A 46,611-nucleotide genomic window follows, 5' to 3' on the forward strand; every position below is an offset into this window, starting at 1 on the left:
AAAAATCAGCGTTGAATCTGATTTGCCCTTCCTTGGGAATCCCAACCCGTTAAATCGTCACTACGCCCTAGCTTGGCGTCAAAGCTCCATGAAGGGCTGGAAGCCGCCGAAGATCATGCGCTTGGCATCGAAGGGCATGGTTCCCCAATCGGGTTTCAGGCGCGGATCGGCCATCACCTTGGCCATCACAGCATCGCGATCCTGCCTGGATTTGTAGACGGCCCAGGAGAAAACGACGATCTCGTCGTCCTTGGCCTGAACGGCGCGCGGAAACGAGGTCAGCTCGCCATAGGGCACATCGTCGCCGATACATTCGACATAGGCGAGCGCGCCGTGTTCCATCCATATGGGGCCTGTGAGATTGGCCAGCTTCTTGTAGTCATCGAGATTTGCCTTCGGCACGGCAAGCACGAAGCCATCGACATAGGACATGGCGGTCTCCTCTTTGCTAGAAATGGGCGCCGGATCGGCGGGGGATACGACCCGGCGCGGTTGGGCGCATCCCTCTCGGCGAGGGCGCGCGCGCTAAAGCTTATTCCGTCGGTGCGTTCATTGCCCAGGCGACGCCGAAGGGGTCCTTCACCTGGCCCCATCGGTCGCCCCAGAACATCACCTGCAGCGGCGTGACGATCTCGCAACCGGCGTCGACGGCGCGCTTCCACCAGGCGTCGATATCATCCTTGCCGAGATGGAGTTGCAGCGTATAGCCCTGCGCCGCCTGATGCGGATGGCCGTGTTCCGGATAGGCGTCGCCCAGCATCAACGTCGAGCCGTTGATGTAGAGATGGATATGCATTGTGCGGCCTTTTTCATCCGCCGGATAGGCAAAGACTTCGTCGGCCCCGAAAGCCTTCTTGTAGAACTCGGCGGCCTTGTTGGCGCCGTCAACCTGCAGATAGGGGGTCAATCCACCAAGCACTTTTGGCCGGGGTGGGGTCTGGTCGGTCATTGCGTGTTCCTCTTCACGTTTGGATTGGCCTTGCGGACCATAGGACGGACGAGAGGACGCCAATCCTACAGGGTCGTGAAAATTTTTCGCCTGATATCGTCGGGCAACCGGCCGGCTGTGGAGACCGGCGTACAGGCCGTGGTCATATGACCTTGGCCGAGGACGTGGCCGCGCGACGGCTGTCGCGGGCATCGAAGATTTCCGGAAAACCGATATCCTTGCGCAGTTCGGCCGGCAGCGACAGCAGGATGCGTTCGCTGCGGTAGCGGGCGCGCGCCGCGGCATACCGGGTTGCGATGCGGCCGATGGATGACAGGACGGACATGACGACTTCTCCCTGGGTTGGCGCCGGCATCATCGTGTCGGCATCCCAAGGACGAGGCAGCAACGGGCGATCCGACAGATGGTCGAATTTTTTTAGCGTTACCGGCGCGGCGCGCTTAGGCAGCCGTCTCCAATCGTTCGATCGTTTCAAGGTCGGCTCTCTTGGCCTTCCCCTCGACGGCGAGATCATAGCTTGCCTGCATGTTCATCCAAAACTGCGGCGTGGTCCCAAAAAACTTCGCAAGGCGCAATGCGGTGTCGGGCGTTACCGGCGTCGCCTCACTGGCCAGGCGCTCGATGCGTGTGCGCGGCACATGGAGCTTTTTGGCCAGCGTGTAAGGCTTCAGACCAAGCGGTATGAGATACTCTTCGCGGAGAATTTCTCCGGGATGGATAGGCGGGTTGATATCAAGCATTTGGGACCTGCCTTTCAATGGTAGTCGGCTATTTCAACATCTTCTGCTTGCCCATCCACCCAGCGAAAGCAGACGCGAAACTGATCGTTGATGCGGATCGAATGCTGACCGGCACGGTTGCCTTTCAACGGCTCAAGCCTGTTGCCGGGAGGCGTCTTGAGGTCTGACAGTTCGGCGGCGTTGTCGATCATGTACAGCTTCCGTTGGGCCGGTCGGACAAGATCCGAAGGGAAGCCCTTTGGAGCCTTGCCGTTCGAAACGGCTTCGCTGATCTTGTCCTTGAATGAGCGTATCATCCGTGGGTTCCGACAGACGTACCATGGAACGATACGTTTCAGGAATCAAGAGTACGTCTCATGAAATGATACCAAAGGTCCGACCTGTCAATGACAGGCCGGACTTTATTGGCAATGCATCTGTCGCCGCCGCTCAGCTGGCTTCTTCAGCCACCTCGCGGAAGAAATTCTCCGGATCCTCGACCTCGGTCAGCTTTCGCTTCTCGATCAGCCAGAAGCGGTTGCCGACAGCACGGATGAAGGAACGGTCGTGCGAGGCGAGCAGGCAGCTTGCCTGGTGCTTCAGCAACTCCTCCTCCAGCGCTTCCTGGCCGTCTATGTCGAGATGGTTGGTCGGCTCGTCGAGCAGATAGAAGTTGGGATTGGCGAGTCTCAGCGCCAGCATCATCAGCCGTGCCTTCTGGCCGCCCGACAGCACACCGATCCTGCGCTCCTGCATCTCGATGACCACGCCGGCGCCGGCAAGCAGCGAGCGCGCGCGCTGTTCGCCGACATCGTAACGGCGCGAGACCATCGCCAGCGGCGTGTCGTCGCCGCTGATTCCGGACAGCGCCTGGTCGCTGTAGCCGAGCACGGTCGACGGCGTGACTTTCACATTCCGCACCGTGTCCGGCTCGAGAATGGCGTTGCGGATCAAGGTGACGAAGCGCGACTTGCCGACGCCGTTGCGGCCGAGCAGCACGATGCGGTCGCCCTGGCAGATGTGGCGCTTGCCGGTCCTGAACAGCAGCGTGCCGTCCGGTGTCTCGACTGCCGCGTCGTCGAGCGTGATCAGCACCTTGGCGTGCGTTCCGCGATTGGCGAGTTTGATCGCGCCCGCCGATTTCTCGCGATGCGCCGGATTGGCGGCCTCTTCAAGCTTTTCCGCGCGCTGGTTGAGCTGCTTGGTCTTGACGGTCAGCAGGTCGCTGCCGGAATTGATGCCGATGTTGTTGAGCTTGGCCGCCTGCCGGCGCAATTGCTGCGCCACCTTCATGTCGCGCTGGAACTTTCGCTCAGTCGAGGCGTCGACCTCGTCCAGCGCATCCCTCGCCCGCGAATAGGGGAGAGAAAACACCGGCGACTGTTCCGGGCGCAGGAACAGCGTCCGGTTGGTGGTGGCGTCGAGGAAGGCTCGGTCATGGCTGGCGATGATGACCGGCACCTCGCGCGGCAGCGCGTTGAGCCAGGTTTCCAACTGGCTGATGCGGGCGAGGTCGAGATGGTTGGTAGGCTCGTCGAGCAACAGCACATCGGGATCTGTGACCCAGACGCGGGCGATCAGCGCCAGCCGCTGCCAGCCGCCGCTCAGCACCTGCATTTCTCTTTCGCGCATTGGTTCGGGCACGTCGAGCGAATCGAGAACCACGTCGACACGCCACATCTCGCTGTCGGCCTGCTCCGGCGGCAAGGCATCCGCCACCACCTGATAAAAGGTGCGGCCAAGCAGGGCAGGGGCAACGGACTGTTCGACATGGCAGACACGCAGGCCGCGCGTGCGGGTGATGTCGCCCGTCGTCGGCTCCAGCTCGCCGGTCAGGCATTTGAGCAAGGTCGACTTGCCGCGGCCGTTGGCGGCAACGATGCCGAGCCGGTCGCCAGTGCCGATGCTGAGGTCGAGATTGGAAAAGAGCGGCGCACTCATGGTGACGCCGAGGGATTTGAGGCTGATCAGGACCATTATCGATTTCTCTGGTCTGTCCGGAACGTCCGGTTCAATGCACTTTGACGGTGCGCATGCCGGCCATCAGACCAGGCGTTGCGGCACCACGAAGGGCAGACCAAAAAATCGAAGCGGGAAAAAACCCGGACCGTCCCTGGTCAGCCCTGCAAGCTAGCTCGCAGGGCGGAAATCGGGCCACGCTGACGATGGTGATCGAAAGACACGTTAGCCCTCCTTTCAAGACGTTCGAGTATGGGGACCGGTTACACCAAAGGCGGGGCCGATGGCAAGGGCAAGGCTTCCAACCGGCGGGGAAACGGGTCCAGCACCAGCACGCAGCCGGCGATGATCGCCGCCGCGCCGAAAGCCTGGATGACGGTCAGCGACTCGCCAAGCAGCATCGTGCCGATCAGCACCGCGATCGTGGTCACGGCGAATTCGACGCTGATCGTCCTGGTTGCGCCGATGCTGGCCACCAGCCGGAAATAGACGACATAGGTCAGCGCGCTCATCACGCAGGCCAGTGTCGCCAGATAGAGGAAGTCGACAGGGCGCGGCACTGCCGGCACCGGCACGGCCAGCAGCAGCGGCAGCGTCATCAGGCCGCCAAACAGGAAGGCGGCGCTGGTGAGTTCCAGCGAGCCGGCCGACCGCAAATGGCGATTGGCGTAGTTGCTGCCGAACGCCGCCGAGAAGGAACTGAACAGCGACGCGACACAGCCGACCGCAAAGGAGGCGGTGACCGGAACCGCGGGGAAACCGACCAGGACGATGATGCCGGCAGCGCCGAGCAGCAGCCCGGCAAGGCCGCGAACAGTGATGCGTTCGAGCCCCCAGAGCTGGCCGATGATCATCGAGAACAGCGGGATCGCGGCAACCAGGATGGCCGCCATCGCCGTGCCGATGCGCGGCGTGGCATAGGACAGGCCGATCAACTGCGCCGCGACCGTCGTTGCGCCGACCATGGCGAAATGCCGCCAGCCGGCGCTGAAATCCAGCCGTCGCCGCGTGGCGGCTGCAAGCAGAAAGAGCGTGATGCCGGCGATCAGCGCGCGCAAGGTGACCGCGCCGACCCAGCCAAAGGCATGCACCACCTTGAGCAGCACCAGGAAGGACAGTCCCCAGGTGACAGCCAGGAAGACGTAGGCGGCGATGTCTCTGGGTTTCATGGGGAAGTTGCGTGCGCTCAGAGGCAGAATTGCAGCCGTGCGTATCGTTTCCGCCACTTGGCGGCAAGCGCGAGCGCATAGTCCAGAGGCTGTTCCGACTTTGACAAGCAGGATGTTAAGGTGCGGCGCCGGCGCGCTTTTCCTTCTCCCCTTGTGGGAGAAGGTGGCCTCGCGAAGCGAGGTCGGATGAGGGGTGTTCCAGGGAATACCAACGCCTCACTCCGCTGGAACACCCCTCAACCGTCTCGGCGCTGCGCGCCGATCCACCTTCTCCCACAAGGGGAGAAGGGAAGAGCGCTCTACCGTCCCGGTCTACCTGTCTTCCCCGGCCGGCGCTTTTCGCGGCGGGCGTCGCCTGGGTCCTCGTAGGAGCCGATGCCGGCGCGCTGACGGACGATTGGCTTATCGGTGTCGCCGCGATCCTTCGCGCCCCCCTCTGTCCTGCCGGACATCTCCCCCACGAGGGGGGAGATTGGCTGCGGCTTCGCCGGCACTTTTCCCTCTACCGGTTTCTCGGTACGGCGCACCGTCATCTCATCCAGAGAATTCTTCTTGAACAACGGTTTGGCGGCGTCGCCCGGGATGCCGAAGTCGGAGCCGTGCGCCTCTTCGGCCGACTGCTTCTTGAACAGCGAGCGCGACACCGCCCCTGACGGCGTCGGCATGTCGGTACCAGGCCCCATATCGTCGAGGGAGGGCTTGGCGAACAGCGGCTTCTTCACCGGCACGGCGCCGTCCGCGCCCATCTCGTCGAGATCGGGCTTGCGGAAGAGGTTGGGCCTGGCGGCCTTGGCCGCCTCTTCGGCGGCGCGTGCCTGGTCGAGCTTGCGGAACCGCTCCTGTTCCTCCAACGTCCGATGCTTGGCCACGCCCTTGTTGTGCTTGCCCTTTTCGCGGCCCGAGGCCGGACTTTGGCCTTCCACTTCGCGCGCCAGCGGATCGTCGGAGATCGACAGTTCCATCTCGCGCAGCCGCTTGATTTCGTCGCGGATGCGGGCCGCCTTCTCGAAGTCGAGATTGGCGGCGGCATCGCGCATCTGTTTGTCCAGCGCGTCGAGATGGGCCTTGAAATTGTTGCCCATCATGGCGCCGGCACCGTCGGTGAACTGTGAAATGTCGGCGCGGACGTGGTCCTTCTCGTAGACCGAATCCAGAATGTCGGAGATGCGCGACTTGACCGATTCCGGCGTGATGCCGTTGGCGGCGTTCCATTCCATCTGCTTTTCGCGGCGGCGATTGGTCTCGGCCATCGCCCGTTCCATCGAGCCGGTGACCTGGTCGGCGTAGAGGATGACCTTGCCGTCAACGTTGCGGGCGGCGCGGCCGATGGTCTGGATCAGCGAGGTTTCCGAACGCAAAAAACCTTCCTTGTCGGCATCGAGAATGGCGACGAATCCGCATTCGGGAATGTCGAGGCCTTCGCGCAGCAGGTTGATGCCGACCAGCACGTCGAAGGCGCCAAGCCGCAAATCGCGCAGGATCTCGATGCGTTCCAGCGTGTCGATGTCGGAGTGCATGTAGCGAACGCGCACGCCCTGCTCGTGCAGGTACTCGGTCAGATCCTCGGCCATGCGCTTGGTCAGCACGGTGACCAGCGTGCGGTAGCCGGCGGCGGTCGTCTCGCGGATTTCGCCGACGACGTCGTCGACCTGGCTCTTGGCCGGGCGCACCTCGACCGGCGGATCGATCAGCCCGGTCGGGCGGATGACCTGCTCGGCAAAGACGCCGCCGGCCTGTTCCATCTCCCAGCCACCGGGCGTCGCCGAAACGGCGACCGAGAGCGGCCGCATGGCGTCCCATTCCTCGAAGCGAAGCGGCCGGTTGTCCATGCAGGAGGGCAGGCGGAAGCCATACTCGGCCAGCGTCGCCTTTCGCCTGAAGTCGCCGCGATACATGCCGCCGATCTGCGGCACGGTGACGTGGCTTTCGTCGATGAAGACCAGCGCGTTGTCGGGAATGTATTCGAACAAGGTCGGCGGCGGATCGCCGGGCTGGCGGCCGGTGAGATAGCGCGAATAGTTCTCGATGCCGGCGCAGGAGCCGGTGGCTTCCAGCATTTCGAGGTCGAAGCGGCAGCGTTGTTCCAGCCGCTGTGCCTCCAGCAGCCGGCCGGCGCGCTCGAGCTCGACCAAGCGGTGCTTGAGCTCTTCCTTGATCGACTTGATCGCCTGGTTCAGCGTCGGGCGCGGCGTCACATAGTGTGAGTTGGCGTAGATCTTGACGCTCTTCAACTCGCCCGTCTTCTGGCCGGTCAGCGGGTCGAACTCGGTGATCGCCTCGATCTCGTCGCCGAACATCGAGATGCGCCAGGCGCGGTCTTCCAGGTGGGCCGGGAAGATCTCGATCGTGTCGCCACGCACGCGGAATGAGCCGCGCACGAAATTGATGTCCTGGCGCTTGTACTGCTGCGCGACGAGGTCGGCGAGCAGGGCGCGCTGATCGAGCCGGTCGCCGATCTGCATCTGGAAGGTCATCGCCGTGTAGGTCTCGACCGAGCCGATACCGTAGATGCAGGACACCGAGGCGACGATGATGACGTCGTCGCGCTCGAGCAGCGAGCGCGTCGCCGAATGGCGCATGCGGTCGATCTGCTCGTTGATCGAGGATTCCTTCTCGATGAAGGTGTCGGTGCGCGGAACGTAGGCTTCCGGCTGGTAGTAGTCGTAATAGGAGACGAAATACTCGACCGCGTTGTCGGGGAAGAATTTCTTGAACTCCGAATAGAGCTGCGCCGCCAGCGTCTTGTTGGGCGCCAGGATCAAAGCGGGCCGCTGCGTCTCCTCGATCACCTTGGCCATGGTGAAGGTTTTTCCGGAGCCGGTGACGCCGAGCAGCACCTGGGTGCGGTCGTTGTTGTCGACGCCCTCGACCAAATCCTTGATGGCGGTCGGCTGGTCGCCCGCCGGTTCGAAGTCCGACACCATCTTGATGGCGATGCCGCCTTCGGATTTCTCCGGCCGGGCAGGGCGGTGCGGTGTCCACAGCACGCCGTCCCTGTGCAGCGGATTGCCGGATTCGATCAGCGCCGAGAGCGCGGCCACCGTAGCGGTGACGCCACTGGACGACATCGTCTCGGCTTCTTCCAGCGAGATGTCGAGGCCGGCGACCGGATTAAGGCCGGCTGCCGTGCGTTCGCGGGCCGACGCGGCGCCGCCCATCGAGGTGCCGCGCGCGGTGCGGCCCGGCGCGGCGGAGCGCTCGGGTATCTTCTTCGGCGACTTGGCGCCGCCGCCTTTGCCCGTGGTGCGTCCTTCCCGTTCAGCCTCCTGCTCGATCTGCTCGGCCCAATCCGCGATCGAACCGGTCAGCGGCGTGCCCGACAGTTCTGCCTGCGGCATCTCGGCGAAGCCGCTCTTGTGCAGCGGCTCCGAGGCGTCGAGGAAATCGGTCAGCGGGCTGCGCCGCTTCGGCGCGGCGCGGTCCTCATTCACCGTCGGCGGCGTTTTTTTATCGGGGGATTTGGCCATGTCCCGAATATGGGAGGTCTTGGCGAAAATGGAAAGAGCACGATGAAGGCGGGCGTGCCGCCGGCTGCGGCTCCTGACAGCAGGCTGTCAGGAGTGGGCAGGTATCGCGCGCTTCCTGCTCGCAGGGGTCAGGCGCCGCTTCCGTTTGACGCCACGCGCGTCGCCGATCCATTCAGGCGCGGCACCACGACGAGCCGGGTGACCTTGCCCTTCTTGAAGGCGGCGAGAAAGCGCGCATAGTCCTTGAAGGCGACGCAACCGCTCGACTGGGCGTAGCGGCCCCGAAGCAGGTAGGTATGGGCCAGCAGGCCGTCGCGATTGTATTTGTTGCGGCCATCGACCGGTGTTAGGCGCAAGGCCTCCACACCGTGAAAGCGCGACTCGCGCAGCGACAGATTGTAGGTATTGGGCGGTGTCGGTCCGCGGTTCTTCTGGTCGGCATAGCGCGGCTGGTCCGCCATGGCGCCTTTGCCCGAATGCGCCTCGAGCCTCGAGCCGTCAGGCATGTAGACGGTGCCGGCGCTGATGTCGTAGACGGCGACGCCGTTGCCTGCGCCACTCCCGCCGCGCGGGCCGCCGAACAGGTTCTTGAACGCCTGGCCGAGGCCGCCCGAAGGCGTGTCCGGCTTGGCATAGGCCAGCACGTCGCCACCATCGCGGGTACGGCCTTGCCGGGCCGGCTGCCTGGCTTGCTGGACGGGCTTCGGCTGGGGCGGCGGCTTCTGCTCCAAAGTCTTGGGCTGTGCGGCCGGCTTGTCCTCTTCCACCACCCTGGGCTGCTGCGGCGCGTCATATTGCGGGCGGCGGGTCGGCAGCGGCACGTCATCGGTGAGCGCATCCGGCAGCGAGGCGGCGTCGCCGGGCTGTTGCTGCTGTGTCTCGACCGGCGCAACCGCGACGTCGGGCGAGGATTCGGTCATCGGCAGCGGCGAGGCGAAGGCTTCGTCCTCGACAGGCATCGACTCGACCAGGGCAAGCGCCAGCTGCGCGTTGTCGGGCGTTTCCGATTGGGCAACGCCCATCGGCGCCGGCGCGGTCTGCACGACCGAACCCATATCGGTGCGGGCGAAGCGTTCCGCCGCCGGAGCCGGCATGTCGTTGGACAGGCTGGCCATGACCTGTAGGGACGGCACGAGGGACGCCTCTATGATCTGCGGGGCGGCGCTGGAAATCAGGGGACGGGTGCTGGCCGTGGCCGCCGGCTTTCCCGCGCCGGCGAAGACAGCAGCGAGCTTCGTCGGCGACAGCGACGCTTCCATCAGTTCGAAGCGCTGCTGCGATTTCGATTTCGCCGGCGTTGGCTTGGCCTGCGCCACCAGGCGCCCGGATTTCTCCGCCTTGGAGGTTATCGCCGCCAGCTTGAAGCAGCTGGCGCCGCACTGTACGGCGTGGTCGTGCAGCGCTTGCGCGCCGCCATGGGCATTGGCTGTCACGAAGGGCGCCGAAGAGCTGAGGAAACGCTGTTTCAACGGATCGGCGAGAGCGAGCGTGCCCGGCATGGACAGCGTCTGTGGCAGGCCGATCGACGCCGTCGAGAGCGAGGCGCCGACGGAGCTGAGGCCGGCCATGGTGCCGATCATCCATAGGCCGACGGCAGCGCTGACGCCCGGCACCGCGACCCAGCGGACAACCCGTTCAGGGGTGAAGGATGAGGCACGTGGCACTTCGAAAGCGGTCTCGCCGCTCCAACGCCTGTCCCCGACAATTTTACGACTCAAGAACGCCATGCAACCAATCTTGCTCCAAGCGGGGCTCCCACGTCCGCGGCTGTGATAGCCGCGACGACCATTCTGTGAGTGATCCCAGGTGGTCCCCGACGCGTTTGCCGCGCCTGTCGTTAGTTGCCGATTGCTTCAAAATATGGACAAAGTTGGTTAACCAATCCCTCTCAAAACCAATGGAGAGACGTGGACTTTGTGCCGAAAAAAGGCTCGTCCACGACCATGCACGCGGTATTGCAGCCCTTCCAAGGCTGTTTTGCTGCCTGTTTTTGCCTGCTGAGTCAAGCAAAACAGCCTTCGCTAATCTTCGCAAAAGGTGGTTCGGGGCGATTCCCGCGGCAATGAGGCACGCCGACATGCGTCTGCCGCGCCGCTGCTACGCCACCGGCTGCCTGCAAACACTGTTGCCGTCCTGCCACAATTCTTCGGCCTGAAGGATCGCCTCCCGGCGGCCGATTGACTCGTTTTGGGAGGCAGTGCAATCCGTTCAAGTGCTTGGTTTTAGGTGGCAAAGGCCACTTTTGGAGGCTTTTCCATGAAGCGTCGAGACTTCTTGGCGCTGTCGGCGGGAGCTGCGGCGTTTTCCATTCTTCCGGCCGCCGTCAAGGCCGCCGTGCCGGTTGCCTATGACCGCAATGCGGAGGTGCCGTTCAAGGACAAGAAATCATTCATCGACTGGATGGTGGCCAATCGCGGCGAGGATCCGAAGTTGCTGGCGGAGCGGTTCGATCGCTTCCAGATCATGGTCTACAACAAGGACGTGCTGGACGACCGCAACAAGCGCGCCTTCCTGCTGACGCCGCGCGAGGAGTTCGTGCTGCCGCAGAATATAGGCCGCGCCTATGATCATGCCTTCCTCGACATCGGTTATGGCGTGACGATTTCAGGTCCGCACCTGGTCGGGCGCATGACGACGTCCATCGACGTGCAGTTCGGCGAAGCCGTGCTCGAGATCGGCACCGGCTCGGGCTACCAGTCGGCCTACCTCGCCAACCTCACCGACAAGGTGCACACGATCGAGATCATCAATCCTCTGGCGCAGCGCACCCGCCGCACCTATGACGGGCTGATCGAGCGCGGCTACAGCGAGTTCGGCTCGGTCACCAGCCGCAATGCCGATGGCTATTATGGCTGGGAGAGCGTCGGCCCGTTCGACAAGATCATCGTCACCTGTGGCATCGACCACATCCCGCCGTCTCTCCTGCAGCAGCTCAAGCCCAACGGCGCGATGGTCATTCCGGTCGGTCCGCCGGGCGCCCAGCATGTGCTCAAGGTGATCAAGCAGCAGCTTGCCGACGGCACGTTCAACATCGTCCGCTCGGACATCTACAACGGCAAGGTGGTGCCCTTCGTGCCCTTCACCAAGCTGGAAGGCGACCAGATCGTCGGTACGCATAACGGTTGAGTTGCCGCGCAGCGGCACCGGCCTTGCTGAATTTCGCACCAAGGGGCCTGCATGGCAGCCGTCGCATCGATTTCTCGACCAGGCATCGCCCCGCTGGAGGCGCCACGGCTTGCGCACTATCTCGCGGTCGGGCTGATCGCCGGCGCCATTATCGCCCTGCAGATCGCCGTCATGCGGGTGTTCGCCGTGGGCAGCTGGTCGCATTTCGGCTCGCTGGTGGTCAGCCTCGCCATGCTTGGTTTCTCCTTGTCCAGCGTCGTCATCTTCGCCGGCAAGGGCTGGTTCGACCGCCACTGGCAAGGCGCGGCAACAGTGGCCCTGTTGCTGATCGGCCCGCTCGCCGTCGGCTCCAACCTTGTCGCCCAGACGGTGCCGTTCAACGCCATCTTCCTGGTTTCCGATCCCCAGCAGAAATGGCGGCTGCTCGCCAATTTCCTGCTCTACCTCCTGCCGTTCCTGGCCGGCGCCTTCTTCCTCGGCATCGTCTTCCTGAAAAGCCGCACCGCCTTCGGCCGCGTCTATTTCGCCGACCTGACCGGCTCGGGGCTTGCCGGCCTCGTCGTGCTGGTGTCGCTGTATCTGTTCGCGCCTGAAACCATCATCGTCGTGCCGCTGCTTTTGTGGGCCGCCGGCTCGCTCTTGTGGTTCGTCGCGTTCGGCGCCTGGAAGAGTGTTGTCGCTGGTGCCGTAATCGCGGCGCTGTCGATCGCCGGCTACCTCATGCTGCCTGGGCTCACAGGCATACCCGACATCGCCGTCTCGCAATATAAGGGCGTCGCCTATGCCCGCAATTTCCCCGACGGCAAGCGCATCTACCGCAGCGTCTCGCCGTTCGGCGACCTGCAGGTCTATGCCAGCTCCTACATGCATTTCGCGCCGGGCCTGAGCGACAACGCCGCTTTCGGCATGCCCGAGGTTCCGGCCAACACCTATGTCGGCATGTATCGCGACGGCGACGGGCCGGAAGGCATCATGCGCAACCTGGCGCCGGCCGAGCAGGTCTATTTCCGCTATCTGCCGATGCACTATCCCTATGTCATCAAGCAGAAGCCCAAGACATTCGTCGTGCAGTTCGGCGGCGGCATCTCCACCCAAGCGGCGCTCAATGCCGGTTCGACATCGGTGACCGTCGCCGAAAGCAACCCGATGACGTTGCGGGCGTTTCGCGATTCCGTGCTCAGGGACGTGACCGGCAATATTCTGGCCGAGCCGCGGATCAAGGTGATCGACTATGACGGGCGCCTGTTCCTCGCCAACACGGCGGAGCGCTACGACGTCATCGACCTCAGCCTCGCCGACAGCGTCGGCCTGTCCAATCCCGGCGGCTTCGCCATTTCGGAGAAATATGCCTACACGCGTGAGGCGATGCTGAGCTACATGCACGCGCTTGCCGATGGCGGCGTGCTGTCGATCACCTTGTGGAACAAGGAAGAGCCGCCGAAATCGGTGCTCAAGCTTTATTCGACCGTCGCCGAAGCGGCGAAAATATTCGACCGCCAAGGTGCCGCCAACGATATCTTCGCCGTGTCGAGCTATCTCTCCACCACGACGGTGCTGTTCAAGCGCGGCGGCTTCACGGAAACCGAAATCAAGACGCTGCGCGACTACACCAAATCGATGTCCTGGGAGGAGGTCTACTATCCAGGAATAGTTTATGACGGCTCGGGGGCGCAAAAGGTACTCGATGATTACCGCGCCTCGATCTTCGGCAGCGGACAGGACGCGACGCTGACCCAGCCCGCCGATGCGTCAGCGCCTGCAAATCCTGACTGCGACCCGACGGCGCCTGCCGATCCGACACTCGATGCTTGTGCGGATGCCGGTGCCGATGCCGGTCCGCAGGTGCTGCCTGCGACCGCGTTGCAGCGCATGACCTGGCACGCGCTTTTGACCGGCGGTTGGGAAAAGCTCGCCAACGATTATGTCTTCGACGCGCGTGCGCTGAGCAACGACCAACCCTATTTCGCTGCCTATGTGAAGGTCGCCGACCTGCCGCGCACGCTCGACCGGCTCGACCTGTTCCAGGACGACTGGGCCTATCTCCTGATCTGGACGACGCTCGGCATCGCCTGCATCACGGCGGCATCGCTGGTGCTGCTGCCGGTCATCTTCGGCTGGCGCATCGTGTTCTCACGCTCGCGCGGCAAGCTCGGCACCATCCTGTATTTCGCTTGCCTCGGTCTCGGCTACATCATGGTCGAGGTCGGGCTGATCAGCCGCTTTACCGTGGCGCTGGCCAACCCGACCGTCTCGGCCTCGGTGCTGATCTCCTCGATGCTGGTGTTCTCCGGCCTCGGCAGCCTGTTCGCCGAGCGCATCTTCGACCGCGCCAGGACGCTGCTGCCGGTTGTGCTGCTGGCCATCTGTGCGCTGCTGCTGGTCTACGGATTCTATCTGTCGCCCGTGCTCGACCGGATTGGCGCCTATCCCTATGCCGTGCGGCTGCTGCTCTGCTTCCTGCTGGTGTCGCCGCCGGCCTTCCTGATGGGCATGCCGATGGCCACCGCGATGACCTGGCTGGCGCGGCTGGGCAAGGAGCATCTGTTCGTCTGGGCCTGGGGCGTCAATGGCTGTTTCTCGGTCATCGGCTCGGCCGCCGTGCCGATCGTCGCCACCAGCTTCGGGCTCAGTGCCGTGCTGCAATGGGCAGCGATGGCCTATGTCGTCGCCATCCCGGCGTTCTTTGCCGTGCTCCTGCCATCGAAAGCGCCGGCTCTCCGGGTGGTGCCCGCCTGATGCCGGACCGGCGCGCCATCGTCGCCGGACTGCTGGCCACGGCGGCGTTTCCGGCGGCAAGCCAGGGGGCGCGCTTGCAAAAGGCGATCTCGACCATCGTGCCGTTCAAGGCGTCACCGTTTCCGTACCGGGGCAAGCTGCCCGACGGCTCCGGGCCGTTTCTCGACGTGGATGCGAACGGCCGCCACGGTCACACCTCGCCGCGCGGGGGAATCTATTGGGAAGACGAGACCTATCGTGACCGCTCGACACTGCTCGCGATTCCCAAAGGGTTCGATCCCGCCAGGCCTGCTGTCATCGTGGTGTTCTTCCACGGCAATGGCGCGACCTTGCAGCGCGACGTGGTCGGGCGCCAGCGGGTCGTCGCGCAGGTCGAGGCTTCAGGCCTCAACGCCGTGCTGGTGGCGCCGCAATTTGCCCGCGACGCGCAGGATTCCAGCGCCGGCAATTTCTGGACACCAGGCTATTTTGCCAAGTTCATGGCCGAGGCGACGCCAGGCCTGGCCAAGCTGACCGGCGCCAAGGCGGCAAAATTCGAGGCCATGCCGGTGGTGATGGTCGCCTATAGCGGCGGCTACAATCCGGCCGCCTCAGTACTTGGGAATGGTGACATCGGCGGACGCCTGCTCGGGGTCATCCTGCTCGACGCCGTGTTCGACGAGTCCGGCATCTTCGCCGACTGGATCGCGCATCACAGGAAGAGTTTCTTCGTCAGCGCCTATGGCAAATCATCGGCCTCCGGCAATGCCGAGATCAGGCAGGCGCTGGCGGGCCACGGTATAGATGCCAGTTCCGATCCACCGCGCCGCCTCGAAGCCGGCACTGTCGCCCTGCTTGCATCGGACGCTGCGCACGACACCTTCGTCACGCGGGCCTTTGTCGGCAATCCACTGCAGTGGCTGCTGGCCCGGATGAGCGGGTTCGCCCGCTGAGGCACCTGCATCAGCCTAGGGCGCGCTCAGTTGAACCACAGCGCGAACGTCAAGAACCCGCCGCCGCCGAACTGGCGCTGGATCTGGTCGAAATCCTCGCTGGTCAGGATCTTGCCGGTTTCGAGGTAAGGGGCGATGCCGGGACCGGTGATCGACAGCACGAGGTCGAATGGTTTTGGCTCGTCGAAGAAGCGCTTCATGTTGATGCCCTTGCCGGTGATGCGGAAATGCGGCAGCAGCGCGCGGCCTTCGAGCAGGTCCTCGGCCATGGTCAAGGCGGCGAGCCAGGCCTGGACCTGCTCCGCGCCGACTTCGAGGCCGGTGAGCGGGTTTTCGCCCTTCTGCTGCGGGCCGGGCAGCCATTCGCGGTCATTGTCGGTCTCGGCGCGGATCGCCTTCCAGTCCTCGCGCGACAGCCGGATCATTTCGAGCAGCTCCTGGCGCGCCGCCTTGCGACGCTCCGGCTCGATCACCGGCCAGTTGATCATGTGCACCATCGAGATGAAATCGGCGATGCGCCATTCCGAGGAGAAGATGCTCGAGCCCATCTCGCTTGGCGGCGGCACGAGGATGTCCTGCAACGGCAGCTTGGCGCGCGGAAAAAGCATGTGGAACGAGCCGTCGAACGTGCTCCTGAAATCATGCGCCAGCCAGAAATCGGCCTGCGCCATCAGGAACTCGGCATAGCCCTGCAGCCAATAGCCGTCGGCGCGATCGAAGCGGAAAGTGAGCGCCGGTGCGGCGCCGTCCGGCGCCATGGCGCCATGCGACAGCGCGGCCATGATCGCCGCCATGCTTTCATCCGGCGCGATCGTGCCGTCCTCGTTGAGGTCGATACCGACATGGGTGAGGTCGATGACCATGCCGATATCGGCATCGGCTGGCACCGAACCCAGTGTCGTGGCGGATTTTCCCAGCCGGTCGCGGAACGCGACCAGTATGGCGCGGAACTCTTCATAGGTCAGCGGCTCGGGTTTGGGATTGGGCGGCACGGGCAGCTGCATCAGTGGCAGCATGAAGGATTGCGGGCTCTCGAAACCATGGCGGTGCAGACCGCTGGCCAGCAATTCCAGCGCGGTGAAGAATTCACCGGCGCCGGCGGCATAGGCGGACGCCGGATCTTTCGGTGCAGCAGCTTCCAGGGTAGACAGCGCGGCCTCGCGCGCGGCCACGGTTTTTGCCTCGAACAAAGCGGTTGCCGCTTCCGGCATGGCGGCCGATGCGGACGACAGTGGCACGAGCAGAATGAAAGCCGATGCCAGCAGGCTTGCTATGCGCGTCATCTTTCCCTCCCATTTGTCGCCAGCGACCATACACAGATTTACAATGTCGCGCCTGTCGGTGCCGACACGCTGTCCACATCGTTGATTGCCGACGGCTTCAACCTGCCCGCTGGACAGTCTAAACAAGGCAAACGATTGGGCGTGCCGTGTCGAACTATCCGCTCTCCTATAAACTGTCCTGGCTGCCGCATTTCCTGAAACCGTCGCTCGTCGGTGACGCCACCGGGTTTGCGCCGGCATCGGGGACGCTGATGGACCGGCCACCGAGACAGACGGTGCGGCTGGCCTTCATCGGCGATATCTCGGCGGTCGCCAACCGGAGCGCGCCCGACTGCGATCCGGCGATCAAGGCGCTGCTGGGCACGGCGGACCTGATCATCGGCAATTGTGAGAGTCCTGTTGTCGACAGCCCGAGCGCGGTACTGGGAACCAAGCTCGGTACGCGTCATGCGATGAGCGAACGCTTTCTGGCCGAGGCGCTGGCAGCGGTCGGGATCGGGCGCGAAAAACTGGTGCTGTCGCTGGCCAACAATCATGTGTTCGACCAGGGCGTCGCCGGTTTCGACGCGACGGTGGCGGCGCTGAAGCGGCTCGATATCCGCACCATCGGTCTGGCCGCCAATGGTCCGATCGAACGCTTCGCGGCCGGGCCGCTCGCTCTCGGCTTCGCCGCTTTCACGCTCTGGCGCAACGCCGATGAGAGCTTGTTTGCCGGCCGCGTCTTGATGGAAGGCGATCCGGCGCGCTGGCCTGGTGAAGCGAGCGCAGGGGTCGATCTGCTTTGTGCCGTGCCGCATTGGGATTGGGAATTCCGCCATTTTCCGCGCGCCGGAACACGGGCGCTGGCGCGGCGGCTGGCCGGGCAGGGCGTGGGGCTGATCGCCGGCCATCATGCCCATGTCGTGCAGCCGGTGGAGCGGATCGGCGACGCGATCATCGCCTATGGGCTCGGCGATTTCCTCGGCACCGCTTTTGCCCGCCAGCCATGGCCGGGGCGGATCGGCGGGATTTTCGTCGTCGATGTGAGTGCTGATGCCGATACGCGCGGCAGGATCGCCGCCCACCGGCTGCATCCATTCATGCGGCTACGCGTGGGCGACCATGAGCGGCTGGTGTCGGTGGAGGAATTGGAGAGTTCGATAAGGGGAAAGGTCGAAGGGCGGCTGGGCGCGATCTTCCCTTCTCACACAAGGGGATAAGGGATCACCGCTCTATCCGGCTGGCGTCATTCCTGCAAAAGCAGCTATCATAATGGCGCAAACGGGCTTCGGCAGCGGGGGGATGGCAATGGAAACTTTCATGCCGGGCGCGGCCGACATCGCGGCCATCAAGAAGGACATCGAGACCTACGAAGCGACAAGGGCCTCGGTGGCACGCAGGGTCAAGTGGCGCGTGCCGTTGTTCGTTGGCCTGATGGTCGTCTTCGTCGCGCTCATTGCCTGGCTGTTCAACAAGGTCGCCGATCCCAACGAGCAATGGTTCTCGACGCCGCATGTGTTTCTCTATGGCATCGGCTTGGTGGCTTCGAGCGTGCTCTACTTCCAGGCCATGAAACCGGCGACGCGGCTGCAGCAATCGTTCCGCGAGACGCTGCTGCCAATCATCTTCGGCTCCATTGCGGATATGCGTTATCAGCATGGAGGGAGGCCGAACTCTTTCGACCGGCTGCCACGCGAGGCGGTCGGCGCCTTCAACAAGCAGTCGTTCGACGATGTCGTTTCGGGCCGCTACGAAGAGTTTCCGTTCGAGCTTTACGAAGCAGAACTGCGAGTAGGGTCGGGCAAGGATTCATCGACAGTCTTCAAGGGTGTCATCGTCGCTTTCGAAGCGATCGAGCCGTTCCCGGGGGTATTGGTGGCGACGCGCCGGACCAATGCGGTCGTTGGCTTCTTCCGCGGCATGTTCGCCAGCAAGATGCAGGACTTGTCGTCCGGTGTGCCCGAACTCGACGCCGCCTATGAATTCCGCACCGACAACATCGAAGCGGCGCGGCCACTGGTGACCGGTCGCCTGGCGCAGGCACTGAAATGGCTGGGCGAAACCTGGCCGGACGATCCGGCCCGCGTTGCGCTGAACGGCGCAGACGGTTTCCTGCTGTTACCGCAAACGAAGAACTTCTTCGAACTGCCTGATATTTCGGTGCCGCTGGACTACCAGACCCATGTCGCGCCGATGATTTCGGATATGGGCGCCATGCTGGCGACGGCGGCCTTGGTGAGGAAGATCGGCGTGAGGGACGGTGCGATTTGATGGGCCGAAGCAGGCTCAGCAGTCGAAGCCGTATTTGCCGCGCATATAGTGCGCCTCTTCCTTGGACATTTTCTTGAACATCACACAGACGGTGAAGCTGCCGACCTGGTGGCCGTCCCTGGTGTATCCCCAGTCGGAAATATCGTCGCGCGTGAATTCGATATTCTGGCCGAGCACGACGTTGCGCACTTGCTCCGGTTCGTTCGCCAATATGCCGACGAATCCGGTTTCCGTGCGATGGAAGGGAATGACCCAGAAATGCTCGGAGACGTCGCCGTCCCGCACCTTGACCTTCAGCTTGAACCTGTCCGTGCCGGACGGAGGGGTTTCGGACAAGGCCAGGAATTCATCCAGGCCGGCGAGCGCCCGCGCGGTCGCCGCCGCCATGTCGGGATCATCAAGAGCAAACATGATCGTGCTGTCACCCGGATCGGCGCTTTGCGCGCCAGCCAGGCCCGGCAAGATCGCCAGCATCAGGGATAGGGTGGTCCGGACGGCGATTTTCATGGAAGTCCCCCTCTACGACAACGCGACACCATCCCGCATTCGCTTCGAGTTTGCAACCTGGGCGCGAAATTCGTCTCGGCCGGGTGGGAGGCTCGGGCCGGCGCACGACATAAAATGTGTACCGACGAAAAATCGAAGTCCTGTTTCGTGATGCGCCGGGCAGGGATTGCGGCGGCGGCGTGATCGCCGACGACGCCAGCCACAATCCGTCAAACGACTCTTTTCGTGCGGAGAAGAGCCTTCCATCAGCGCGGGAAAGCTATCGGCGCCGGAGGGCGTGGACGCTATTGTGTCGGAATTAAGCCGATGATTCCTTTGCGAAAATACACCCAACGTGATTTGCGGACAGTGCGCTTTCCGCCCAGCCTCGGGCCGTTCGGTGCTGCTCTCTCCCAAGCGGTGCCGGAAAACCGAAACAGCACGGAGTGCTATCCATGAAGAAGACCCTCGCAACCACCGCCGCTCTGCTCGCCTTCCTCGGCTCGGCCTATGCCGCGACCGTTCAGGGCACCATCCAGGCGGTCGATCCGACAACCAAGTCGGTCACCCTCGACGACGGCAAGATCTACCAGCTGTCGCCCGATGCGTCGGTCGGGAAACTGAAGGTCGGCGCCAAGGTGGCGGTGACCGTCGACGACAAGACCGGCATGGTGACGTCGATCAAGAAGGCTTCATAGCGACTCCTGACCGGACTTTTGAGACCCTGCTCCAATCTGGCCGGTTCCTTCGGGGACCGGCCATTTTCATTACCTTGGGCACTCACCGCCAGGCGACGACGGTGGTGAAGCGCCGTTCCGGCAGCGCCGCTATGGTTTTTGCCAAAAGGCCGCGCTATTCCTTGGCTGACGGGGGATCTGCATGGCCGAGGAACAAAAGGGATTTCGCCTGTCGCGGCGGCTGCTGCTGGGGGCGGCTGTTTTCGGCGGCGCGGTGCTGTGGGGTGGTACCACCGTGGCGCGGCTGGCGCGAGGCCCGTCAGGGCCGAAGAACACCGGACGCATCGCCGATATCGACGGCATCGCGCTGCCGCTGAAGCCGATCGCCAGCCCGCCGGCCTTCGAACCGTCGCTGCCCTGGCTGGCAAAAGGCGGCGACATTAACGACGCCAGCGGCCTGTCGAGGACGCCGGTCTATGGCGTGGTCGAGGTCAGCGAGGAAGAGCACATCGTCAGGGCGCTGGCCTTCGCGCGCGCCACCGGGCTGAAAGTGTCGCTGGCGGCGATCCGCCATTCGATGGGCGGGCATGCTTTCGACGACAATGCGCTGGTTCTCGACCTCAGAAAGTTCAACAAGGTCACGGTGGACGCCGTGGCCAAGACAATGACCTTGCAGCCGGGCGCGTGCTGGCACGACATCCAGAACATGCTGCATCCGCGCTTCGCCGTGAAGGCGATGCAGTCGACCGACATCTTTTCGGTCGGCGGCTCGCTGTCGGTGAACGCGCATGGCATGGACCACCAGGCGGGCTCTGTGGCCGGCTCGATCCGCTCGATGCGGGTGATGCTGGCCGACGGTGCGGTGACCACCTGCTCGCCAGCCGACAACAGCGAGCTGTTCCGCCATGTCGTCGGCGGCTACGGCCTGTTCGGCGTGGTGCTGGAGGCAACGCTCGATATTGTCGACAATGCCGTCTACCGCACCTCGCGCGAGATCATCAAATCCGACGATTTCCCGAAATTCTTTGCCGAGGTGCTGGAGCCGAACATGGATATCGGCCTGTTCTACGGCCATCTGTCGACGGCGCCGGGCAATTTCCTCGAGGACATGATTGTCTACCGCTACGACAAGGTCGCCGAGCAGCCGCCGGCCGACCAGCCGGCGCTCGGCGAACCCGATGGCGTCGGCCTGAAGCGGGTGATCATGAACATGGCCAAATGGGGCAGTGCGTTCCAGGAGCTGAAATGGTTCACCGAAAAGACGCTGGAGCCGAAATTCGAGAGCTGCACGGTGCCGCGTACCTCCGCGCTTGCCGAGGGCGAGGCCTGTCTCGTCACCCGCAACAACCCGATGCACGATTCGGTCCCGTATCTGTTCAACGACCTCATGGGCGAGACCGACATACTGCACGAATATTTTATTCCTCGCGCCGCCTATGTCGAATTCATCGCGGAAGCGCGCGAGATCCTGCGCAACCAGGATCTGCCGGTGCTCAACGCCTCGGTGCGCATCGTCCACAAGGAGGACGTGGCGCTGACCTATGCGCCGGAGCCGGCCTATTCGCTGGTGCTCTATATCAACCAGCCCGCCGATGCCGATGGCAATACCAGGATGCGCGCGCTGACGCGGGCCCTTATCGACGTAACGATCAAGCATGGCGGGCGATTCTTCCTGCCCTACCAGCTGCACTATACGGCCAAGGAGCTGCTGGCGTCCTATCCCGAGCTGCCGGCTTTCCTGGCGGCAAAGCGCCACTATGACCCGACGGAACTGTTTTCCTCGACCTTCTACCGTGCCATCAAGGCGCTGAGCGGGACGGCTTAGCAGTCAGAGGAGAATTCCATGCGGATGGGATCAGCGGCGGCGGTGCTCGCCTTCGTCGCACTTTGCCCCGGACCGGCCGGCGCTGAAGACCTGAAAGCCTTCAGGCTGACGATCGACGGCAAGGCGGTTGATATCGATGCCGGCGAGAGCGCCCATGTGACGTTGCCGGACGGCAAACAGGTCGAAGTGAAGCTCGACAAGAACGATTTCGCGACCTTTTCCGGCGACAGTTTCTCCTTCAACCATCCGAGCGGCATTTCGGTGACCAAGACCGATCTCGGCGAGAACATCACGCAATATCTGATGGCCTCGGCGCTGGGCACGATCGTCGTGGTGCAGGAATACGGCAAGATGAACCCGGTGTCGCTGAACCAGCTGATGCTGCAGGAGATGACGAAGGAATCGGTCAAGGCGGGTGCCAAGCTGACGCAGCAGCCGACGACGCGCAAGCTCGCGGACGGCAAGGAATTGACCGGCATCACCGCCGAGGTGAAGACCCGCACCGACACCGCTTATTTCGAGATCGTCGGCTACGGTCTCGCCGACCAGGGACTGCTGTTCATCACGCGTGTCGCGGGCGAGGACGCGGCGACCGAGAAGCCGCTGATCGACAGGTTCTGGCAGAGCCTGAAGCTGAAGATGTAGTCGAGGCCTACAGCTTGCCCGGCACCAGGCCGGCCAGCCAGTTCACGGAGCGCTTTGCCGCGTCGGCGGTCGCCGAGACGGCGCGGCCGAGATCGGTCTTGACCACGGCGTAGCCGTTCTTCGTGCGATAGAGCACGCCGGTGCCGCCATCGACCACCTGTTCATAGGCGACGGGGCGCGCAGCGGCCGCGTCCAGGGCCGTCGTGGGTGATCCGACCGGGACGCTCGGCCGATGGCTGAGCTCCGGCGGCAGCGGGCTTTCCGTTCTGACGATCCGGCTGGCGGGCTTCAGTTCCGGGCCCGACGCGATCGCGGCCAGGTGCGATGAGGGCGCCGAACCTTTCGCGCGACAGATGCCGGACACCAGCGGATAGTTGAAATTGCGCTCGTGCAGGATCTGGCTTTTCATCGCGGCTTCGCAATCGGCGATGGTCGACCACTTGGCCGGCGTCTCGCCGATATATTCGCACAGCTTGGCGTCGCAGTCGCAGCCGACGATGGTCATGGCGACAAGGGCGGTCTTGATCACGGTCTCGTCCCTTCGAGATGCCCCCCGGCAGCCCAGTCAGGCGCATGTCGCGTTCCAGGCGACATGCATTCTCCATTGCGCGCGAACAAGGCGGGATTTTGGCTTCGACCGTGGAATGTGCGTGGCCGCGCGTGCCTACCCGGTGCCCGGCAAGGTCCGTTCGAGGAAATTGGCGATCAGCCGCACCACGTCGTGCGGACGCTCGACCTGCGGGATGTGGTTGACGCCGTCGAGGACGGCCAGTTCGGCGTGTGGAAACAGCGAGGCGATCTCTTCGCCCTGGGCCAGCGGCGTGGTCGAATCCTCTCGCCCCCAGATGACGAGAACCGGCGGCGTGAAGGCGCGATAATTCGCCTTGTTGGCGGCAAGCGATTTCCGCTCGTCATTGTAGAGGCCGCTGAACAGCCAATGACCAACGGCATTGGTGGTGCCCTTGACGTTCAGCGGGCGCGTGTAGATGGCGATGCGCTCCGCCGTGACGAGATCGTCGTTCTCGATAAATTTGCGCAAGCCGAACCCGGTCATGAGCGGATTGGTGAAGGTCGAGGCAGTCAGGAGCTGGCGTGGCCAGTCCCTTTTCAGGAGGGATGCGAACGGCGGGGCCGAAGCCTCGGTCTGGCCGAGGCCAATCGCCACGTCGAGCAGGATCATCGCATCGATGCGATCCGGGGCCGGGAAGGCGGCTTCGATCACGCCGCCACCACCATAAGAGTGGACGCCGACGCTGAAATGCCGAAGGCCGAGCGCGTCGGCAAAGCCGAGGACACGCCTGGCGTGAGCGGCGCGCGAATAGTCCTGGTCGGCCGGTCTTTCCGAATACCGAAGGGCGGCATGTCGACGGCGATTACGCGGAAGCCCTGTTCACCCAGGGGTGCCGCGATATCGCGGTAGGTTTCGGCCCAGGAAGCCGTACCGTGGAACAGAAGCAGCGGCGGCCCGTCCGGCGGTCCCCAGACCTGGTAGTGCATCTTCAGCCCGTCGACCGTCGCGAACAATACTCCCGCCGGAGCCGCTTCCCGCGGCGACAGGGTCTCGCGAAAAGCCGCCGCGCCGCGAAAGCCGACGAGCGCCACAATGACCAGCACCACCAGCGTGAGCGCGAGCCAGCCGACAATCCGGATCAGTCGACGCATGGCAGGACTGTCGCCTCAATAGTCGTAGACGTGTTCGAGCCCGGCGCCGGCCTTCATCAGCGACGGCAACACCAGGTGCAGCTTGCGCACGGCCACGACCATGCCGGTGCGGCGCGTCGAGGGATCCGCCGGGAGCGGATAGCTGAACAGGATGCGCATGCCTTCGGGGACGGCGATCGAATCGGTTGACAGCACCGTGACCATGATCTCGTCATTGCCACCGATCTCGACGAAGGAGACACCCTTGTCGATCAGCCGCGGGATCATGTCGGTGAAGACCTGATATCGCTTGGTGACGAAGATGGTGCCGTCCGGGCCCAGGTCCCGTTCCAGCAAGGTGTCGGGCTCGTCGCGGGTGGCCTCGCCGACCGGCCCCTTTGCCCAGACATGGACATCGAGGAAGGCCGGGTCGGAAGTCGCGGCAAGCGCCTTCTTGATGAGGTCGGCATAGCCTTGCTTGATGGTGTCGGCGAGGCCGAAGGCGAGCTTGCGTTCGCTGGTGCGAATGGAACTGTCACCAGGCGCCGGCTGTACGGCGAACAGCCCGGCGCGCTTTTGCGCATAGGGAAACTGGTACCACGGCACCTGGTCGAGAAAGCCTGCATAATCCGCCGCCACCTTGGCCTGGTAGATGTCGGCGGCGGTGCGCTTGCCCGATGCCGCCTCGGTGATGCGGCCGACCGTGTTCTCATAGGCCCACTGCAGGATATGCTCGATCGAGTGGCTGGTGCCGATGATGACCAGCATCTGGTGGTTGGCATAGTTGAACTTATAGGCGGAACTGGCGCGCATCACCGTCGCGTAATCCTGCCAGAAGCGGCCGACATAGGACCAATAGGGAAAACCGCTCGGCTGGTCCTTGGCGACGAAACCGGCATATTCGCGCGCGGCGTAGACGATCGCCCATTCCGGATAGGTGAGGAAGGTCGATTCCTCAGGCCGCTGGTAGCCGGAGATCTCGGCGCGCACCTTGTCGGCCAGCGCCTTGGGCGGCGCGCCGTCGGCAATGCCGGGCAGCGGCGTCCTGTCGAGCGACGGCGTCGTCAGGAAGCCATAGGCGAGCCCGGCGATCGGGATCAGGACAACGATTACGATCAGCCAGAGGATCGCCTTGATGATGCGCTTTATCAAGCGAAACAGGGCCATGGCCGGTCAGGCCGTGGCGAAGTGGTCGTAGATGCGCTTCGACAGCCAGAAGCCGATATAGACGGCGATGCCGCCGATGACGATGTGCGGCAGGTTGGCGAAGAATCGGGTTGGGAATTCGATGTCGTTGAGGGAGCGGAAGCCGTTGATGAAGATGCCGGCATCGAGGCAGCCGGAGCCGGTGATCAGCCCGAGCACGCCGTCGAACAGATAGACCGAGCCGAACAGCTTGAAATAGAACACCGCCTGGCGGTGCGAGATGAAGGCGGCGGCCAGCGCCCAGACGCCGGAAAAGGCATGCAGCAGGTCGTCATACCATTGCAGCGAGAACAGGCCGAACAGGTTGCCGTCGGCATCGTTGAAGGCTGGAATGTAGCCGATGGCCACGACCGCGAAGAACAGGAATGCATAAGCGACGGCAAGCTTCTGGATCAATGTCATGAAGTATCCCCCTTCAATTGACGTCGAACGTTAGCTGATTTTGTTTCCGGTTGCAGCCCCAACCGGAAACACCGCAACAATTGTGTGGGAGAGCCAAAAAACAGTCGGCGCCGGGATTTCTCCCAGCGCCTCCCTGTCAGATCAGGACACGGTCGTGGCAGCAACTTCCGTAAAGTCGTCGCGCCATGCCGGCCTTGATTTTGACGGTCCTGCCAGAAGCCGCCCGAGGGCGACGTCCGTTCCAGACCACGCCGGTCTTGGCCCTTGCGGGCTTTGCCCTGCGTGCCATCGAAGGTTTTTGCCGTCCTTCATGGCAGCATCGGTCCGCCGTCGGCGTTGGCACGCTTTCCGCGGCCCCGTAGGTCTCGGCTTCCGTCCCTCGAACAGGCAAGCCTGCTCTCGCTTCGGGCCGTACGGGCCTCAGGAAATCCGCCTTTCACTTCGCCTTTCGGCTTGACGATCGGTAGCCGCCTGAGATGGGTTGAACTTACGCCGGGTAAGGGGTTTGGGAAATGGCCGCGCCCCTGTGGATAGCGGGATTATCGGGGACCGATGCCAGAAGCCAAGGAAATTCAGGCGCGAACGCCTTAGACAGCCTGCCCGCCTTTCGGCGAACGAACCGGCGGTGCCCCCTTGCTCTGCCGACAGGCGCGGGTTTCAATGCCGGCAAAAGGATCGGGGCCGGCAGAGGATCGGGCGCGGCATGTCCGGCGCCTTCCGGGGGAGGATGCGTAGTGAAGGTCGGGGTGGTGCTCAATCCGATTGCCGGTGGCGGCCGGCTGAAACGGCATTGGCCCGATGTCGCCGCCGCGCTGAAAAAGCACTTCGGCGATTTCGAACTGCGCGAGACGCAGGCCGAGGGCGACGCCGAGCGGCTGGCGCTCGATCTCGCGGCAAACGGCTTCGACCTGGTGATCGCGGCCGGCGGCGACGGCACGGCCAGCGAAGTGGCCGACGGCCTGCTGCAGGCCCGCGAGGAGGGCGGCAGGACAGCCGAACTCGGCCTGCTGCCGTGCGGCGCCGGCATCGATTTCGCGCGCGGCCTCGGCCTGCCGAAGGAGATCGACGCAACGCTGAAACGGATCGCCGACGCCAAGGCAAGTGCGGTCGATGCCGGCCGCATCTGCTATGTCGACGATCATGGCGCGCTGGCCAGCCGGCACTTCATCAACATCGCCAGCCTCGGCCTGTCGGGCGCCACCGACCGTGCTGTCAATGCCGACAAGCGCAAGGGCAGGATGTCGGCCAAGGCGCTGTTCCTGTGGCGCACGGTGGTCGAGTTCATCCGCTACCGCTTCCAGGACGTACGGATCACCGTCGACGACGCCACGCCGGTCGAGGCGCGGATGGCGCTGGTGGCGGTGGCCAACGGCAAATTCTTCGGCGGCGGCATGATGATCGCGCCCGATGCGGAGCTGACCGATGGGCAGTTCGACATCGTCATCCTGCGCGCGGCCGGCAAGCTGAAGCTGATCTGGGATATCAGGCTGCTCTATGGCGGCAGGCATCGCAGCCATCCCGCCATCACCATCCTGCGCGGCAGGAAGGTGGTGGTCGAACCGCTCGGCGATGTGGAAAAGAACGGCGCGCTGATCGACATAGACGGCGAGTCGCCGGGGCGCATACCGGCGACCTTCGAGATCCTGCCCGGGGCGTTGATGGTGAGATATTGAAGCGAGGCGTTGCCGGGGGAAGAGCGTCCCACAACGTCGTCATCCCTGGGCGAAGCAGGAGCGAAGCTCCGTCGCGGAGACCCTGGGATCCATGCCGCGACCTGGCCGAAGAGTGCGGCGGAACAGCACCGTTGCAACGCCTTGATGTTACGGCATGGATCCTCGGGTCAAGCCCGAGGATGACGAAGGGGAGGGTGTTTCCGCCAATCGCCGCGGTATGCAATCCGATCGAAACTCTCGCTCGGGAAACCAGTCGAGATGTTGCAGCTCTGATTCAAGTTGTTGCGGCTATGATTCTAGATTCTTGCCCAACGCATTGATTTCATTTGCTGGCTCATGTTGCTCAAACCTCCAGCTTGGCCGGAAAACCCGGCGCACGAAGATCGGTTCCGACCGCGTCTTCCAGCAGCTTGACGATCTGGGTCGACCAGGCACTGCCGCCAAAGGCAGCCTTGCCCTGCTGAAAGATTGCGTCGACCCGCGATGCGAGCTCCAGCGGAACGCCGAAATCCCTGCCCATGGCGAGCGCGAAGCCAAGGTCCTTCAATGCCAGGTCCATGGTGAAGCCGATGTCATAGGAGCCGTTCAGCACCAACTGGCTTTCGGTCTCGTGCACGAAGCTGTTGCCGGAGGAGGCCACGATGGCGTGGTAGCTCTGCGCGAGATCGAGCCCTCCCTGATTGGCCAGCATCAGCGCCTCGCCGGCGGCGACCAGATGGATGAAGGCCAGCATGTTGGTGATGACCTTGATCACCGCCGCCGAGCCGATCGGGCCCATCAGGAAAGACTTCGCGCACATGGCTTCGATCGCCGGGCGGTGGCGCTCGTAGAGGATGGCATCGCCGCCGACCAGCGCGGTGATTTTGCCGACCGCCGCCAGATGCACGCCGCCGGTGACCGGGCATTCGAGCGTCTCGACGCCCTTGGCCGAGGGGAGGGCGGCAAGCCGTAAAATCTCGTCGCGGCCGTTGGTCGACATTTCGATCCATGTGCCGCCCTTGGGCAGACCTTCCAGCAACCCGCCCGGACCAGCCAGCACCGCCTCGCTGACTTTCGGTGAGGGCAGGCACGTGATGGCATTGCCGGCGCGGGCGGCCGCTTCGGCCGGGCTGTTGGCGGCCGTGGCGCCAAGCGCGACGAGGCGCTCGACGGCGGCGGGATCGCGGTCGACAACGGTGACGGCAAAGCCGTTGCGGAGCAGGCTGGCGGCAAGGTTGCCGCCGAGATGGCCAAGGCCGATGAAGGCGTAGCTTTCGCTCACGGCATCAACGGCGTCTGCATCATCTGCAGATGCAGGTCCTTGCCGGTATAGGGATGGGCATCGCAGACCGCCTCGTTGAGCTCCACGCCGAGGCCGGGCTCCTTCGATGGGATGACATTGCCGTCCTGCCATTCGATCTTCTTCTTCAAGAGCGTGGCGTGGAAACCGTCCCACTGTTTCAGCGATTCCAGGATGAGGAAATTCGGCAGCGTCACCGCGAGCTGGATGTTGGCGGCACCGACGATCGGCCCGCAATAGCAATGCGGCGCGACCTGGATGTGGTAGGCCTCGGCCATGGCCGCGATCTTCTTGGTCTCCAGAATGCCGCCGGAGCGGCCGAGATCCGGCTGCAGGATGGTGGCGGCGCGGTTCTCGATGACGCGGGCGAATTCGGATTTCGTCGTCAGCCGCTCACCGGTGGCGATCGGGATCGAAGTCGCACGCGCCACCTGCGCCATCACTTCGGGCATGTCAGGCGGCACCGGCTCCTCGAACCACAGGGGATCATAGGGTTCGATGGCGCGCGCCATGCGCAGCGCGCCCGATGCGGTGAACTGGCCGTGCGTGCCGAAGAGGATGTCGGCGCGGGTGCCGACCGCCTCGCGGATCGCCTTGATCATGCGGGTCGAGACATCGATGTCGATGAGGCGCGGCTGGTGGCCGTCGAAGGCGGTGTAGGGGCCGGCCGGGTCGAGCTTGACGGCGTTGAAACCCTGCTCGACATATTCGAGCGCGCAGGCCGCCGCCATCTCTGGGTCGTTGTAGACGTTCCTGCCGTCCGGCGCGTCCTCCGAATGCACGCTGCCGGTGTGCGGGTAGAGGTAGGTGTAGGAGCGCAGCGTCTCGTGCACCTGGCCGCCGAGCAGCTTATAGACCGGCTTGTCGGCCTCCTTGCCGACAATGTCCCAGCAGGCCATTTCGAGTGCGGAAAAACAACCCATGCCGGAAACGTCGGGGCGCTGGGTGAAGCCGGAGGAATAGGCGCGGCGGAAGAAATTCTCGATGTCGTGCGGATCGCGGCCGACGAGATAACGCTCGGCCATGTCCTCGATCATCTTTGCCGTGATGTGGGCGGAGAAGGTGGCGTTGTAGGCCTCGCCATAACCGGCCACGCCGCCATCGGTGGTCAGCTTGACGAAGATGAAATACTTGCCGCCGATGCCGGGCGGCGGATTGCCGACAACCCAGGTCTTGACGTCGGTGATCTTCATGCGTGGTCCTCCAGAACCAGTTCGGCGCCCTTCCACCCGGTCATGACCGAGGCGGCGTTGGTGTTGCCGGTGATGTTGTCGGGAAAGATCGAGGCGTCGATGACGCGCAAGCCTTCGAGCCCGTGCACCTTGAGGCGCGGATCGACCACGGATCGCGAGGGGTCGGGGCCCATGCGGCAGGTCGAAACCGGGTGATAGACCGTGCCGGAGCGCTTCCTGAAATCGGTGATCAGGTCGGCGTCGGACTGGATCGACGGGCCGGGCAACACCTCTTCGGCGATGATCTCGGCCATGGCGGGCATCGAGGCGATCTTGCGCACGAATTTCACCGCCGCCAACATCTCGTCGACATCGGCGTTGGTCGAGTAGGCGTTGGCGACGATTTTGGGATAATCCAGCGGATTGCTGGAGCGGATCATGATCTCGCCGCGGCTCGATGGACGGCAGTTGGACAGGCCGATGGAGAAGCCCGGCCACGGATCCGGCGTCAGGATCGGCCGCTCGCCGTTTTTCGGGATGAGCGTCGAGAAGGCCTGGAAATAGAGCTGCATGTTGGGCCGGGAAGACGCCGGGTCGGTGCGGAAGAAGCCGCCGCCATGGTTCATCGACAGCGACAGCGGGCCGGAGCGGGTCAGGATGTACTGCATGCCGACCAAAAGCTTGCCCCACCAGGGGCGCAGGATCTGGTTGAGCGTCGGCAGCTTGCCCTTGAAGGTGTAGTTGATGCCGACGTGATCCTGCAGATTGGCGCCGACATTCTCGTTGGCATGCACCACCGGGATGCCCAACCCTTTGAGCAGCGCCGCCGGGCCGACGCCGGAGAGCTGCATGAGCTGCGGCGAGTTGATCGAGCCGGCGGACAGGATGATTTCACGGCCGGCGCGGGCCGTCCTGGTCTGGCCGTTCCGCAAATATTCGACGCCGACCGCGCGCTTGCCTTCGAACAGGATGCGGCTTGCCAGCGCATTGGTCTCGACGCGGACATTGCCGCGCTTCATCGCCGGGCGCAGGAAGGCGCGGGCGGCCGACATGCGACGGCCGTTTTTGGTCGAGATCTGGTAGATGCCGACGCCTTCCTGGGCGGCGCCGTTGAAGTCGGGATTGAGCGGCAGTCCGGCCTGCTGGCCGGCGGCGAGATAGCGCTTGGTCAACGGGTGGACGGCGCTGGCTGTATCGCTGATGTGCAGCGGGCCGCCGGTGCCGCGCCATCGGTCGGCGCCGGCCTCGTTGTCCTCGAGCGCCTTGAAGGCCGGCAACAGATCGTCATAGCCCCAGCCGGGATTGCCGGCGGCGCGCCAGTCGTCGAAATCCTCGCGCGCGCCGCGGATCCAGACCATGGCGTTGATCGAACTCGAGCCGCCAAGCAGCTTGCCGCGCGGCCAGTGGTCGACATTGCCGCCAAGGCCGGGATCCGGCTCCGTCTTGTAGTTCCAGTTGACGGTGGGATCGAAGAAGGTCTTGCCGTAGCCGAGCGGCATCTGCACGTAAAAGCGCCGGTCACTGCCGCCGGCCTCCAGCACCAGGACCGAGAAGCGCCCAGAGGCCGACAGTTTGTCGGCCAGGACGGAGCCGGCCGAGCCGGAGCCGACAATGATGAAATCGTAGGTCTGCATGGTGGACGTCGGTGGCTCCTGAATGTGGCACCAGCCTAGGCGCGGCTGGTCCGCCAAGTCGCCGGGCCTTCCGGCATCGGTTGTGAAAAAAGCGACTGGTATATCCAGCCGGGTTGCCGGGAATACCGACAATCACGCTTGATATGCATGGGGTCGACGGACTATGCGAGGGCATCGGCCACTCTGCGCAAGGCAGGAGAACCCATGCGTGTCCTGTCGGATGCTTTCATTCCCGAACTGCCGGCCTATTACAAAGGCAAGGTCCGCGAGAATTACGACCTTGCCGACGGCAGGCGCATCATCATCGCCACCGACCGTCTCAGCGCCTTCGACATCATCCTGACCTCGATCCCGTTCAAGGGAGAGATACTGACGCAGACGGCGCGGTACTGGTTCGAGGAAACGGCCGATATCTGTCCGAACCATGTGCTGGAATATCCCGACCCGAACGTGGTCGTCGGCACAAGGCTCGACATCCTGCCGGTCGAGATCGTCACGCGCGGCTATCTGGCCGGGACCACCAGCACCTCGATCCTGACCCGCTACCGGCGCGGCGAACGGGAGATGTACGGGATGCGCCTGCCGGACGGCCTGCGCGACAATGAGAAGCTGGCCGAGCCGGTCATCACGCCGACCAGCAAGGCCGCGGATGGGGGCCATGACGAGCCGCTGTCCAGGGCCGAGATCATCGAGCAGGGTCTTCTTACGCAGGAGCAGTGGGACACAGTTTCGAGTTACGCCCTGAAGCTGTTCGCCCGCGGCCAGGCGCGCGCCGCAGAGCGCGGCCTGATCCTTGCCGACACAAAATACGAATTCGGTACCGACAGGGACGGGACGATCATTCTCGCCGACGAAATCCACACGCCCGACAGCAGCCGCTACTGGATCGCCAGGAGCTACGAACAGGCGCTGGCTGATGGCACGCGACCGGAGAGCTTCGACAAGGATTTCATCCGCTCGTGGGTAACGGCGCGCTGCGATCCCTACAAGGACCCGATCCCGAGGATTCCGGACGAGATCGTCGAACAGGCCTCCAGCGTCTACGCCCGGGCCTACGAGGCGATCACGGGCAGGGCTTTCGTGCCAGACCTTGCCGGGGAGACCGTTCTCGCCCGCATCCGCTCGAATCTCGCGCGCTTCTTCTAGCCGCCAAGCAGGCTTTGCCCCGATGCCCGGTGCGCGTCGGCGGTCCAGTGGCGCGTTGACGCGTCCGCGCCGTGACGCTACGGGATCGCAGGCAATCGATATCGAGGAATTTCTCGCATGGTGCAGTACGCGGATGGACGGCCGATCGGGGACCTGACGCTGCGCACTCTGGCCATGCCTTCGGACGCCAATGCCGCCGGCGACATTTTCGGCGGCTGGGTGATGGCGCAGATGGACCTTGCCTGCGGCATCCGCGCCGCCGAGCGCGCCAGGGGGCGCGTGGTGACGGCGGCGGTCAAGGAGATGTCCTTCGCCAAGCCGATGAAGATCGGCGACACGCTGTGCATCTACACCCATGTCGAACGCGTCGGCCGCACTTCGATGACGCTCAAGGTCGAGGCCTGGGCGCAGCGCTATCTCTCCGACCTGATGGAAAAAGTCACGCACGCCGATTTCATCATGGTGGCACTGGACGGCGAGGGCAAGCCGAAGGCCGTTCCAGCCGAAAGCTGATTCGATACCGCCAATCCGGACATTTGTAACATCGCCCGTGCGATGCGGTCAGCGACATCCTGCCGTTGCCTCCACGGCCAATTCTGCGGGCCTCGGAGGAAGACAATGCGTCAACACCTATTGAACGGCTGGCTTGCGGCGGCTCTCGCCGCGCTCGCCATAACTGCTTATGCCGAAGTCAAACAGGACCTTGGGCGCACCGCCTGTCTGCATGACACGGCTGGTGCGAAGGAGCGGACAGCGACGTGCACGATCTGCAGCCCGACGCCTTGGGGGCCATGGCGCGAAGAGCCTGACCGGCTGCCTTTGGAATGTGGTCACCGCCACGCGCGTGAGCACACCTGAGCGCCATGGACAAATTCCCGGATCTCTTCGGCGAACCAAGACTTCTCGTTCAGGGAACCATGACTTCGTCTGCAACGCGAAGCGCCGCTCGGTGCGAAACTCCGGACTCCTTGCCGCGCAAGGACTTCAGGCTTGCATCTCGTCGAATTTGGCGCGCGCCGACTGGACACGTTGGGTGTTCTTGCGGGCCCATTCGCCGAGCGCGCCGACCGGGACCAGCAACTCGTGGCCAAGCTCGGTCAACTCGTAGTCGACGCGTGGCGGTATGGTCGCAAACACCTTGCGGGTGACGAAGCCGTCGCGCTCCAGGCCGCGCAAGGTGGTGGTCAGCATCTTCTGCGAGATGCCTCCGACGGCCGCGCGCAACTCGTTGAAACGCAGCGGTCCGCCGCCAAGCTTGCCGACCACGAGCACGGTCCATTTGTCGCCGACGCGCTGCAGGATCTCCGACACGGCCCGGCAGTCCTCGGTGTTATGCGGGTGCCTCAGTAACAAAAACGTGCCTCCTTGCGCGCCGGTTTGTCACTATCACATATAGCGCCGGTATCCAAACGATACCAAAAATTCCCGCAAGGAGAGCCCCTTATGCCCAAGCCCAAAATCGCCATTGTCATCGGTTCGACGCGCGCCGCCCGCTTCGCCGACGTGCCGACGCAGTGGATCGCCAAGATCGCCAAGGCACATGCCGATATCGATGTCGAAATCGTCGACCTGCGCGACTTTCCGCTGCCCTTCTTCGATGAGGTCGCGTCTTCCGCCTGGGCGCCGTCGCAGAACGAAGTCGCACAGCGCTGGCAGAAGAAGGTCGCCGGATTCGACGGCTTCATCTTCACCGCCGCCGAGTACAATCACGGCCCGACTGCCGTGCTGAAGAACGCCATCGACTACGCCGCCAACGAGTGGAACAAGAAGCCGGCCGGTTTTGTCGGCTATGGCAGTGTCGGAGGCTCGCGCGCTGTCGAACAGCTTCGTCTCCACGCCGTCGAATTGCAGATGGCGCCGGTCAAGTCCGCCGTCCATATCGCCTGGGGCGATTTCCTTGCCGTCCGCCAGGGCGAGAAGAAGCTCGAAGATCTCGAGCACCTGAATCAGGCCGCCGCCGCGCTGGTCAACGACGTCGCCTGGTGGGCCAAGGTGCTGAAGGCCGCTCGTGCCGCCGATGCTATCGCCGGGGAAGCCCAGGCGGCCTGATCCGCCGGATCGGATTGTCCTCCCAAGGCTACGGGGGCGGTGCTTGCGCCGCCCTTTTTTCGTTGGGGGTTCTTGCAAAGAAGTTGCGGCTGGGCCTGAAACGCCGCGCCGCACCAAACAAACCGCGTGGCGTTGCGGCGGACGCATAGGAAGTGAACTGTCACCGGACGTGCTGAGGGCCAGCCTGCCCGAGCGGTTCCAACTGGCGGCGAACGGACAGCTAAAGGTCGCGATCGGCTGCCCCCGTGGCGCGGGCGAGCAGCAGGGCGCGTTCCCTGTCGTTGCCGGTCAATTTGGCGGCGTGGCGGAACGCGGCGCTGGCTTCCGTCTGATGGCCGAGCTTCTGCAGGAGATCGCCGCGCACCGTGGGCAGGAGATGCGAGTCTTGCAGGCGCGGCTCGTCCCTCAGCGCCTCGACGATGGCAAGGCCTTGCGCCGGGCCGAACGCCATGCCGACCGCCACGGCGCGATTGATTTCGACGATGGGCGAGGGGGCCGTGAGCGCAAGCGCCTGATAGTAGGCCGATATCGCGATCCAGTCGGTGTCGGCGGCAGTCACCGCGCGGGCATGGCAGGCCGCGATCATCGCCTGCAGCAGATAGGGTCCGGGCGCTGATGTCAGGAGCATGGCGCGGTTCAGGCCGTCGAGGGCGCACCGGATGAGCGACCAATCCCACCGGCCGCGATCCTGGTCGAGCAGCAGGATCGGATCGCCCGCCCCGCCGGTGCGACCCGCGAAGCGGGAGGCATTGAATTCCATCAGCGACACCAGCCCCTGCACCTCGGGCTGATCCGGCATCAGCGCCGCCATCGAGCGGCCGAGGCGCAGCGCTTCGCCGCACAGATCGGCGCGCAGCCAGTCCGGTCCGGCGGTGGCCACATAGCCCTCATTGAAGATGAGATAGACCACCTCCAGCACAGCACTGAGGCGTTCGCGGCGCTCTTGCGCACGCGGCGTCTCGAATGGGATGGCGGCATCGCGAAGGCTTCGCTTGGCGCGCACGATGCGCTGAGCGGCGGTGACTTCGGGCACCAGGAAGGCGCGGGCGATCTCCGGCGTCGACAGTCCGCCCAGCAGCCGCAAGGCGAGTGCGGCACGTTGCTCGGCCGGCAAGACGGGATGGCAAGCGGTGAAGATCAACCGCAGCAGGTCGTCGTCGATATCCTCATCAAGCGCCGCCTCGATGTCGGGCATCTCGCGCTCCAGCTCGGTGAGATCGATGGCGAGTTCGCGATGCTTCCCGTCGATCATGGTGGTGCGGCGCAGCCGGTCGAGCGCGCGGTTCCTGGCGACCTGCGTCAACCAGGCGGCCGGATTGCGCGGAATGCCGTCGCGAGGCCAGCGCTCCAGCGCCAGCAGGAAGGCGTCCTGCGCGATTTCCTCGGCCAGCCCGACATCCCTGAGAGTGCGTGCCAATCTGGCGGTGAGCTTCGGCTGCTCGATCCGCCAGACGGCTTCGATGGTTGCGTTGGGGGTCAATCCTTCAGCCTGCCGAGGCGGTCCGCTACCTTCTGGACGTCCTCGGGAAATTCGCTCATTTCAAAGACCTGGCGGATTTCGATCACGTCATTCTCCCCCGCGGGGCAGCGGCGGGCCCATTCGATGGCCTCGTCGCGCGAGCGTACATCGATCACCCAATAGCCGCCCAGCACTTCCTTGACCTCGGCGAAGGGGCCATCGACGACCACAGGCTTGCCGCCTTTGAAGCTGACCCGCGCCCCGGAGGATGGCGGATGCAGGCCGTCGAGCGCCAGCAACACGCCGGCTTTCTTCAGCTCGTGATTGTATTTCATCATCCCTTCCACCGCCTCGGCGCTGGGCATGACATCGGGCGCGGCGTCCGCGTAGCCGCCGGGGATCATCAGCATCATAAACCGCATGGTCTTTCTCCTTGGTTGGGTTGGTTCAATGATATGACGAACGGGCAAGGCTGAAATCGACACGCGTGGCCAGAAAGTTCATGTCCCGATTGTCCAGGCAGCAACGTGGACCGCCATATCGGCGGGGCTGCCATCTGGCCCGCCGGTCGGCCCTGATATATCCGGCTGCGATCCATCACATGAGGGACCTCGTGAAGTCATCCCACCCGGCAGGCGCCGTTTCTCCCATGGTCCCGGTGCTTGTCTGCGCGCTCGGCATCTTCCTTCTGTCGGGGATGGACGCGGCGATGAAGGTCCTCGTCATCGCCGTCGGCGTCTACAACACTGTGCTGTGGCGCAGCATGCTTGCGACCGTGGTTGCGGGCGCCGGCTGGTCGGCGGGGCCGCGCACGCTGCCCACGCCTTCCGTGCTCAGGCTGCACGTATTGCGTGCCGCGGTCGTCGGCGTTGTCTTGCTGTCCTTCTTCTGGGGGCTCGCCCGGCTGCCGCTGGCGGAGGCGATCGGGCTCAGTTTCGTAGCGCCGCTGTTTGCCCTGCTGCTGGCCGCGCTGCTGCTGGGCGAACGAATCCAGCGCCAGGCGATCTGGGCCTCGCTGGCCGGCATTGCGGGCGTCGCGATCATCGTGGGCGGCCAGTTCGGGCAGACAAGCCATGCCAGGGATGCCTTGCTCGGCACGGCGGCGGTGCTGGTGTCGACGGTGTTCTATGCCTACAATTTGATCCTTGCGCGGCAGCAGGCGCTGTTGGCCAAACCGATCGAGATCATGCTGTTCCAGAACCTTTGCGTGGCGGTCATCCTCGGTCTCGCCGCACCCTGGCTCGCCATTGCCCTGCCGCGCGAGCTCTGGCTTCCGCTGGCCGGAGTGACGGCACTGTCGCTCGCCGGCCAGTTCCTGATGAGCTGGGCCTACGCGCGGGCCGAAGCGCAGTATCTGATTCCGACGGAATACTCCGCCTTCATCTGGGCGATCGCGCTTGGCTTCCTCTTCTTCGACGAGGCGGTGACCTGGACCACGCTGGCGGGAGCGGGCCTCATCGTGGCCAGTTGCCTGATCGCGGCACGTTCAAATCCCAGGCTTGCCGAGCCGATCGAAGCCGCTGTCTGAGGGCGAAGGCTTCCCGCCCCACCGCAGGATCCGGCGCCGAGAAGGCAGGCGGCGATGAGCCGGGTGGATACCCTTCATCCAAGTAGATCCTTCATCTAAGTAGATCCTTTGCAATTTCTGGTTTATACACAATTTTACTAAATAGCCGCAGTTAACCGGCACTCTTTTCCAAGATAATAAGTATAGCCTTCCGAAAGATCGATGTTATGGTCAATTGTGTAATGATTCCCGGGAACGATATCGTTCCTTTCAGCATTGATCCAATGCGGCCATCCGAAGTTCGTATCGAACGATTCGAGCTGGCCCGGCATCGCGAGGAGGATTTGTCCGATGAGCTTCTTCGTCAACGCCGTGGGTGTTCCTCTTCCCTATAGCGGCACGTCCAACCACTGGTACTCAGCGACAGGGGCCGGGCCGGACATGTATGGCAGCCCCGGAAACGATTCCTTCTGGGGAGTAGGCGGTGCTAACGTCACGATGCACGGTGGCACGGGCGATGACATCTATTACCTCTATGGGGCGGGCAACAAGGTGGCCGAGGCCGCCGGCGCAGGCATCGACACGATCAGCACATGGATGAGCTACAAGCTCCCCGACAATGTCGAGAACCTCATTGTCACAAACCCCAATAACTACGCCTTCGGAAATGGGTTGGACAACATTATCACCGCCACGGCCGGGCACCAGACGCTGGACGGCGGCCGGGGAAACGACGTTCTGATCGACGGCGGCGGCGGCTACGACACCTTTATCATCTCGAAAGGCAACGGAAGCGACCTGATCGCCAATTTTGCCGCCACCGACACCGTCCGCCTCAATGGCTATGGATTCACATCGTTCGACGCCATCCACTCGAACATGGTCCAAGCAGGATCGAACGTGCTGTTGAACCTCGGATCCGGCGAGATCCTCGAGTTCAAGGATACAACCGTCGACAACCTGCATTCCAACCAGTTCCAGTTGCCGATCGACATGTCCGGAATGAAGCTGTCCTTCAGCGACGATTTCAACACGCTCAATCTTCACAATGCCCAGGGTGGCACATGGGATACCAATTTCTCATGGGGGGCGCCGAACGGCAGCACATTGACCAGCAATGGCGAGCTGCAATGGTACATCGACGCCAATTACGGGCCGACGAGCTCCGTCCATCCGTTCAGCGTGAACAACGGCGTGCTGACCATCACTGCCGCGCAGGCGCCGGCCAATATCAAGCCCCTGATCAACAATTACGAATACACGTCAGGCATCCTCAACACACACAGCACTTTCTCGCAGACCTACGGCTATTTCGAAATGCGCGCCGACCTGCCCGAGAACGCCGGCGCCTGGCCGGCCTTCTGGCTGCTGCCGGCAGACGGCTCGTGGCCGCCGGAACTGGATGTGATCGAAACGCGCGGACAGGACCCGAACTCGTTGATCATGACGGCGCACTCGAATGAAACGGGAACGCACACCAAGGTGACGTTGACGGTGAATACCATGGATACCGCCGGCTTCCACACCTATGGTGTGCTGTGGACGCCGGACAAGCTCGTCTGGACCTATGACGGTGTCCAGGTCGCGGAAACGGCGACGCCATCCGATATGCACAAGCCAATGTACATGCTGGCCGATCTCGCGGTCGGCGGCATTGCCGGCGCGCCTCCCGATCATCTGGCGACGCCTGCCGAGATGAAGATCGACTACATCCGCGCCTATACGCTGGACAACGCGCCGGCGAGCGCTCTGCACCTCACCAGCAGCACCGCCACGCACAGCATCGCCAGCAGCACGCAGCACGGCGGTTCCGAATTCGGGGGCCACGTGTAAGGTCTCGGGATCATGCAGCGGCGGGAAATGCGGAAATGACTGGACCCTTCGGCCTGCGGCCGGTCTTCATGCGCGCCATCGCCGATGTCGGCGTCTTCTCGCTGCTGATCAACATCCTGCTGTTGGTGATTCCGCTCTACCTGTTGCAGGTCTATGATCGCGTGCTGCCGTCCTCCAGCGTCGAGACGCTTGTCTATCTTTCGGCCATCGCGGTTCTCGCGCTCGCCTTCCTCGGGCTGCTGGACGCGATCCGCGCCGTTTACACGCAGCGCGTCGCGGCGACCGTCGACCGCAAACTGGGTGCCAGTACCTTCGCCGTTTCGCTCGGCGCAAGATATGCCGGCGGCCTTTCGCCGCTGCGCGACCTCGCCTCGGTCTGCGCCTTCATCAGGTCGCGCGGCGTGGCGGTGTTGTTCGACCTGCCCTTCGCCCCTGTCTTCCTCGCCTTGCTCTATCTCATCCATCCGGTGCTGTTCTGGGTGACGGTCGCCGGCGCGGTGCTTCTGCTTTTCCTGGTCGTGGCCAACCAGCTTGCCATCGGCAGGAACGATGCCTTGTCCACGGAGCGTTCGGCCTTGGCCAGCCAGGCGGAACAGGCCTTTGCCCGCAATGCGGAGACGCTGCGTGCCATGGGTATGGTGGAGAACGCCGCGCGGGTCTGGGGACGGCATGTAGGGGCGGCGCTCACCTTCCATGACCGTTCCTCGAGCGCCAATGCGATCTTCAGCGGCGCCTCGCGGGCGTTGCGCATGATGCTGCAACTGGCGATCCTCGGCGCCGGCGCATGGCTGGTGCTTCAAGGGCAAATGACGGCCGGCATGATCTTCGCCTCGTCGCTGGTCTCGTCGCGCGCGCTGCAGCCGCTCGACCAGCTGATCGGCGCCTGGCGGCAGATCGCCGACGCCCGGCGGGCGTGGGCACGGCTGGAAAAGGCGCTTGCTACACGTCCGGCCGGGTCGCGAAAACTGATCCTGCCCGATCCGGCAGGCGCGATTTCCGCGCAGGACGTTTTCTTCATGGCGCCGAATGCCCGACCCGGCACGGAGCCCCTCCTCAAGCGGCTGACCTTTGCGATCGGCGCCGGCGAAGCGTTGGCCATCGTCGGCCCGAGCGGCGCCGGCAAATCGACGCTGGCGCGGTTGCTCGTGGGTGCCGCCCAACCGACCGGCGGCTCAATCAGGATCGACGGCGCCGACCTCGGGACCTGGGACGAAAGCCAGCTCGGAAAACATATCGGCTACCTCTCGCAGGAGGTCGAGCTCTTTCCAGGATCGATCGCGCAAAACGTCGCCCGCTTCGACCCGGAGGCGGACGACGGAGCGATCGTCGAGGCGGCAAAGCGCGCCCAGGTGCATGAGTTGATCCTGGCGCAGCGCGATGGCTACCAGACCATGATCGGCCCGTCGGACAGGGCGCTGTCGGGCGGCGAGCGCCAGCGAATAGGGCTGGCGCGCGCCTTCTACGGCAATCCGCGGTTCCTGGTGCTCGACGAGCCCAGCTCCCATCTCGACGGTAGCGGCGAGGCTGCGCTCGAGGCGGTGCTTTCGGCCGCACGGACGGCGGGCGTCACGGTCGTCGCGATCACCCATCAGCCTTCGATCGCCGCTGCTTGCGACCGCGTGATGCTTTTGCGCGGCGGCATGATCGAAGCCTTCGGTCCAAGCGGCGAGGTGCTGCGGCGGTCGGTCACCGGCAAGGCGGTCCAGCAGAGCACGGTGGTGACCGGGTCGTTCGCCCCGACGATCCGCGCGGGTGGCAGTTTCGGATCCTGAGATGACGACACGGAGCCTCGCCTGGGACAGTCAGCCACGCACCGACATAAGACGCGTGGCCCTCACCGGCTATGCCGCCATAGCGCTGCTGGCGGGCGGCTTCGGCTACTGGGCCGTGAGCGCCCCCTTGTCGGGAGCGGTGATCACGCAAGGCACGATCTCGGCAACCGGCGGAAACATCCAGATCCAGCATCGCGAGGGCGGTATCGTCCAGGCGTTACTGGTCCATGAAGGCGATCGCGTGCAACTGGCCCAGGATCTGATCGTTCTGGACCCAACGGCCGCGCAGGCCGAACTCAACCGGCTGACGAGACAGTCGATCGCGCTCAGGGCGAGTGCGGCGCGGCTGGAGGCGGAACGCGACGGGTTGGACAGGCTGGCGCCAATCACCGAAGCGGCGCCGGCACCTTTCCAGCCCGATTTCGAGACCCTGATTCGAGAACAGCAAAAGGAATTCGACGCCAGGCTCGCCCGGTTCCGGTCGGAGAAATCGATCCTGGCACAACGGGTCGCCATGCACCGGCAGTCGGTGGTGGGGTTACAGGCCCAGAAACAGGCCGTTCAGCAACAAGCCGAAGTCGTAAAGAAGGAACTCGGCATCAAGACCGGCTTGCTGGACAGGGGCCTCACCAACCGTACCGAATACTCCCAGCTATTGCGTAGCGAGGCCGATCTCGTCGGGCAAGCCGGAGCGCTGGAGGCCAATCTCGCGACGGCCAACACCCAGATCGTGGAAGGCCAGGAGCAGACCGAGCGCCTGACCACGCAACGCGTCGAGGAGGCGCTGACGAAACTGGACGACGTTCGCTCCAATCTGGCCGATGTCGACGAACAGATCAGGGCGGCGGAGGCGGTGCTGCGGCGCACGACGATCAAGGCGCCGGCAGCGGGCATCGTGGTCTCGTCGACCTACAATTCCAAGGGCAGCGTGATTGCCCCGGGCGAGAAGATCATGGAGATCCTGCCCACTGCGTCGGGCCTGGTCGTCGATGCGAAGCTGCGGCCGAAGGACATCGATCAGGTCCGTATCGGCCAGCCGGCGAAACTGCGATTGTCCGCGTTGAACTCGCGGCTCACGCCAGAGGTTTCAGCCACAGTGACGCAGATTTCGGCGGATCGGCTCATCGACCAGACCACGCGTGAGCCCTATTTCCGCGCGAAGCTGACGATTGCCGCCGACCTGCCGCCCGGCGTGAGGCGTGATCAACTTTATCCCGGGACGCCGGTCGAGGCGTTCATCAGCACCGGCGACCGGACTTTTTTCGAGTATCTCGCGCGGCCGATGCTCGATTCATTCGCGCGCGCTTTCGCGGAGCAGTAGATCGCCTTGGACATTTGAACGGTCAGCGTGCCATCTCGCGGTGGCCGCTGGGCAGGCGGGTGGCGATCAGCTTGTCGATGCGGCGGCCGTCGAGGTCGACCACCTCGAAGCGCCAGCCCTGCGCGTCGACGCATTCGCCGGTCGCCGGCAGATGGTGCATGTGCGACAGCACATAGCCGGCGACGGTCTCGTAGTCGCGGTTCTCCGGCAGGTCGATGCCCAGCACCTCGGCCATCTCGTCGGCCTGCATGTAGCCGGCGAGCAGCCATGAGCCGTCATCGCGCTGGACGGCGTTTTCTTCCTCGCCGGCCTCGAGGTCCGAGCGGAAGACGCCGGTGATGGCTTCCAGAATGTCGGCGGGGGTGACGATGCCTTCGAAGTGACCGTATTCGTCATGCACCAGCGCCATCGGCACGTTGCTCTCCTTCAGCTTCTGCAGCACGTCCAGCGCATCGGCCTGGTCGTGCACGATGGGTGCCGCGCGCACATATTTGCGCGGGTCGAGCGCGCGGCCGCCGAGCAGTGCGGCCAGCACGTCGCGTGTCTGGATGACGCCGATCATGGCGTCGACCCCGCCGTCGCCGGCGGGCAGGCGCGAATGCTGGGTGTCCATCAGAAGCTTGCGGATCGTGGCTTCGTCGGACTGCAGGTTGATCCAGTCGACATCGGTGCGCGGCGACATGACGGCGCGCACGGCGCGGTCGCCAAGTCGCATGACGCCGGCGATCATGCGCCGCTCGTCGGATTCGATGGTGCCGTGATGCTCGGCCTCGGCGACCAGCATCTTGATCTCCTCGTCGGTGACCTTTTCCTCGCTTTCGCCGCGATGGCCGAGCAGCCAGAGCACGGAACGGCCCGAAATATCGAGCAGGAAGACCAGAGGGGCCGAGACGGAGGCAAGGATGGTCATTGCCGGGGCCGCGCGGGCCGCGACCCGCTCGGGATCGCGCAACGCAATCTGCTTGGGCACCAGCTCGCCGATGATCAGCGAGGCATAGGTGATGATGGCCACGACGATGCCGACGCCGAGCGGATCGGCGATGTTCTCGCGGATGCCTGTCGAAGTCAGATATTGCGCCAGCCTCTGGCCGAGCGTGGCGCCGGAAAAGGCGCCCGAGAGCACGCCGACCAGCGTGATGCCGATCTGCACGGAGGACAGGAATTTGCCCGGGTTGGAACCAAGCGCCAAAGCGCGGCCGGCGCCTTTGACGTTACGGTCGATCATCGCTTTCAGGCGAGCCGGCCGCGACGAGACGATGGCGAGTTCGGACATCGACAGAAGGCCGTTCACGCAGATGAGGACGACCACGGTGGCGATTTCAACGTATAGCATGAGGGCTCAATAGCATTGCCGCACGGCTTTCGAAAATAGTCGGCGACCATTTTAGAAAGATGACGGCGGATGCGGGGCGATCAGACGGCGTCCCAGGGTGGCGATGAGAAATGCGCGACCAGCGCGTCGACGACGACCCGCACCTTGGGCGTCAAGGCCCGTGTCACCGGCCAGATCGCATGGACGGAAATGTTTTCGACCAGCGTGTCCACCAGCACCATTTCGAGCGCGCCGCTCCTGAGGCTGTCCGCCACCAGCCAGGTCGGCAGGAAGGTGATGCCGCAACCGGCAAGGACCGCGCCGAGCATCGGCTCGCCATTGTCGAGCACCAGCCTTGCCCGCGGCGTGAACTTCGCGACATGGCCATCGGCCTGCCTGATGCTCCAGGCGTGGGCGACGCCGTTGCGGGTGTAGCCGATCAGGTCATGGCCGGCGAGATCCTCGATCGTCCGTGGTCTGCCGTTTCTGTCGAGATAGGCGGGGGCGGCGCATATGGCCGAACGCTGGGTATAGAGCCGGCGTGCGGCGAGCGACAGGCTGTCGTCGAGGTCGCCCATGCGGATCGCAAGGTCGATGCCTTCCTCGATGAGATCGACGCGGCGGTCGTTGAAGGAAATCTCCATGGCCAGATCGGGAAATCGCCTGGAAATGTCGAACAGCACGGGCGCCACGCAGCGGTGGCCGAAGGCCGAGGGCAGGTCGACCCGAAGCCGGCCCGAGGGCACCTGCCGGCGCGAGGCAAGCAGCGCCTGGGCGGCTTCGATCTCGGACAGCGCCCTGACGCAGGCTTCATAATAGGACAGGCCTTCACTTGTCGGGCTGAGGCTGCGCGTGGTGCGGTTGAGCAAGCGAATGCCAAGCCGCTGTTCCAGCTGCGCGACCGATTTGCCGACCGCCGATTTCGTCACGCGCAGCCGCTCTCCGGCGCCGGTGAAGCTTCCTGCCTCGATCGTTTGAACGAAGGCGACGATGCCTTGCAGATCCGCGGATTCCATCGATCTATTCCCATTGTAGAAATCTGATCACCAGCTCGTTTCCAATTATGGATCATAGAAGCGCTTTTTTCCACAGTGAAACAGCGTAAATATCGCCATGCAATCGGGAGCAGACACAATGAGCAGCGACATCAACAGATCCTGGCGGATGACCGGCTTCGGCCTGCCCAGGCTGGAATTGGCCGAAGGGAGGATTCCCGAGCCCGGGCCGCATGACCTGCTGGTGCGGATCAAGGCCATATCGCTGAACTACAAGGACAGGATGATCGTCGATGGCGTGCTGATCCCCGACCTTGGCTTTCCGTTCGTCCCGACATCGGATGCGGTTGGCGAAGTGGTGGCGGTCGGCGGCGATGTCAGCCGTTTCCGGACCGGCCAGCGCGTGCTGGGGCACGTGATTGCCGACTGGCCGGATGGCGATGCGCCGCCAGTGCTGCATCACCACACGCTGGGATCGTCGCTGCCCGGCACGTTGAGCGACTACCTGCTCCTGCATGAGGACGCCGCTGTGTTGGCGCCGCCATCGCTCAGCGATGCGGAGGCTTCGACGCTGCCGATCGCGGCGCTGACGGCATGGTTCGCCATGGCCGAGGCGACAAGACCGGTGCCTGGCCAGACCATTCTGATCCAGGGCACGGGCGGCGTCTCCCTGTTTGCGCTGCAATTCGCCCACGCCTTCGGCCTGCGCGCCATCGTCACGTCAAGCAGCGACGGCAAGCTCGAGTGGGCGAAGACGCTCGGCGCCTGGCAAGTGATCAACTATCGCGCCCGGCCGGCATGGGACGAGGCGGCGCGCGAGCTGACAGGTGGCGCCGGCGTCAACCATATCCTCGAAATGGTCGGCGGCGACAATGCGCGGCGCTCGCTCGACGCACTGGCCGCCGACGGCCGGCTGTCGATCATCGGCCTCCTGGGCAGCATGGAGCTCAGCTTTCCGATCGTGCCCTTCCTGCGCAACCGGATTGTCGTGCAAGGCATTTCGATCGGCCACCGCCGCGCCTTCGAACGGATGAACCAGGCGATCGAGGCGCTGGCGATCAAGCCGGTCATCGACAAGATCTTTGGGTTCGACGAGGTGCCGCGGGCCTTCGAGCATCTCGAGAAGGGGCCGTTCGGCAAGATCGTCATCACTACGGCCTGATCTCCGGTCACGGCAATTACCTCAGCACGCCGACGATTGCCGTGCCGTCGGTGAAATAGGGGTCGCCGCCGCCATTGCGGCCGGCCCGAGTGGGGCCGATGCCTGCCACGTCACTGGTTGAAAGCAACAGGCCGGCGGCATTGAGATCGCCGATCACAAAGTCGCGTTCGGCATCGAGGTCGGGACCGATATGATGGGTGATGGCGCCCGTGTCGTGGCTCAAGCCGACGCCGCGATCGAAGCTGGCGGCGCCCAGCCAGAGTGGCCTTCCGTCGTCGCCGACCGTATCCGTCCGCCAGAAGCGGACATGGTGGCGCCGGTCGGCACTGTCGCCGACCGGCTTTTCGAAAGCGAGTTGCTGGGCGCGGCCCTCGAACAGCAGGCGGCTCATCGGCGCGTCGGGATAGGGCCGGGAAAACAGGACGCTTTCGCCGATGTCGATGGCGGTCCTCAAGGTGACGGCGTCGGCGGTGTCCCAGCCGGCGGCGGCGAAAGCGTGCACCAGCTCCTTCTCCGTGCCGACCAGGCCGACATTGATGGGGTCGCCGGGAATGCCTTGCGGCGTGTGGGTGACCATCTCGAAGCGCTGGTTGCGAAAGCCGCGATCGCGGAACGTCCAGAATTCCGGCGCGGCGACATAGGCGAGCGCCGCATACCCGGCCAATAAGGCCGGTATCCAGATCGCAATGCGTCGCCGAAGACTTCTGTGGGTCATCTACTCACTGTCTCGTTGCGGCCACCATGCCTTCGTCATCCTAGGGCGTAGTGACGATTTAACTACCTGAGCCAGATAGCGATAGCGGCAAGTTTGACAAAGCCCATGAA

The 46,611-nt window shown here is 64.0% G+C and carries 41 protein-coding genes and 1 pseudogene; 17 read left to right on the forward strand and 25 right to left on the reverse strand.

The window, feature by feature from the left end; all coding sequences use genetic code 11:
• Positions 1 to 78: 78 nt before the first annotated feature.
• From O7A60_RS27800 to O7A60_RS27840, 9 genes are all read right to left on the reverse strand, one after another.
• Positions 79 to 432: a DUF1428 domain-containing protein gene (locus O7A60_RS27800; RefSeq protein ID WP_140712442.1), complete on the reverse strand. Its 354-nt coding sequence runs from the start codon at positions 430 to 432 to the stop codon at positions 79 to 81.
• A gap of 100 nt (positions 433 to 532) precedes the next feature.
• Positions 533 to 949, reverse strand: a complete 417-nt coding sequence (locus O7A60_RS27805; protein ID WP_337108920.1) for a VOC family protein — start codon at positions 947 to 949, stop codon at positions 533 to 535.
• A 142-nt stretch (positions 950 to 1,091) separates the two neighbouring features.
• Positions 1,092 to 1,274, reverse strand: coding sequence for a hypothetical protein (locus O7A60_RS27810; RefSeq protein ID WP_337108921.1), 183 nt, complete (start codon positions 1,272 to 1,274; stop codon positions 1,092 to 1,094).
• 115 nt (positions 1,275 to 1,389) lie between these two features.
• A complete protein-coding gene (locus tag O7A60_RS27815) occupies positions 1,390 to 1,689 on the reverse strand; it encodes a HigA family addiction module antitoxin (RefSeq protein WP_337108922.1) in 300 nt (99 codons plus the stop codon).
• A 14-nt stretch (positions 1,690 to 1,703) separates the two neighbouring features.
• Positions 1,704 to 1,985 carry a type II toxin-antitoxin system RelE/ParE family toxin gene (locus O7A60_RS27820; RefSeq protein ID WP_337108923.1) on the reverse strand — a complete coding sequence of 94 codons (282 nt, stop codon included), beginning with the start codon at positions 1,983 to 1,985 and terminating at the stop codon, positions 1,704 to 1,706.
• 133 nt (positions 1,986 to 2,118) lie between these two features.
• Positions 2,119 to 3,645, reverse strand: coding sequence for an ABC-F family ATP-binding cassette domain-containing protein (locus O7A60_RS27825; RefSeq protein ID WP_337108924.1), 1,527 nt, complete (start codon positions 3,643 to 3,645; stop codon positions 2,119 to 2,121).
• Between the two features lie 245 nt (positions 3,646 to 3,890).
• Positions 3,891 to 4,796, reverse strand: coding sequence for a DMT family transporter (locus O7A60_RS27830; RefSeq protein ID WP_337108925.1), 906 nt, complete (start codon positions 4,794 to 4,796; stop codon positions 3,891 to 3,893).
• A 299-nt stretch (positions 4,797 to 5,095) separates the two neighbouring features.
• A complete protein-coding gene (gene uvrB / locus O7A60_RS27835) occupies positions 5,096 to 8,263 on the reverse strand; it encodes an excinuclease ABC subunit UvrB (protein ID WP_337108926.1) in 3,168 nt (1,055 codons plus the stop codon).
• A 128-nt stretch (positions 8,264 to 8,391) separates the two neighbouring features.
• Positions 8,392 to 9,990, reverse strand: a complete 1,599-nt coding sequence (locus O7A60_RS27840; protein ID WP_337108927.1) for a DUF2778 domain-containing protein — start codon at positions 9,988 to 9,990, stop codon at positions 8,392 to 8,394.
• Between the two features lie 529 nt (positions 9,991 to 10,519).
• Here O7A60_RS27840 and O7A60_RS27845 point away from each other — a divergent pair.
• Genes O7A60_RS27845 through O7A60_RS27855 form a run of 3 tightly spaced genes read left to right on the forward strand, consistent with a single transcriptional unit; the run spans position 10,520 to position 15,057 of the window.
• Positions 10,520 to 11,389: a protein-L-isoaspartate O-methyltransferase family protein gene (locus O7A60_RS27845; RefSeq protein WP_337108928.1), complete on the forward strand. Its 870-nt coding sequence runs from the start codon at positions 10,520 to 10,522 to the stop codon at positions 11,387 to 11,389.
• Between the two features lie 51 nt (positions 11,390 to 11,440).
• A complete protein-coding gene (locus tag O7A60_RS27850; protein ID WP_337108929.1) occupies positions 11,441 to 14,125 on the forward strand; it encodes a hypothetical protein in 2,685 nt (894 codons plus the stop codon).
• Positions 14,125 to 15,057: a hypothetical protein gene (locus O7A60_RS27855; protein ID WP_337108930.1), complete on the forward strand. Its 933-nt coding sequence runs from the start codon at positions 14,125 to 14,127 to the stop codon at positions 15,055 to 15,057. Before O7A60_RS27850 ends, O7A60_RS27855 begins: the two co-directional genes overlap by 1 nt.
• A 26-nt stretch (positions 15,058 to 15,083) precedes the next feature.
• Here O7A60_RS27855 and O7A60_RS27860 read toward each other — a convergent pair whose 3' ends face one another.
• Positions 15,084 to 16,340: a hypothetical protein gene (locus O7A60_RS27860; protein WP_337108931.1), complete on the reverse strand. Its 1,257-nt coding sequence runs from the start codon at positions 16,338 to 16,340 to the stop codon at positions 15,084 to 15,086.
• Between the two features lie 146 nt (positions 16,341 to 16,486).
• Here O7A60_RS27860 and O7A60_RS27865 point away from each other — a divergent pair, with 146 nt between their 5' ends.
• On the forward strand, positions 16,487 to 17,539 hold the full coding sequence (locus O7A60_RS27865) for a CapA family protein (RefSeq protein ID WP_337108932.1): 1,053 nt from the start codon (positions 16,487 to 16,489) through the stop codon (positions 17,537 to 17,539).
• Positions 17,540 to 17,621: 82 nt separating this feature from the next.
• A complete protein-coding gene (locus tag O7A60_RS27870; protein ID WP_337108934.1) occupies positions 17,622 to 18,590 on the forward strand; it encodes a hypothetical protein in 969 nt (322 codons plus the stop codon).
• Positions 18,591 to 18,605: 15 nt separating this feature from the next.
• Here the strand turns inward: O7A60_RS27870 and O7A60_RS27875 are convergent, their stop codons facing one another.
• A complete protein-coding gene (locus tag O7A60_RS27875; RefSeq protein ID WP_337108935.1) occupies positions 18,606 to 19,097 on the reverse strand; it encodes a YegJ family protein in 492 nt (163 codons plus the stop codon).
• A 434-nt stretch (positions 19,098 to 19,531) separates the two neighbouring features.
• Between O7A60_RS27875 and O7A60_RS27880 the strand changes: the two genes are divergently transcribed.
• The 3 genes from O7A60_RS27880 (at position 19,532) to O7A60_RS27890 (ending at position 22,223) form a co-directional block, all read left to right on the forward strand.
• Positions 19,532 to 19,774: a DUF1344 domain-containing protein gene (locus O7A60_RS27880; RefSeq protein ID WP_027143317.1), complete on the forward strand. Its 243-nt coding sequence runs from the start codon at positions 19,532 to 19,534 to the stop codon at positions 19,772 to 19,774.
• Positions 19,775 to 19,955: 181 nt separating this feature from the next.
• Positions 19,956 to 21,578 (forward strand): FAD-binding oxidoreductase, encoded by a 1,623-nt coding sequence (locus O7A60_RS27885; RefSeq protein WP_337108936.1) that lies wholly within the window; start codon positions 19,956 to 19,958, stop codon positions 21,576 to 21,578.
• A gap of 18 nt (positions 21,579 to 21,596) precedes the next feature.
• Complete coding sequence (locus O7A60_RS27890; RefSeq protein ID WP_337108937.1) at positions 21,597 to 22,223, forward strand: hypothetical protein; 627 nt, start codon at positions 21,597 to 21,599, stop codon at positions 22,221 to 22,223.
• Positions 22,224 to 22,230: 7 nt separating this feature from the next.
• On the opposite strand, the gene O7A60_RS27895 is transcribed toward O7A60_RS27890, so the two are convergent.
• The 5 genes and pseudogenes from O7A60_RS27895 to O7A60_RS27915 all read right to left on the reverse strand — a co-directional run bounded on the left by O7A60_RS27895 (position 22,231) and on the right by O7A60_RS27915 (position 25,472).
• Entirely contained in the window at positions 22,231 to 22,752 is a 522-nt protein-coding gene (locus O7A60_RS27895; protein WP_337108938.1) for a hypothetical protein, read from the reverse strand.
• Positions 22,753 to 22,887: 135 nt separating this feature from the next.
• Positions 22,888 to 23,511 (reverse strand): annotated as a pseudogene (locus O7A60_RS27900) (alpha/beta fold hydrolase); the annotation flags it as partial.
• On the reverse strand, positions 23,442 to 23,885 hold the full coding sequence (locus O7A60_RS27905) for a hypothetical protein (RefSeq protein WP_337108939.1): 444 nt from the start codon (positions 23,883 to 23,885) through the stop codon (positions 23,442 to 23,444). The gene O7A60_RS27905 and the pseudogene O7A60_RS27900, both read right to left, overlap by 70 nt.
• A 15-nt stretch (positions 23,886 to 23,900) precedes the next feature.
• Positions 23,901 to 25,031, reverse strand: coding sequence for a hypothetical protein (locus O7A60_RS27910; RefSeq protein WP_337108940.1), 1,131 nt, complete (start codon positions 25,029 to 25,031; stop codon positions 23,901 to 23,903).
• A gap of 6 nt (positions 25,032 to 25,037) precedes the next feature.
• Positions 25,038 to 25,472, reverse strand: coding sequence for a DUF4383 domain-containing protein (locus O7A60_RS27915; RefSeq protein WP_027143311.1), 435 nt, complete (start codon positions 25,470 to 25,472; stop codon positions 25,038 to 25,040).
• 734 nt (positions 25,473 to 26,206) lie between these two features.
• Here O7A60_RS27915 and O7A60_RS27920 point away from each other — a divergent pair.
• Positions 26,207 to 27,145, forward strand: a complete 939-nt coding sequence (locus O7A60_RS27920; protein ID WP_337108941.1) for a diacylglycerol/lipid kinase family protein — start codon at positions 26,207 to 26,209, stop codon at positions 27,143 to 27,145.
• Between the two features lie 343 nt (positions 27,146 to 27,488).
• Here O7A60_RS27920 and O7A60_RS27925 read toward each other — a convergent pair whose 3' ends face one another.
• Genes O7A60_RS27925 through O7A60_RS27935 form a run of 3 tightly spaced genes read right to left on the reverse strand, consistent with a single transcriptional unit; the run spans position 27,489 to position 31,230 of the window.
• Entirely contained in the window at positions 27,489 to 28,406 is a 918-nt protein-coding gene (locus tag O7A60_RS27925; protein WP_337108942.1) for an NAD(P)-dependent oxidoreductase, read from the reverse strand.
• Complete coding sequence (locus tag O7A60_RS27930; protein ID WP_337108943.1) at positions 28,403 to 29,617, reverse strand: mandelate racemase/muconate lactonizing enzyme family protein; 1,215 nt, start codon at positions 29,615 to 29,617, stop codon at positions 28,403 to 28,405. The genes O7A60_RS27925 and O7A60_RS27930 overlap by 4 nt, the downstream gene beginning before the upstream one ends.
• The gene (locus O7A60_RS27935) at positions 29,614 to 31,230 is read right to left on the reverse strand and encodes a GMC family oxidoreductase (protein WP_337108944.1); all 1,617 of its coding nucleotides are present in this window, start codon (positions 31,228 to 31,230) and stop codon (positions 29,614 to 29,616) included. The genes O7A60_RS27930 and O7A60_RS27935 overlap by 4 nt, the downstream gene beginning before the upstream one ends.
• 204 nt (positions 31,231 to 31,434) lie before the next feature.
• On the opposite strand from O7A60_RS27935, the gene O7A60_RS27940 reads away from it, so the two are divergent.
• On the forward strand, positions 31,435 to 32,376 hold the full coding sequence (locus O7A60_RS27940; RefSeq protein ID WP_337108945.1) for a phosphoribosylaminoimidazolesuccinocarboxamide synthase: 942 nt from the start codon (positions 31,435 to 31,437) through the stop codon (positions 32,374 to 32,376).
• A gap of 117 nt (positions 32,377 to 32,493) precedes the next feature.
• Positions 32,494 to 32,889 carry an acyl-CoA thioesterase gene (locus O7A60_RS27945; RefSeq protein WP_027143305.1) on the forward strand — a complete coding sequence of 132 codons (396 nt, stop codon included), beginning with the start codon at positions 32,494 to 32,496 and terminating at the stop codon, positions 32,887 to 32,889.
• Positions 32,890 to 33,360: 471 nt separating this feature from the next.
• On the opposite strand, the gene O7A60_RS27950 is transcribed toward O7A60_RS27945, so the two are convergent.
• Entirely contained in the window at positions 33,361 to 33,729 is a 369-nt protein-coding gene (locus tag O7A60_RS27950; protein ID WP_337108946.1) for a winged helix-turn-helix transcriptional regulator, read from the reverse strand.
• A 90-nt stretch (positions 33,730 to 33,819) separates the two neighbouring features.
• Here O7A60_RS27950 and O7A60_RS27955 point away from each other — a divergent pair, with 90 nt between their 5' ends.
• Positions 33,820 to 34,425 carry an NADPH-dependent FMN reductase gene (locus tag O7A60_RS27955; RefSeq protein ID WP_337108947.1) on the forward strand — a complete coding sequence of 202 codons (606 nt, stop codon included), beginning with the start codon at positions 33,820 to 33,822 and terminating at the stop codon, positions 34,423 to 34,425.
• Positions 34,426 to 34,645: 220 nt separating this feature from the next.
• Here the strand turns inward: O7A60_RS27955 and O7A60_RS27960 are convergent, their stop codons facing one another.
• Positions 34,646 to 35,905, reverse strand: a complete 1,260-nt coding sequence (locus O7A60_RS27960) for an RNA polymerase sigma factor (RefSeq protein WP_337108948.1) — start codon at positions 35,903 to 35,905, stop codon at positions 34,646 to 34,648.
• Positions 35,902 to 36,306, reverse strand: coding sequence for a YciI family protein (locus O7A60_RS27965; protein ID WP_337108949.1), 405 nt, complete (start codon positions 36,304 to 36,306; stop codon positions 35,902 to 35,904). The genes O7A60_RS27960 and O7A60_RS27965 overlap by 4 nt, the downstream gene beginning before the upstream one ends.
• Before the next feature lie 179 nt (positions 36,307 to 36,485).
• Between O7A60_RS27965 and O7A60_RS27970 the strand changes: the two genes are divergently transcribed.
• The 4 genes from O7A60_RS27970 (at position 36,486) to O7A60_RS27985 (ending at position 42,317) form a co-directional block, all read left to right on the forward strand.
• On the forward strand, positions 36,486 to 37,412 hold the full coding sequence (locus tag O7A60_RS27970; RefSeq protein ID WP_337108950.1) for a DMT family transporter: 927 nt from the start codon (positions 36,486 to 36,488) through the stop codon (positions 37,410 to 37,412).
• 330 nt (positions 37,413 to 37,742) lie between these two features.
• Positions 37,743 to 39,224, forward strand: coding sequence for an endo-1,3-1,4-beta-glycanase EglC (gene eglC, locus O7A60_RS27975; RefSeq protein ID WP_337108951.1), 1,482 nt, complete (start codon positions 37,743 to 37,745; stop codon positions 39,222 to 39,224).
• A gap of 35 nt (positions 39,225 to 39,259) precedes the next feature.
• Positions 39,260 to 40,996, forward strand: a complete 1,737-nt coding sequence (locus O7A60_RS27980) for a type I secretion system permease/ATPase (RefSeq protein WP_337108952.1) — start codon at positions 39,260 to 39,262, stop codon at positions 40,994 to 40,996.
• Position 40,997: 1 nt separating this feature from the next.
• Positions 40,998 to 42,317 carry an HlyD family type I secretion periplasmic adaptor subunit gene (locus tag O7A60_RS27985; RefSeq protein WP_337108953.1) on the forward strand — a complete coding sequence of 440 codons (1,320 nt, stop codon included), beginning with the start codon at positions 40,998 to 41,000 and terminating at the stop codon, positions 42,315 to 42,317.
• A gap of 22 nt (positions 42,318 to 42,339) precedes the next feature.
• Here the strand turns inward: O7A60_RS27985 and O7A60_RS27990 are convergent, their stop codons facing one another.
• Positions 42,340 to 43,650 carry a hemolysin family protein gene (locus O7A60_RS27990; RefSeq protein ID WP_337108954.1) on the reverse strand — a complete coding sequence of 437 codons (1,311 nt, stop codon included), beginning with the start codon at positions 43,648 to 43,650 and terminating at the stop codon, positions 42,340 to 42,342.
• Positions 43,651 to 43,730: 80 nt separating this feature from the next.
• Complete coding sequence (locus tag O7A60_RS27995) at positions 43,731 to 44,645, reverse strand: LysR family transcriptional regulator (protein WP_337108955.1); 915 nt, start codon at positions 44,643 to 44,645, stop codon at positions 43,731 to 43,733.
• A gap of 118 nt (positions 44,646 to 44,763) precedes the next feature.
• Here O7A60_RS27995 and O7A60_RS28000 point away from each other — a divergent pair, with 118 nt between their 5' ends.
• Complete coding sequence (locus O7A60_RS28000; protein WP_337108956.1) at positions 44,764 to 45,786, forward strand: zinc-dependent alcohol dehydrogenase family protein; 1,023 nt, start codon at positions 44,764 to 44,766, stop codon at positions 45,784 to 45,786.
• A 16-nt stretch (positions 45,787 to 45,802) separates the two neighbouring features.
• On the opposite strand, the gene O7A60_RS28005 is transcribed toward O7A60_RS28000, so the two are convergent.
• Complete coding sequence (locus O7A60_RS28005) at positions 45,803 to 46,501, reverse strand: LssY C-terminal domain-containing protein (RefSeq protein ID WP_337108957.1); 699 nt, start codon at positions 46,499 to 46,501, stop codon at positions 45,803 to 45,805.
• Positions 46,502 to 46,611 lie beyond the last annotated feature (110 nt).

The sequence above is a fragment of the Mesorhizobium salmacidum (SeqCode) genome, from assembly GCF_037179605.1.
Classification (GTDB): Bacteria; Pseudomonadota; Alphaproteobacteria; order Rhizobiales; family Rhizobiaceae; genus Mesorhizobium; species Mesorhizobium salmacidum.

What these genes read in the sequence shown, in the direction of transcription:
- O7A60_RS27800 (WP_140712442.1), bottom strand. Translation starts at nt 432, where the DNA reads ATGTCCTATGTCGATGGCTTCGTGCTTGCCGTGCCGAAGGCAAATCTC.
- O7A60_RS27805 (WP_337108920.1), bottom strand. Translation starts at nt 949, where the DNA reads ATGACCGACCAGACCCCACCCCGGCCAAAAGTGCTTGGTGGATTGACC.
- O7A60_RS27810 (WP_337108921.1), bottom strand. Translation starts at nt 1,274, where the DNA reads ATGTCCGTCCTGTCATCCATCGGCCGCATCGCAACCCGGTATGCCGCG.
- O7A60_RS27815 (WP_337108922.1), bottom strand. Translation starts at nt 1,689, where the DNA reads ATGCTTGATATCAACCCGCCTATCCATCCCGGAGAAATTCTCCGCGAA.
- O7A60_RS27820 (WP_337108923.1), bottom strand. Translation starts at nt 1,985, where the DNA reads ATGATACGCTCATTCAAGGACAAGATCAGCGAAGCCGTTTCGAACGGC.
- O7A60_RS27825 (WP_337108924.1), bottom strand. Translation starts at nt 3,645, where the DNA reads ATGGTCCTGATCAGCCTCAAATCCCTCGGCGTCACCATGAGTGCGCCG.
- O7A60_RS27830 (WP_337108925.1), bottom strand. Translation starts at nt 4,796, where the DNA reads ATGAAACCCAGAGACATCGCCGCCTACGTCTTCCTGGCTGTCACCTGG.
- uvrB (WP_337108926.1), bottom strand. Translation starts at nt 8,263, where the DNA reads ATGGCCAAATCCCCCGATAAAAAAACGCCGCCGACGGTGAATGAGGAC.
- O7A60_RS27840 (WP_337108927.1), bottom strand. Translation starts at nt 9,990, where the DNA reads ATGGCGTTCTTGAGTCGTAAAATTGTCGGGGACAGGCGTTGGAGCGGC.
- O7A60_RS27845 (WP_337108928.1), top strand. Translation starts at nt 10,520, where the DNA reads ATGAAGCGTCGAGACTTCTTGGCGCTGTCGGCGGGAGCTGCGGCGTTT.
- O7A60_RS27850 (WP_337108929.1), top strand. Translation starts at nt 11,441, where the DNA reads ATGGCAGCCGTCGCATCGATTTCTCGACCAGGCATCGCCCCGCTGGAG.
- O7A60_RS27855 (WP_337108930.1), top strand. Translation starts at nt 14,125, where the DNA reads ATGCCGGACCGGCGCGCCATCGTCGCCGGACTGCTGGCCACGGCGGCG.
- O7A60_RS27860 (WP_337108931.1), bottom strand. Translation starts at nt 16,340, where the DNA reads ATGACGCGCATAGCAAGCCTGCTGGCATCGGCTTTCATTCTGCTCGTG.
- O7A60_RS27870 (WP_337108934.1), top strand. Translation starts at nt 17,622, where the DNA reads ATGGCAATGGAAACTTTCATGCCGGGCGCGGCCGACATCGCGGCCATC.
- O7A60_RS27875 (WP_337108935.1), bottom strand. Translation starts at nt 19,097, where the DNA reads ATGAAAATCGCCGTCCGGACCACCCTATCCCTGATGCTGGCGATCTTG.
- O7A60_RS27880 (WP_027143317.1), top strand. Translation starts at nt 19,532, where the DNA reads ATGAAGAAGACCCTCGCAACCACCGCCGCTCTGCTCGCCTTCCTCGGC.
- O7A60_RS27885 (WP_337108936.1), top strand. Translation starts at nt 19,956, where the DNA reads ATGGCCGAGGAACAAAAGGGATTTCGCCTGTCGCGGCGGCTGCTGCTG.
- O7A60_RS27890 (WP_337108937.1), top strand. Translation starts at nt 21,597, where the DNA reads ATGCGGATGGGATCAGCGGCGGCGGTGCTCGCCTTCGTCGCACTTTGC.
- O7A60_RS27905 (WP_337108939.1), bottom strand. Translation starts at nt 23,885, where the DNA reads ATGCGTCGACTGATCCGGATTGTCGGCTGGCTCGCGCTCACGCTGGTG.
- O7A60_RS27910 (WP_337108940.1), bottom strand. Translation starts at nt 25,031, where the DNA reads ATGGCCCTGTTTCGCTTGATAAAGCGCATCATCAAGGCGATCCTCTGG.
- O7A60_RS27915 (WP_027143311.1), bottom strand. Translation starts at nt 25,472, where the DNA reads ATGACATTGATCCAGAAGCTTGCCGTCGCTTATGCATTCCTGTTCTTC.
- O7A60_RS27930 (WP_337108943.1), bottom strand. Translation starts at nt 29,617, where the DNA reads ATGAAGATCACCGACGTCAAGACCTGGGTTGTCGGCAATCCGCCGCCC.
- O7A60_RS27935 (WP_337108944.1), bottom strand. Translation starts at nt 31,230, where the DNA reads ATGCAGACCTACGATTTCATCATTGTCGGCTCCGGCTCGGCCGGCTCC.
- O7A60_RS27940 (WP_337108945.1), top strand. Translation starts at nt 31,435, where the DNA reads ATGCGTGTCCTGTCGGATGCTTTCATTCCCGAACTGCCGGCCTATTAC.
- O7A60_RS27945 (WP_027143305.1), top strand. Translation starts at nt 32,494, where the DNA reads ATGGTGCAGTACGCGGATGGACGGCCGATCGGGGACCTGACGCTGCGC.
- O7A60_RS27955 (WP_337108947.1), top strand. Translation starts at nt 33,820, where the DNA reads ATGCCCAAGCCCAAAATCGCCATTGTCATCGGTTCGACGCGCGCCGCC.
- O7A60_RS27965 (WP_337108949.1), bottom strand. Translation starts at nt 36,306, where the DNA reads ATGCGGTTTATGATGCTGATGATCCCCGGCGGCTACGCGGACGCCGCG.
- O7A60_RS27970 (WP_337108950.1), top strand. Translation starts at nt 36,486, where the DNA reads ATGAGGGACCTCGTGAAGTCATCCCACCCGGCAGGCGCCGTTTCTCCC.
- eglC (WP_337108951.1), top strand. Translation starts at nt 37,743, where the DNA reads ATGAGCTTCTTCGTCAACGCCGTGGGTGTTCCTCTTCCCTATAGCGGC.
- O7A60_RS27980 (WP_337108952.1), top strand. Translation starts at nt 39,260, where the DNA reads ATGACTGGACCCTTCGGCCTGCGGCCGGTCTTCATGCGCGCCATCGCC.
- O7A60_RS27985 (WP_337108953.1), top strand. Translation starts at nt 40,998, where the DNA reads ATGACGACACGGAGCCTCGCCTGGGACAGTCAGCCACGCACCGACATA.
- O7A60_RS27990 (WP_337108954.1), bottom strand. Translation starts at nt 43,650, where the DNA reads ATGCTATACGTTGAAATCGCCACCGTGGTCGTCCTCATCTGCGTGAAC.
- O7A60_RS27995 (WP_337108955.1), bottom strand. Translation starts at nt 44,645, where the DNA reads ATGGAATCCGCGGATCTGCAAGGCATCGTCGCCTTCGTTCAAACGATC.
- O7A60_RS28000 (WP_337108956.1), top strand. Translation starts at nt 44,764, where the DNA reads ATGAGCAGCGACATCAACAGATCCTGGCGGATGACCGGCTTCGGCCTG.
- O7A60_RS28005 (WP_337108957.1), bottom strand. Translation starts at nt 46,501, where the DNA reads ATGACCCACAGAAGTCTTCGGCGACGCATTGCGATCTGGATACCGGCC.